The sequence below is a fragment of the Microcoleus sp. CAWBG58 genome (genome assembly GCF_020883045.1).
Classification (GTDB): domain Bacteria; phylum Cyanobacteriota; class Cyanobacteriia; order Cyanobacteriales; family Microcoleaceae; genus Microcoleus.
The window spans coordinates 57,672-114,036 of sequence record NZ_JAHRFA010000011.1; the positions used below are offsets into that span (position 1 = coordinate 57,672).

A 56,365-nucleotide genomic window follows, 5' to 3' on the forward strand; every position below is an offset into this window, starting at 1 on the left:
TCAGTGACTCGAAAGTTTTCAGCGTTTCTCCCGTTGCCGGGTTGATAGTAGAAATACCCATTGTTCTATCTCCGTTTCAAAATATACAAAACTCCCTGATAGTTTTGAACCTAGCTTGGGAGTTGTATTGATGTATTACAAAATTGGGATTTACCAGAAAGAATTGGTTGAAAGCCTCTCGCTTTGAGGGAGAAATTAACATCAGACTATTCATTACTCCAATCCTCTTCGTTATAGGTAGAGGTCGCTCTCAAACTGTCAACTGTCAACTGTCAACTGTCAACTGTTGAACAGCCATACTTTTAGAGCTTGCTAACTTGCAAGTGCCGGGTTTTGTTTAAATCTCTCTGTTTTTAATTATAGTGCAAAGTATTAATTGCAAATCTTAAGAAATTTTGTTTTTAAAGTTTATGTTTGCGATCGAATGCCCCGGACGATAGCGCACTGTTATACCAATTTTTTATGAGGCTGCATAGAATCCGATCCCCCCAGCCCCCTTAAAAAGGGGGAGGAAGAACTCAAAGTCCCCCTTTTTAAGGGGGATTTAGGGGGATCGGGATATGTGCAACTTCACATTAAATTGGTATTACTCGATCGCTCGTTTCCTTAAATCCTTTCGCTCTGCCGGGGAACCCATATTCAGAGGCTCTGTCTCGGCTGGGACAATCGACAATGGAGGCAGAGCCTCCGGATATCCGCTACCAGGCAGAGCCTGGTAACGAGTAACAGTGCGATCGTCCCCGCTCGTCGTTAACAATCCCATCGAATCATCCTAAACCGATTTTTCCTCAATGTAATTCTGCACGTAAGACTGATAGTAATACCTGCTGCCCTTATCGTTATTAGCCACCATTCCCAACAGCGGAATTCCCGCCATTTTCAAATCCTCAAAAGCCAACAACAGCGCCTCCCGCTCAGTTTGATGCAGCCCCACCACTAGCATCAATCCATTAGTATGAGCCGCCAACAAATTCGCATCTGCCAAACCCAAAAGTGGCGGAGTATCGTAAATAACTAAGTCAAAATGACTTGCCAAAGCTGCCATTAAATGCTGCATTTTGCGGGAAGAAAGCACCTTTGTGGGATCGGGAGGCACTGGCCCGGATGTTAACACAAATAGGTTTTCATCGCGGGGCGATCGCAAAATCACCTCTTCCACATCCACATCCTCGGCAATTACATTGTGCAAGCCTTGCCAATTCGGCAAACCCAGCATTTCGTGCACCTGCGGGCGCCGCAAATCTGCATCTACTAACAGCACCTGCTGGCCCATTGCCGCCGCCGCCCGCGCCAGATTTACCGCCACCGTAGACTTGCCGTCAGCTACTTGACAAGACGTAATTACACAAGATGCGATCGGACTATTAACATTTAACAACCGAATATTAGCATTGAGCGATCGAAAAGCCTCTTGAAAAGCATCCGTCGGCACCGGCGAACTTCCCACATCAATCGTAGTTCCCTCAGCAGGTGGCAGTCTCAAAATTTTATCGCTAGCAGGAATTACCCCCAACAAAGGCAAACGAACCGAATGTTTGACATCCTCAGGAGAATTGAACACAGTTTTATTATTAAACCGTTCCGCCAACTGCGCCGCCAGCATCCCAAACAACAAACCAGCCAATCCCCCCAAAGCCAAATTCAAAGGCATAATCGGAGCAACAGCCATCAACTCGCCATTTTTGTAGCGCGGAATTTCCGGCTTAGCAATAACTTCCCAAGCCACCTCTTTTTTACCCACAGCTTCAAGCTGCAAAGCTTGCTGTTTTGCCAGCAAACCATTCAGCGTATTGTTAGTCAACTCCGCCTCCCGTTGCAAATCCGAATAGCGCCGAAAAATTACCGGAAATCCTTGAGAATATTGATTCAACTGCTTAGCAGCCTGTTCCAAAACTTGATTCCGCACGCCCAAAATCTGAATTAAATTAGCAGTACCGATAAACTGTTCGATTAACTTAATCCGCACCGGATCTTGAAAAGCCAGCACTTGCGAATTCACCTTAGCCAAATCAGTTCCCAGAACCTGTTGGGCTTCTTTCTTCAGCAAAGGAATCAGATTTTTGCGCTGTTCTCGCAACAACTGCATTTGCGGAGTTTGGTCTGTATATGTCGCCGAATTAATCGCTATTTGTCCTTCCAATTGCTGCAATTGAGTTAGCATTCCTTGATAGCGGGGAGCTTGACTCAGCGCCGAAGCCATCAGTGCTTGTTGCTGGTTTAATCCGAGCTGACTTTGCAGGTTAATATAAAGCAATCTCTGCTGGTTGAGCTGCGTTTGCGCGTCCAATCTTTGCGTTTGAAGTTGGCTGATTTGCTGCGCGAGTTGTTGGGTTTGAATTTGCGGATCGATGAAATTGTACTGCTGCCGCAACTTTTGAATTTCTGTTTGTAGAGCTTGTTGGCGCTTTTGCTGGTTGGGAATTTTCGATTTTACAAAATCCAAACTCTGGCTAATTTGAGTCTTGGTATCTTGCACGCTGTAGTTGCGGTAGCCTAGGGCAACTTTTTCCAAAACAAACTGAATTTTTTTCGGATCGAAATCCCGATATCTAACTTCAATGATCTTGGTATTTTTGAAGCGATTGATTGACAGCCTAGTTCCCTGAGAATATGGCAGATTATCTGCTTTTTCGTTCAAAAGATAGTTGTAATTTATTTCTGGATATTTCGCTCGCAACTGTTTGATAATTGGCGACATTACTTGCGGGCTTTGCAAAACTTGAATTTGCGATTCGTAGTCAAAACCGGGATTTTCTGGCGTGGCGGGACTCGCTGGTTGTAGTTTCAGCTCGCCGGAGTAGACTTTTGCTAAAGTGTTTTGCGTAACAGGGGTTTCTACTAATAATTGAAAGCGTCCTTCATACTCACTTTTTTGAGTTAGCGTCCAGGCAAAAACCCCGGTTGTTACCGCCGCTGCAACGCCGATAACTAAGAACGAACGACTGCGGCAAACTTCCCAAAAACTTAACGGTTCTTCTGTATTTTCCCTGCCGAAAAACTGCTCTTCATCATAAAGTACGGAAGATAACTTTTGCTGTCCAAGGATTTTTTTATTGTGATTAAACAGTGCTATTGAAGATTTTTTACCTGGTTTCATTTGATTGCTACAACTTATTAGTTTAAACGTTTGTAATGCTGGCGCAGTTTCATCAACCCGGTTTCTGACTAGAGATATCGCTACCAACTAATTTTTTTTGTAGAAACCGGGTTGATGAGGTCTTATACCAATTTAATGTGAAGTTGCACATATTCCGATCCCCCTAAATCCCCCTTAAGAAGGGGGACTTTGAGAAGAATCTTGTCCCCCCCTTATCAAGGGGGGTGCCAGGGCGATCGGAATTCTATGCAGCCTCATAAAAAATTGGTATTAGGGCTAGTCTATTCAAATCACCGAAAAATATTGAACAACCGGAAAATTCCCAACAGTGGACTGAAAGGAGCGAGAGTGCCACCTACATTATCCGAGAACGCAGCGCGACCCGATCGCCTTACCATAATTACATCATTATTTTGCAGTTTGGGATTACTTTCGTCATTGGCGGTTGCAGAAAAATTCACCTTAACACTTAGCCGCGAAACAGTGCCGTTAGGGTTGAGGCGAATTAAATCCACCGAATCCATTTCTGCCCGCGATTTAACAAAACCTCCCGCTGCTACCAGCGCTTGATTTAAAGTAGTGTTGGGCACCAAAGCAAAAGAGCCGGGTTTGACAACTTCTCCCACCATACTCACCTTAATCGAATCCGGTGAAAAATTAGAAGTAGCAACTTGTGCGCCTTCGAGTGCATTGAGATTGTCGGCCTTGGGAACAATTACCGTATCTCCCTGTTGCAGTGTTAAATCTTGGGATACATCTCCCGCTTCCAAAAGTTGCCACAAATTCACATTAATAATTTGTTCGGTACCCGCCCGCGTCAGGCGGCGAACTTGTATTTGTCTGATATCAGCTACCGGCGTAATGCCGCCTGCCATTTTAATAGCCCTAGTTACAGTTTGCTGCAAAACATTTTCCCCTCCACCGTCCGTTTCCTTAGCAGCAAACAAACCAGAATCTGCACCCGATTCATTCTCTTGTAACCTACTTTGAAGCTCTTTTGCCAGAGTATAAGTACCGGGTCGAGTTACTTCGCCCACTACAGCAATATTAATTGGTTGAGTGCTTTGCCCGGTAATGTTGGCTACAGCTAAAGTCGGTGCTTCTTGGCGGTTGAGGCTAGTTACAGTGGGAATAAATATCGTGTCGCCGTCGCGCAAAGTCATATCGGCGCGCAAATCGCCGTTTTGCAATAATTCCCACAAATCCACACTGATAATTTGTTCTGCTGCGTTGCGCTGGGGGCGGCGGATTTTGATTTGCCGCACGTCTGCTGACTGGGTAATTCCGCCCGCCAGTCGCAGCGCCCGCGATATTGTGGGCATTTGAGTGCCTATTTGCTCTGATGTGCCTCCAGGGCCTGCTGCTGAAGATATTGTATAGGCTCCAGGGCGGTTGATTTCGCCTGCGATCGCAATTTGTAAAGGACGTGCAGCCAAGAGTTTCAGCGTAATCCAAGGACGTTTGAGATATTTGCCGTATCGCTCCTTAACAGCATTAGAAGCTTGTTGTAAGGTCATTCCGGCCACTGATAGGCTGCCAATTAAGGGCAAACTCAGGGAACCGTCAGCCTGTACTTGGTGTTGACCGTTGGGGCCGCTGTATTCTGGGACGTTGAAAATATCCATTTGAATGCGATCGCCCGCGCCCAAAGTGTAAACTTCCGATCGTACACTCGAAGGTGCACTTGCCGGAACTGACGGAAATCCCGGCGCTGCCGGTACCGGTACGCGAATCGGAGAACCCGAACCCGAAGCAGGAGGAGGAGGAAGAGGAGAAAAAGAAGGAAGAGGAGGATAAGAAGGGGAAGGAGGAGGAGAAGGAGGAGAAGGAGGAGGAGGAGGCAAAAACTGCGCCACCGCCGCAGATGAGCCCACAGTCGCCGCCAGCACTGACACTGTTAAACTTTGGAAAATTAAATTTTTGACTGCATTACTTACGTCATAAACCTGTTTGCAGCTTTTGCTGAAAACCTCTCCCTCAGGCCCTTTCCTGCAAAGATAAGGGAGAAAATCTCCCCTTTTCCTCTTTGCCAACACAACCGAAGGGTGAGGTTTTTTCTCAAGTTGCGCGCCGCGCGAAGAACTGTTCACCACCATCGCTTTTTGCCCCTATCCTCTTCCTAGCCCGCCAAGATTAAATGTAACCCAACTGTTCCAACTTGCTCAGAACTTTTTTGACACTCTCTTCCAAACTTTCCTCGTCTGTGCAACAAACAATCTCGGGATTGAGGGGTGCTTCATAGGCATCGTCAATGCCCGTAAAACCCTTAATCTCTCCTGCTCTGGCCTTAGCGTACAGCCCTTTGACATCGCGTGATTCGCACACTTCTAACGGCGCTTTGACATACACCTCAACAAAATTTGGCTCCATTGCTCTAATTTCGTCGCGAATCGCTCTGTAGGGGCTAATAGCTGCCGTGATTGCCACAACTCCATTGCGGCTGAGTAGGTTCGCCACAAATCCAATCCGCCGAATATTAGTATCTCGGTCTTCTTTGCTAAATCCCAAGCCTTTTGACAAGTTGGTGCGAACGACATCTCCATCCAATATTTCAACTTTGCAGCCTCGGGCCTTCAATTCTGGTTCGAGAGCTTTGCTGATAGTTGTCTTCCCGCAACCGCTGAGTCCGGTCAACCACAAAATAAAACCTTTGTCCATTTTCAACCATTAATAGGTAACTGGGAAATTATAGGATGTAAAACTTTCTATATCTATTCTCCCTTTTCTATCTTATCGTGGTTTGCGGTGTCATCTTGATAAGATTTGCCTGCGAAAAATGAGGACTCAAAACTTGCGAGCTCTGCGGTCATATCACCACAAAAATGCGCGACAGCCATATAATTTTCGATATATTCTTTGTAAAGACTTAACAAATTCAAATCAAAGTCGCGATCGATCGCAAACCTCGAAGCTCTAACAGTATATTTACGGCATTGAACACTTAAAATTATTATAAATATCGAGCATATATCCGTAGATTAACGGTACTCAACATTTGATATTATCACAAGTGTTGAAAATATATCCGTATATTCACGGCACGAATTGCTGGTAATTATCACAAGTGTTGAAAATATATCCGTATATTCACGGCACGGCTCGCCTGCATAAGGCCTTGAACAATCCCAAATCTCCAATCTCCAATCCTATTGCCTATGTTTCCCGTCTTAAAAGCAGATGTTTTAGTAGTTGGTGGCGGCACCGGCGGCACTTCAGCAGCAGTCCAAGCAGCCCGCCGAGGTGCCAAAACTATTTTAGTGAGCGAATTCCCCTGGCTGGGAGGAATGCTGACTTCGGCCGGCGTTTGTGCCCCCGACGGCAACGAATTAGCAGCATTTCAAACTGGTTTGTGGGGTGCGTTTCTCCAGGAACTCCAGCAGCGACAGCCGGGAGGTTTGGATTGGGGCTGGGTCAGTTTTTTTACCTACGATCCCCGCATCGGTGCTGAAATTTTTGCTGATTGGGTTAAGTGTTTGCCGAACTTGCAGTGGATTTCTGGACAAACAGCTCAAGATGCGATCGTTGAAGACAACAGAATTTCTGGGGTGAGATTTGCCGATTTTACGGTTTGGGCCAAAATCACTTTGGATGCAACGGAATTGGGAGATTTGCTGGCTTTAGCTGATGTTGGACATCGCTGGGGTTGGGAATTCCAAGCAGAGTGGGGAGAACCTAGCGCGCCGATCGCCTCTAACGATCTCACACAAAGGTATTCGGTGCAAGCTCCAACTTGGGTGACAATTATGCAGGATTTTGGCCAGGGCGCCACCGCGCCAGAAATTCCTGCGCCGCCTGTTGACAATCCCGATCGATTTTTCGATGCTTGGAAAGATTACACTCCCGAACAATTTCTCAATTACGGCCGACTTCCTGGGGGATTGTTGATGATTAATTGGCCGATTTGTGGTAATGATTATGGTGAAAAGGTCGATCGACTAATTGAATCCCAAACATCCCGAGAAGAGTTCCTGCAAGAAAGTCTCTGGCACAGCCAAAGTTTCGCCCGCTTCATTCAAACCCAACTCGGCCCCCGCTACGGTTTAGCACCAAATATTTTCCCCGTTTCCCATATCGAAAATCAATCAAATTCTTCCCTACTTTCTGCCTTCGCCTTGCACCCCTACTACCGAGAAAGCCGTCGTTTGCGAGGGATAAGTACAGTCAAAGAACAAGATATTTTGCCGGTTGTCGGGGGTAGAGTCGCGAAATTGCCGATCGATTCTCAGGGAATTTGCGAGACAATTGCGATCGGCAACTATGCAAATGACCATCATTACACCAGCGGCGACATTCCCTTGCAGCCCAAATCCATCCGCTGGGGCGGGCGGTGGACTGGCACTCCCTTCACAATTCCCTACAGTGCGCTAATTCCTGCGACTACAGACGGATTGCTAGTCTGCGAAAAAAATATTTCCGTCTCTCACATCGCCAACGGTGCAACTCGCTTGCAGCCTTTGGTGATGAATATCGGACAGGCGGCGGGGATGGCGGCGGCTTTGTGTGCGGAAGTTGGATGTGCACCGCGCGATTTGCCTGTCAGAGTTTTGCAGGAAGCTTTGCTGCAAGATTCCGAGGCGAGGGCCGCAGTTGTTCCTTTATTTAATTTGACACCGGATCGATCGGACTGGCTACATTGGCAACGCTATTATCTCGATCGACCTCAAGCATATCCCGCCAGCGGCGAATGTCCTGTGTTCGTCAAAAACGATCGAGAAACCCGGTTTCTCAACGAAAGTTCTGTATCTGTGTTTGAACCGAGAACCTTGACATTTGAACCCAGTGTCTGTGCAACTCCCAGCAGTACAACAGCAAATACCGAGAGTGAATTTTCGGGCATTTTCCGCCGTCTGGGCCCACAAGACTGGACACTGACGCTAACAAGTCCCCCATCCTTAGCCGATCGAACTTGGCAACTCGTGACTTTGGACTGGGAAACCGACAGATTGTTAGAAAGTTGCGAAACCGAAAAGCCTCTGACGGTATGGGGCAGGCTGAATTTTGCTGGTGCTTGGCTGCGGTTGGGTGCAGTAACATGGAAGGGGTGAGGTTTTTTGCAAAGTTCCGAAAATTGTCAGAAATTTATCCTGATGGATGGGGGGAAGTCTGTATCAGGTTATAGACACTGACACGGAAACTACCCATGCACACCTACACTGCAATTGCTTTACTGAGCCTGTTGGGCATTACCTTGAGTGCCAGCGCCGATCGATATTTTGAACGCCTAGTGGAACTGCTCGTAATTGCCACTGCTGATTATATGTTCTTGGCGTCCACTCAATCACAAAAAGGCGATCGTTCTCCAGAAAGAGGCAGCGGACGCAGAGAGTTTGCTCAGCACGATCTTTACACACATTACATACCAGCTTAATGGCATAGGACGAAAGAAAGTTCTGCAAATGAGTGGGTTTCGGCCGCCCGTGTCGATCTGATTTTCTGGGATTCTAGTTGGTCACGTTCGTCTGGCAACTGCACTTCTTGTTGACAGTCATTAGGATATTTTTTGCGTGTTAAAACTAATAGCAGATCGATCTGCAACCGCCATTTCTCTAGGGATTTATTCTTGCGATATTTGGCGGTTTTGTCTGTTTTAGGCTGGAGATAGATTCTACCTATCAATCTAGGCAACTAAAATTTATTTTTGGTGACACAATTCTCAAAATAGAGGACTTACGTATTAAGTTATTGTGCATTTAAACTGAATGTCACAAAACAATTCCCCCAATGAGTCTACGGTGTACACACAAGTCGAGTTGGAAATCAATTGACCCAAAAAAAACGGAAATTTATTTTTTTAATCCTTGATTTCCCGTCACCCATTATCAATAATTTAAAACTATTGATAACGATCTCGATTGTCTAAAAACCTTGCCGACTAAGGGTTGTGTCAGACACAGCCAGGTTTTGGCAAGTTGTGTGTACACGGTAGCCCAATGAGTGGGGTGGGCGGGACGCCCGCCCAAAAAATTCAATTTATATCGTGTCCGGTCGATTGACCGTCATAAGTAAGTAGGTAGGCACAATCAAACCAAACTACGTAAACTTATGTAAAGCAGCAGCAGAAACGCTTTAAATATAAGCCTTTGAGCGATTTACATTTCTTAATCTAGTTGTGTTTTTTAGCGCTCACCTACTTAAGGTTCGTAGTGTGGACTTTAGTCCGCAACATATCTGCGGACTAAAGTCCACACTACGAACGGTTTTTGTTATGGTAATGAACGGGACGTGAGATTAAATGCGGGACAGCTTAAGACCAAATAAACCAGTTTTTTACCTTATCTTTGGACTAAAACGCAAGACTTTCGTAAAACACTGCTGGTTAAGCGGAGTCGAAACCCAGTTTCTGCTCGCCCGTGGATCTAGCACTAAAATCAAATAATTCTCCCATCATGTTTTTTTGGGTAGTCTGGCAAATTCAAGGAAATCAATCCTGATGAGCAAGGGAAAAGTCCGTATCTGTAAATAGACACTGATACAGATACTACCCATGAAAAACTACCCTGCAATTGCTTTGCTCAGCCTGTTGGGCCTTAGCTTGAGTGCTACCGCCGGTCTATCCATAGAATCCCCAGCCGCACAGCTAGAAACTTCTACAGCTCAATATATGTTATCAGCGCAAACTCAACAAAGAGGAGATCGCGCTCCCCGCAGAGGCACCGGACGGTATGATTTGATGCAGGTCAACACTGACACTCAGGCACTATAATAATTTCGATCGCATTGCCAGAAAGCTAGTTCCGCAACTGACTTGTTTCTAGTTTCGAGGCTGGTTTCGAGGTCGCCCGTGTCGATCGATCTGATTTTCTGGGATTTATAGTTTGTCAGGTTCGTCAGGCCACTGCACTTTTTATTGATACTCCCTAGAAGATTTTTTTTGTAACAAATGTCACAATATAAACTGGAGCTGCCATCTACGTAGAGATATATTCTCGTAGGTGGCGGTTTTGTATTGAAAATGCTCCCCCTCTCTAAGTCGCCTCAAATTCTGACTATCGCAATAGTTCTTTACGTTTTCCCCCCACAGGTGGGGTTTAATTTTTAATCGCTGCACTATAATTAACGTGCGATAACTAAACTTATATATAGACACCCTAAGTGCAGAGGGTGCCGCTCTCGACTTAAATTCGCCAATAAGAACCACTTATTCGGTGTCGATCGCCTTTAAGCTAAGGCCCGAGTGACCTCAGGAAAATTAATCTGCCTGAATCTTAGGGTAGCTGCCAAGCTTTCCGGCGACTGTCGGCTATGCTTGATTCGGCGGTCTCGCAATATTTTTTTATGGAGGATGAAAAGATGCCTCCAAGTTTTACTATTTCGGAGATTGTCAGTAACTCAGGGAATCAACGCCACTGAGCTTGTAAGAGTAATCGAGCAAGCTGTACTGACGGGCCTCAGACTTTCGAGGTCTACGTTATTTGAGTCAGGACACTCCTTGAATGCGACGCTAGTTTTCCGCTCTGTCGCTTGTAGTTAAACAGTCTTAAAGTCACTGAGACAGTGCTGCAAGCCTCACAAGCTCTTATAACATTGGCGAAGCGAACATTACCCCGCTTTCTTAGGCTCCATCAGGAGCAAACATTATGCGATCGCCGGTTGTAAGGTTTGAGGTGGTAATTGTCCCATCGAAAGTACATTACAAAAGTACACCGGACCCTTACAACCCCAAGGCGGTAATGGAAAGATTCAAGGCGATTGAAATCGCCAGGTCGTTTTCCTCTCAGCTCTAAAGACTCGCTCGTTTCCCACTTACCTAGTGTTTTTATGAAAAATGACTCTTTAGATCTGGTCAAAAGCCTGAGCCCCAGTGCAATGGATCAGATCATGCTATATCTGGCGTTTAGCGCCATGAGAACCAGCGGACACAGGCACGGAGCGTTTCTAGACGCGGCTGCAACGGCAGCTAAGTGTGCCATTTATATGACCTATATGGAGCAGGAAAACAACCTGCGGATGACCGGACACTTGCATCACATTGAGCCTAAACGGGTGAAAGTGATCGTCGAGGAAGTCCGGGAAGCTCTGACCAAGGGAAAATTGCTGAAAATGCTGGGTTCCCAAGAACCTAGATATTTGATTCAGTTTCCTTATGTCTGGCTGGAACAGTATCCTTGGGTTCCGGGACGCCCTCGGATTCCGGGAAACAGCTTGACGGCGGATGAGAAAAAATATCTCGAAGGCAAGATTCCTCCCAATCCACCTGATGCTCAATTGATCAATTCTTTTCAGTTTATGGAATTGATCGAGTTTCTGCATAGACGATCGCAAGAAGAAATGTCAGCAGAAAGGCGAATGCCTTTAAGCGAAGCTCTAGCAGAACACATCAAGCGCCGCTTGATCTATTCCGGAACCGTGACTCGCATTGACTCTCCTTGGGGAATGCCTTTTTATGCCCTCACCCGCGCTACTTACTCTCCCGCAGAACAGGAAGAGCGCACTTTTACGATGGTGGAGGATACGGCTAGATATTTCCGACTGATGAAGGATTGGGCGGAAAAACAACCGAAGGTGATGCGAGTTATGGAGACTTTGGATGTTCCAGCGGAACGGCTAGAACAGGCTGTTGAGGAATTAGATGAAATTATTCGTAATTGGGCCGATCGCTATCACAAGCGGGGCGAACCAACGATGATTGTACAAATGGTTTTTGGGCCAAAAGACGACGATTAGTCAGTTGACAGTTGACAGTTGACAGTTGACAGTTGACAGTTGACAGTTGACAGTAGTCAGTAGTCAGTAGTCAGTAGTCAGTAGTTATTGGTCAGTAGTTATTGGTCAGTAGTTATTGGTCATTGGTCATTGGTCAGTAGTTATTGGTCATTGGTCATTGGTCGATCGCTTGAAACTAATGACTAAGGATTAATAACTAATGTTTTTGGGCGCAGAAACCGGGTTTTTTACGACAATAATGCGTTAATGCCTGGAATTTTTGTCAAAAACCCGGTTTCTTGGGTCGCGATCGCCTCCAGGATTGACTAAGCGAAAAAAGTTCTCCAAGCGGAGGCTAGGACGATCGCTGCGATCGCTCCGATGAGTGTATTGAAAAAATTCACTACCTCGTTCGTTAGCCACTCAAACTTTGATTGCACCGTCGCACCAATCACGCTCTCGATGTTCGTAGCAACAAAAGCTGCAACAACACAAAAAACAATTCCTGTCAAGTCAATTACACCCACAGCCCAACTCACAAGAGCAATCAGGATCGATCCGACAATACCTGCGATCGTTCCTTCCAAACTTACTGCCCCTTCCGTACCCCTAGGTACAGGCTGCAAGGTAGTAATCAAAAACGTATGCTTCCCGTAAGCTTTGCCGATTTCGCTAGCACAGGTATCGGAAAGTTTGGTGGCCAAACTCGCCGCATAGCCCAGCAACAACAAGGAAATCACATCTTGTGACACAGGCAAAATAGCATCTTGTGGCACAGGCAAGATGCCTGTGTCTCCTAAAATACCGCCTGTGTCTCCTAAACCTGTGTCTCGGAAAATACATAATGCCAAAACTGCCACAGCACAAAGAGTAGCCGTTAAAGCCGAACCCCAGACATTTTCCGGGCCTCGGGCTCCGGAACGCTTTTCGGCAATACCTTCAGCTTCTTTTTGGGCTTTGCCGATGCGGGTAACTCCAGATCCGACCAGAAAGTAGAACATGACCACAGCATAGCCTTGCCATCCCAAACTGCCCCAGATGATGACACCCAGCAGCCAACCGTGGAGTTGTCCAGCCGGAGTAAGCAATTTTTTGGGAGCAAGGGTGGCGATCGCGAGTAAAAATGTATTCAGGGCGATCGCCACCAGCCAAGGATTAGACCAAGATAAATAATTAAAGAACAATTCTGAATTCTGCATTTAGTACCTCCATGAGCCAAGTCATATTTCATGTTGCCTTCCCCGTGACAGATATCGATCGAACCAAAGCCTTCTACGTAGACGGGCTCGGCTGCGAATTAGGTCGCGAATCACCGAATTCGGCGATTATGGGTATGTGCGGCCATCAAATAGTCGCCCACGTCAGCCGCGAACCTTTGACACCTCAGCGAGGTATCTATCCCCGGCATTTTGGGTTAATTTTTACCAACGAAGCTGACTGGGAAGGGTTGTTAGAAAAAGCCCAGCAAAACAACTTGAATTTCTATCAAGAACCGAGACGGCGATTTGTCGGTTTGCCCACAGAACACCGCACTTTCTTCTTAGAAGACCCTTTCCACAATATACTGGAGTTCAAGTATTACTGCGAAGCTGAAGCAATTTTTGGCCGCAGCGAATACGCTGAAGTCGGCGATGCAGTTTAGTAAGGTACGTTGTTGCGCTTGGGCGCTCTTATATTATATGGAGCGCCCAAGCGCAACAACTTACCTAAGACTTAATCCCGATCTTTGGTCAGTAACGCAAGTGCTATGTAACTGAGAATCTCTATTCTGGCGCACCCTACTACTAAATTTCTTAGGTAGGCAGACATTTTGTAAAAAAAAATGATTTCCTGAAAATTTCGTGAACTAGCAAGACTCGATTGCTGCTGAAATTGCTATTCATTTTTAAGTGGGAACTTTATTTTTAATCGGTGCTTTTAGTTCTTCTACTAATGCGTTAATACTTTGGGATTCTGTCACCATTTGGCGGTGCAGCATTACGTTGATTTTAACTTCTTTCCCTACTGGCATTTGGGAGCTGTGCGACGGTAAAATCATGATGTCAAAGGGCGTCCACATAGATGTAAAATTTATGCGTTTGAGTACGGTTACATCTTGGTTCAAATCGCGCAACAAGCCACTATCGGGGCGCATATCCAGGTATCCTGGTAGGGGCAGGGAATAGGCGGTGAGGGTTCCTTTGTGGGGGGAAGATATGGTGATGAAACGCTGGACTCGGTTAATGCCTCCGAGTCGCTGGACGTAGTAGCGGCTGACGATGCCTCCCATGCTGTAGCCTACTATGTCGATCGCCTGTTCTGGATCGAACGTCTCAGAAATGTAGTCTGCCAGTTGCTTGGCTAGGGAGTCGAGGCCGAGGCTGCCGTCGTTGGGGGTGAGGTTGAGGCTGTGGACACACCATCCAAGTTGAGTGAGGTGGGCGGACATTTTGTTAAAAATAGTCTTGGTGTCCCAGATGCCGTGGATGAGGATGACGGGATTGCGATCGAGCGAACTGTTCATTTGAAAAGAAAATTGCTTGCCGATTACAGCATAAATTACTCCCCTAGGGTGTTTGACCCCTACTAGGACAGCTAGCGAATCGGATCTAGGTATCGCGAGCCAATAGCAAATCAGTCATAAATTCTGAGATAATCGTAAATAAGTGCAAAGTTAAAACTGGCATTACTGAGTAAAAATTACTAGAAGCTCTGCATTTTTAATCAAAAAATGTAAATTTTGATTAAGAAATGTAGACAAAAGTTGCCTTAGCTCGTAATCTAACTTTGTTGACAAACTGGTACATATTTCTCTAAAAAAACAAAAGGAGTAAGTCTAATGTTTGGTTTTATCAAAAATTTCTTCGGTGGTATTTTTGGCTTTTTCGCGGGACTGTTGGGCTTGAAAAAGTCTGAATATTTCCTAGATTTGGGCGAATCTTCGGATAAAGCACCTGCGAAGGTTGCACCAGCAAAAGTTGAGGCTGCTGTAGCACCAGCAAAAGTTGAGGCTGAGGCTGTCAAGTCCGAGAAGTCTGAACCAGCGAAGAAAGCTAAAACAGAGAAAAAATCCAAGACAGAAAAAGAACCAGTCGCTAGTGCTGCTAAGACTTCGGAACCTGCAAAAGTACCTGCTGCTGCAACTAACGGCAAAGTGCCGAGTCAAGCTCAACCTGTTCTGACTTTTGCTCCTAACAATTTAATGCCGACACCAACTGCAAATCGTCGCACCCCAGGCCCAAGCATGAACAATTTCCGGGAAATGGCTCGTCAGGTGAAAACCAAGTAGGAAATTCGGTGCAATCAGGAATTGGGAATTGGATAATTCCAAATGCTGGAGTTAAAAATTTTAAGATGGGATTCCTCATTTTTAATTTTTAACTCTTTTTTTTATTCTCTATTTCCTGGGTGTCTGAGAAAGGCTAACCCGCTGTATAGCTGGAAAGCCGAGTCCCAAGGAGTTTCGGATTTGCGCTCTACATCTACATGAGATTCGATTTTGCTTAACATATGCGTGTAATCGAGAACTGTCTCCGCAAAGGGAGTAAATTCCGACCAAACTGTAACGTCAAGCTGTTGGTCAAATATTTCTAGCAAATGATTCCAGTTAATTCTGGTGGTACTTTGAGGCATTTGTGGGGATTTTTTGACTCTGGATGTTTTGTTGTTTGACTGCGGTGAAGCTACGCTAGTTGCTGAACTTTGAGTGAAGTCAACGCCTTGTTTAAATTCGTAACTTTGGTCGCAAATTCGCAGAATGGAGTTGCGGCTGGGAATGTGCAAGTCGCAGATTTGAGCGTAATCTTGGGTGATTTCTTTGTGACGAAATTGCTCGTTTCTGCGGTTGGGAGAGTAGTCCATGATTTCCATAAACATTGGCAACAATCCTTCTACTCTCTGGCTGACTTCTGACCAATTAAATTCAATAGAACCGAGTCTATCTAGGTTATCTTTACAAACAACCGCTGGAGAAGAGAGAGACTGGAAGTGTTGCACTCGGAAAATTTGGATGTTTTTAATGTCGGCTAGGGTTGCCCAAAATACCGGAATTCCGGCGTTGAGAAGTTCTTGGCCATAAATTCGGAGTTCGGCGATAGGGCCGGTTTTGTAGAGTCTCCAGCCGCGGCTTTGGATTTGCATCCGGGTTGTGTAGGCGTCGATTTTGAAAATTCTGCTGATATTTTGTACGGCTGCGGGTTTGTCTTCGGGACTCACTGGTTCGAGGATGAGGAGTCCGGGTTCTAGGCTGCTGGGGTCGTTTTTGGCAGTTTCGATGGCTTGTTGGCGGAGGTTTTGTTGTGCGGTTTCAATGCGTTGAATGCCTTGGCGGGCCTGGGAAACAATTTTGGGGTTGGTGATGTCGCGGAGTATTTGTTTGTAAGTGGTTTGGGCTTTGTCGGGGTTGTTGGTGAGTTCGTAGTAACGACCAATGTAGTATTGTACCCAGGGATTTTCGGGGGATTCTTTTTGCAGTTGTTTGATGAGTTGGGCGGCTTGTTTGTAGTCTTGGCTTTCGAGGGCGGTGGCTATTTGGTGGATGTCTGTCATGGCGGTTGGGGGAATGGGTGTGTTTCTATCTTGGCTGATGTTCGATCGGTTTTGCCACTGTTTTTGATTTTGCTTAACGGTTCGTTGAAATTCACTTAAAAATGATTAGAATGAAAGCACAAGTATCAAAAAGTTTGAGTTATGGTGCTAACAGCAGTTAAACTTACTTTTGAGGATTTCCTCGAACAGTACCCCGATGGTTATGGCATCTACGAACTTGTAAACGGAGAAATCGTCGAGGTGGACGCAACAAGAGCTCATAAAAATGTGGCGCGCTATCTGGTCAAGTGTTTTGATGGAGAAAACGAACGTTTAGGACTTGATTACATCGTTGATAAGGACATCCGAATTAGAACTGTGACGGCTGGGGGACAAGAACAAGGTAGGAATCCTGATGTTGGGGTGGTAAGCGGCTGTTTGTGGAATAGCAATGTATTAGCTTATGGTGCTTTAAGGGAACCGATTCAGTTAGCGGTTGAGGTGGTGTCAACAAATTGGGAAGATGATTATGTTGATAAGTTAGATGAATATCAACGGTTGGGTATTTTTGAGTATTGGATTGTGGATTTTTTGGCGATCGCATCTAGATATTATCTGGGTAATCCAAAAGTTGCTAGCATTTTTGTTTACCGTCTAGTAGATGGGGCTTACCAGGTTGAGAGGTTTACAGGCTGCGATCGCATTATTTCTCCAGCTTTTCCTGAATTAGACGTGACTGTCGATCGCGTTTTCAAAAGCAGTCAAATTCAAAAACTGTAATATTTGTGCTGGTGTTTGTTACAATGGGTGCATCTGTATTTTGCTTTTAATACCCTGCGAGTAGATATTGTAGGGTGCGTCAGCGAGGAGCCTAATTTTCAGGTGGGTAGCCAAAAGTGTCTGACGCACCCTACTACAAATGAGACTGTCAAAAGAAATATTTTTTGCATTCATTGAGATGCTCCCCTTACAATTGATTGGAATTAATGCTTAAGGTATATGAACCTTTGCTGGTGCGATCGAGTCCTTGAACAACTATTTTGTAAGTACCGCTACTGGGTAACTTGGCGGTTATTTGGGTTTCTCGGTTGTTGACGCGAACGGCTTTGATATCTGCAATTTTGTTGCCGCTGGGTGCGATGAGTGTGATGAAGTGCTCGAAGGATCTGCTTTTGAGGTCGATGGTGATGGATTGATTGGCACTTCCTTGGAAGCTGTGTTCGCGGTAGAAGCTGCCGTTGGGAAGGCTGGGGTCGCCGTCTTTGAGGGTTCCGCGTTGCTGTAGGAGGGAAAGGGAGGTGAGTTTTGGTCGATCGACATTTTTGAAATCTAAGCCATAATTGGTCATGGGTGTATCAAGACCGTTTCCTTCTCTGACTGTGATGATAAAAGCCGTTTGGTTTTTGGGATCTCGGACTATTTTATCAATAAAATTTGCTTGTATTTTGGGTTGATTTAAAGCTTTTGGTTGGTCAAAATTTGGTTTTGACATACATAGAACAACCCCTCCATCCTGATAGCGGGCGCTGTAAAACCAATATTTTTGACCGTTAGTTGTGAATTCGTTTCTGGAGAAGATAGTGTATCTTTCAAGTTTTGGTAGTTGTTGGTTGCGGCGACAATTTTTGTCGGTGTAGATTTCGGCGGCTGGCTGGGCTTGGGCTAAAACCGCTGGGATGCTGGCGGTTGCGAAGACTGCTGAGATAATGGCGGTGATTGTGGGCGATCGCATTTTCAAGAATTATCCTCCGGTTTTTAGATTATTATTATAATCACAGATGCGCGCAGATTAACGCGGATGTCGGAAAATTAATCTTTGTTACTATTGAGGTTTAGTTGGATTTTGCAGTTTATTCTTTTCCTCGAATAACTCGATACATTGTGTCAGCCGTTGTCTGCCATTCACCTGAGTATCTGAACCGTTAAGTCTCTGAAAACTACTTAAATCCAGAGATGCAAATTGAGAAAATTTAGGCTCTTCGTGTTCGCCTTCTTCAAATGAAATGTATGTGCCATTGGTAATAGTGTTTGATTGAACTGTACCTCTAAAACAAGATCTATTTCCAGTATTTCTCGTGTAAGCAAATGCTGTAACGGTGTTACTGGCTTTGCGTAGGAATATGTACTCTGTACCAATCTTATTTGCTTCGCCTGCTTGTCCGTAAAAATAGTCGCCGTTGGGGAGGCTTTGAATTGTGGGTATGGATTGGGCTAAGAGTGGGAGAGAAGCTACACTAAAAATTAGTAAGTTGATTGTGAAGCTTAAGTGCGATCGCCTTTTCATCATTGTTTATCTCTGTAAATATTTCTCTAATTCGGCTGTACGCTGTTTGGTAGCTCGCTCCAAACACTCATTCAGAAAGCCTTGAAACCCGCTACCACCGCGATTTCTATATACTTCAACCTCGCAAGTATTATCTCGTTGTTTAATCCACCCTAATTGTGATTGTGAGAGCAGGGTTCTCTCTTCCTTGCTCAATTTAGCAGCCAGTTGTTTATAAACATCATTGAGTCTCTTGTCTGCGGCTTCATACCTCAACCCAATACAGGCTTTCGATTCTACCTCGGTTTGAGGTCGATCGCAATTTAGTTGTTGAGCTATGACAGAATGTCCAGATTGTGCCAAAATTGATGTTGTACCGATTATTGCTAAAAGTGCGATGGATACGGAATTATTTAACCACAGAGGACGCAGAGAATGCACAGAGAGAGGAGAGAGAAATGAATGATTCCGAAAGAGTAGCGATCGCCTTTTCATCATTGTTTATCTCTGTAAATATTTCTCTAATTCGGCTGTACGCTGTTTGGTAGCTCGCTCCAAGCACTCATTCAAAAAACCTGAAAAGTGACTACCACCGCGATTTCTATACACTTGAAACTCGCAGGTATTATCTCGCTGTTTAATCCATCCTAATTGTGCTTCCGCAAGTAGGGCTTTCTCTTCCTTGCTCAACTTAGCAATCAGTTGTTTGTAAACTTCATTCAGTCGCTTGTCTTCGGCTTCGTACCTCAACCGAATACAGGTTCTGGCTTCTACGTCTCCTTGGGGCCGATCGCAATTAATCTGTTGAGCGATCGCAGAGTGCTCAGATTGTGCGAAAACTGATGTTGTAGCTAACATTGTCAAAAGCGCGATTGACCAAAAGTGCGATCGGCTTTTCCTTAATTTTCTTTTCATTGCCCTTAAACACCTATTTTACGAATTCTCTTAACACAAGACAGATTTGATATAATAAATTTAAAACTTTTTTTTATATTTGGCTGTTCGCCCTGTCGATGGGATTGCCAAAGTATATTTGATAGCTGCATCTACTCTCGCCATATTTGACCAAGTACCAATTTTGCGATCGATTTCAACTTCTAGAAGCGTCACCAGATTGTCTGTCATGATTACGGAATCAGCTAACAATCGTGTTTGCTGGCCTTCCGGTGTAGCTAGGGAAACAAAAACCCGGCTTGGGTGTCCTGCACGAGCTAAATTGCTAGTAATCATCGCCGTAATAGTTTGTTTTAAACCAGTCCCTAGATTGTCAGCTTGAACTATCAAAACTGGACGGCGTTTCGCAGTCCGCAAATCAGCATTGGGAAATAGAGCCAGCACTACATCACCTCGCCTATAAAGCATCGTAAGCATCCATTTCAGGTCGTTCCCAATCCTCTGCAAACCTGCTCAACCTTACCCGTAAATCTCCTGCTTGTTGCCGATCGATACCGCGAGATTGCAGCTCTACTAATCCTGATTCTGCCAGAAAAGTAACGATAACTTTCCCTTCAGTTAAGTCGCCCGGAGTTTCCAATAACACAACTTTGCCGTCTCGATATATACCCTTTACTGATTTTAACATTTTAGTTTTATGCCTAATGAGTCATTGACATTTTAGCTTCGTTTATCATATCTAGCACTTCAGGGAAATATTTTTTGGGATGGGTACTTTTCAAAAGCGGCTCCTACCAAGGATAAAGCCACCATTGGTGCTGTTACCGCTCTCAATATTCTCCTACCCAAAGAAACAGGTTCAAAACCAAACTCGATCGCCCTTTCCACTTCTCCATCAGTCCAGCCACCCTCCGGGCCAATAGCTATGACGATCGATAATTCTCCCCGATAATCTTGCTCGCCCCTTATTAAGGGGGGCTGGGGGGGTTTTTCCCCATCTTGCTCCCCCCTTAGCAAGGGGGGCTGGGGGGGTTCTAAATTACCAATCAAACAATCCCACAAATGGCGATTGTCCCCGCGAGCAACACAAATAAATCGATGTTTTTGACAGCAATCGCTGACAGCCAAATCAAAGGGAATAGGTTCTAAAACCGTCGGCACAATTTGACGTTCCGACTGTTCGGCGGCCTCCGCAGCAATTCTTCTCCAACGATCGACTTTTTGAGGACTCGGTTTGAGCAAAGTGCGATCGCTCGTCACGGGTACAATATTTGTCACTCCCAACTCCACCGCTTGTCTCACAACCTCGTCAAACCCGTTTCCCTTGGGCAATGCAGCAATCAAAGTTACTGTGGCTGGGAGCTCCCTGTTAACAGCTATTTCCTCTGTTATTGACGCAATTAACCCTGTTTCCTGAGCTTCTAGGACTGCTGACCACCAATGTCCTCGGCCGTCCATTGCTATAAATCGATCGCCCTGGTTTAATCGCAACACTCGATGTAGATAATGCTGTTGTTCGACGGTTAGGTTGATGGTGCGATCGCACATTTGAGCGGGATTTATTGCTAATCTTTGTAATTGAGACATTGAATTTTAGATTGCTCGTTTTCTATTAGATTTATTTCTTTTAACCGCAGAGAACGCAGAGAACGCAGAGGAAGAAACGAGACTTTAGGTTTGTAGTGAGGACTTCAGTCCTTTCTCTTGCGTTTGTAGTAAGGACTTCAGTCCTTTCTCTTGCGTTTGTAGTGAGGACTTCAGTCCTTTCTCTTGCGTTTGTAGTGAGGACTTCAACCCTGGGTGTGACTTTTAGTCAATTAGGACTAAAGTCCTTACTACGAACCAAGAAAGCTGTTCAGAAATCATAAAGGCAAAGCATTTACAACCGGAATTATTTGACAAATCCAAGCTTTTGTCTGCAAATGCTTTGCCCTTATATTAATTTTGTGTGAGGTTTATCTGATGCGATCGAAAATTGACAATCGAAAATCCGCTTATCCTTCCTCCTTAATCTTCTTCAAATAAGTGGAAATTGCCTCTGTAGCTAGCTGGGTGATTGGCTTGCCCTGACGGGCTGCTTCTTCCTTTAGCTGGTTGTAGATTTCATCGCGGACGCTGATTCGACGGCGGACTTTGCCACCGCCAGCAGTGGCAGTCTCGTTTTCATCGCCGTTACTAGACGTAACATCTAAATCATTAATCTCAGTTGTCATCGAGTCAGCAGATTGGTGATTGGTTACAAATTGACGGATAGATTCTAACCCAACGCGATCGCAAAAATCGCCAAAACTCTCGCTTTGTTGCCGTTTTTGCTTGAAATAAACAAAAATTGGCTCCAGAAAAGCTTCAAAATCATTGACGTGCAGCTTTTCCTCAATTGGTTTTGCCAGCCGCGTCTGTGAGGGAGAACCGCCCAGCCAAATCTGGTAGGATTCCGGGGAACTCCCGACAAAACCCAATTCTGCCATATAAGGACGAGCGCATCCATTGGGGCAACCCGTCATCCGCACTACAAAATGCTCGTCTGGTAAGCCAACTTTGGTCAAACTCGCCCGAATCCGCTCTAAAATGCTGGGAATCACGCGCTCGGATTCGGTAATTGCCAGCCCGCACGTCGGCATGGCCGGACACGCCATCGCATAGCGTACCAAAGGATCGATCGCAGTTTCTGCTTTAATGCCGCTGCGATCGAGTATTCCCTGAATTTCTGATTTGATATCTGGGGAAATATCGTAAATCGTGACGTTTTGGTGCGGTGTCACCAGCAGGGGCACATTGTACTTCTGCACGATTTCCCGCAAAGCCGTTTTTAGCTTAAACGAGCCTTCATCCTTAATCCGGCCGTTTTCTACGGAAATGCCGACAAACAGCTTGCCGTCGCCTTGTTCGTGCCAGCCCAAGAAATCAAAATACTTCCACTCAGGCAGCGGTTTAAATGCTTCTAGGGGTTTGCCAAAATATTCGGCTACTTTTTCTTGGAACCATTTGACGCCTTTGTCGTTAATCAGGTACTTGAGTCGGGCGTGGCGTCTGTCTGTGCGATCGCCAAAATCTCTTTGTGTTGCTACAATTGCCTTGACCAAATTGTAAACATCATCCTTGGCAACATAGCAAATCTCGTCCGCAACCCGAGCAAAAGTTTCTTCTTTATTGTGAGTGCGGCCCAAACCGCCACCGGCAAACACGTCAAAACCTTGCAACTCGCCAGCTTCATTGGTAATTACCACCAAGCTCAAATCCTGAGAGTACAAGTCAATTGAATTATCTCCCGGTACAGTAACCGAACACTTGAACTTGCGAGGCATATAATGCTCGCCGTAAATCGGCTCTTCCTTGTCCTCACCAAAGATTGTGCCGTTCGCGTTTTGCTGTCTGGCGGCCTTAACTGCGGGATCTTCCTCAGCCGAAATAGCCTTTTCGCCATCAAGCCAAATTTCGTAATAAGCACCGGTTTGCGGTGTCAGCAAATCGGCGACATTGTTGGCGTATTGCAAAGCATACTGGTATTCTGGGCGATTTTTGTAAGGTGCTGGCGGTGCCATGACGTTGCGGTTCAAGTCGCCGCAAGCTCCCAAGGTTGACCCCATATTTTTAATAATTGAGGAAAACACTGCTTTAAGATTTTTTTTCAGCACGCCGTGAATTTGGAAACCTTGGCGGGTTGTGACGCGCAGCGTGTGGTTGCCGTATTCTTCTGATAGCTTGTCTAGCGCCAAAAATAGCTGGGGAGGAACTAACCCGCCGGGATTGCGGGTGCGGAGCATGAACTGATAGTCTTTTTCTTGTCCTTTAACTCGATTGTCTCGATTGTCTTGCTGGTACGAGCCGTGAAATTTGAGAATCTGAATCCCGTCTTCGGTGAAGTGGGTTGTTTCTTGTAACAGTTCAGTCGCAACGGGTTCTCGTAAATAGTTGCTGCGTTCTTTGAGACCTTCTGATTTCGAGGGCTTGCGCGCCGCAGGGGTTGAAGTGGTAGATGTGATCATGGGAATGTATAGTGCCAGTTATAATTAGATAAAGGTCGATCGAATATTTCTTGACTATTGGACAGTTGACAAATTTGCACTTGACAAATTTCCTCAGAAATGCTGTGGCGGATCTGTTGACAACCCGGTTAACAACTAAGTTAATAACGGTAATCCGGTAGGAATTCTGATGTTGTTCTATTTTAACACGTTCGAGCCCGGGCCCAAAAAATTGTAATTAAGAGTTTATACTTTGACTAGCTTAACTGCCGGAAACTTTAGAAATAATTAACCTCAACCTTTAAAACTATGTCACTGTATGACGAAGACAACTTTGTGGTATTAGAAACAAACCAGCCGGAGCAGTTTTTGACGGCGGTGGAATTATTAGAAAAGCTGAAAGCGGTCTTATCCCGAGAACACGAAGATTTGCCGCAGGATGTACTCAAATTCTCTTCGGTGGAAGAACAAGCTAAATATTTAATTGATACTTATTGTGAATTAGATGTCGGGCCGGGAAAATTTTTGCAGTGGTACGCAGTGCGTTTGGAAAAATAATATTATCTTAAATCGCCTCAATCACATTCGTTCGTAGTGAGGACTTTAGTCCTTCTTATTTGATGCGGACTGAAGTCCTCACTACTAACCTCGTTCGTAGTGAGGACTTTAGTCCTTCTTATTTGATGCGGACTGAAGTCCTCACTACTAACCTCGTTCGTAGTGAGGACTTTAGTCCTCTCTTGTTTGATGCGGACTGAAGTCCTCACTACTAACCTCTAACTAATGACTAATAACTAATCTTCTAACTGTTGGACTGATGACACTTCAACTGCGGTAACATCGATCGTACCGGGCGGCGTCAAACGGCTAAAATGACCTTCCTCTATTTTCAAAGGTTCGCCACAATTAGCACACTGAAACTGAGTTTGATTTAAAGCTGTGAATTCGTACTGACAAACAGGACACTTGTCTTCAATTAAATTGCGTTTCAGCCACCACTGAAGCGCGAAAAATCCTACCACAGGAGTCAGCAGCAACAAACCTACTACAATCAAAAATGATTTAACTACCCAACCCAAACCAATTGACACCAACACGCAGGCGATGCCCAGCAATATCAGCCAATTGCTAATACGGGGTAGGTTTAAAGAGATTTTGGGGGTGCCTTGGTTCACGGTGGTCTCCTTTGATGTCTTTTCAGGTAGGCGTAACTACATCCTACTTAGAAATTCAGGCGGTCGATCGAGTTAATCTTTCTATTGTACACGCAGAAACCGCTCTCTACGTTACAAGTTAATCAGAGTCAGAAGGTTGAAAAATCCTTTGTTAAGGATTCACACAGCGATTCAAAACTAAATCTTGCTAGGGTTTGTTCCCTCAACCAAGGTCGATCGCACCTTCGATCCTTTCCTTGAAGCATTTCCACACAAGCAACCGCTACTGCTGCCGGATCTCGGCGAGGAACTCGCCATCCCAGTTTACCATCTTGCAGCGGATCTGCCGAGCCGTCCGCGTCCCCGGCGAGGACTGGTATTCCGCAAGCTAGAGCTTCCAAATACACTATACCGAAGCCTTCCTGGGAGGGCATTACATAGGCATCGGCTAACTGATAATGTGCTGCTAAGTCTTCTGTCGGTACAAAACCCGCAAATATAACTCTTTCGGCAACTCCCAAACTGAAGGCGAGTTTTGCTAATCTAGGGCGATCGTCCCCGCGTCCAATTACTAAGTATTTCACATTGGGAAAACTTTTGGCAATTTCTGGCAAAGCTTGAATTGTGACATCGACGCCTTTGTAACTATCAGTCGATCGCAATCTAGCTACAGTCATCAATATTTTAGCGCCAACCAGATCGTATTTTTCTAATAAATGCAGCGGTTTGGGGCCGATAGTAAATATTTTTTCATCTACAGTACAAGGTACTATTTGGAATTTGTCGGGATTTAAGTTGTTGAGTTCGCAAGTGCGTGAAGCGAAGCTATCCCGTAGGGAATCGCGCGTGTACCGGCTAATCGTCCAAATACTGTCAGCCTGTCTCATTGCTATTTGATATTTTAGCGGAAGTGTTTCCCAAACTTCCTTGCCGTAAGTTAAAATCGTATAGGGAATTCCCAACGGCTGGCATAATGTTTTAATGAGCGGTGCAAGTTTGATGTGACCGCAGAAAACCCGTTGAGGTCGTTTTTGCACCAAGCAAGTTAGCAATTTGGCGGCAAACTTAAAACGGCCAAGCCAAGCAGGATGAGTTTTTAAGTAAGAAAATTTGAGATTTTTGGACTCGAAGGGATTGTGACAATCTGGAGAATCTCGCAACAACAAAATTTCTGCTTGTGGCGGAAAGTTTTTGGCTGCGCTTAGTGACAGGTAAGCTTTCAGGATGTCTTGAATGTAGGATTGAATCCCGCCTTCGCTGGAAAATATTTCTAGGAAACACCACAAGTAAGAAGACTCGGCAGTTGAAACCGCGTCTGTACAAACAAAACCCGCATCGGCTGGTTGAATGCCAGAAGTCGTAGGGTGTGGATCCATGAAAAATCGCTAATTAAATACCGACAATCTTACTGGTACGTTGTTGCGCTTGGGCGCTATTTAAATATATAAGAAAGCGGGCTTTGCTCGATCGGGGTATAAAGTTGTTGCGCTTGGGCGCTCTTTATATATGACGAAGCGCTTAAGCGCAACAACGTACCTTTGACGGGTGCCACCTCCGCACAGCAAACCCCCGTCTCGGCTTTCATGTCGCCCAAAAAACAAAAAGCCCCTAAACATCGCTGGTTAGGGGAGAAAATTATCAGGGTGCATCTACTAATGTGGTTAGTATAGCATCCTTTTGTGGGGTGTCACCCATCATGGGTGACACCAACGCAGTTTTTTCGATGAGAATAAATTATATTTGAGGTGCTAAATGATTGCCAAAGCTTGTATGTCCGATCGCATTGTCGCTGTTAACCTAAGATAGGACAGACGCAAAAATCCTCAGAAAGCCTGTAGATTGGTAGATTTATGCTCGCGAAAGCCGATATTTTTCCAGAAATCGGGTTGGCGATCGGCAAGTCCTATTATTTAAAATAAATCCGTGCTAGACCTCAAATTAATCCGAGAAAATCCGCAAGCCGTACAAGAGTGCCTCAACACTCGCGGAGGCAACTACGAAATCGAGCCAATTCTGCAACTAGACAAACAGCAGCGGGAGCTCGAAGGTAAGCGATCGCAACTGCAAGCCCGCAGCAACGAAATAGCCAAACTCATCGGGCAAAAAAGAAAATCGGGTTTACCCCTCGAATCTCCCGAAATTCAAACTTTGCAAGCAGAAGGTAACGAAGTCGGCACGCAGTCGAACGAATTGCAAGCACAGGAAAAAGACTTAAAAGCTCAGATAGAAGCTCTATTGTTGCCACTGCCGAACTTGCCCGGTAAGTCAACTCCGATCGGCAAAAATGAAGATGAAAACGTCGAAATCCGGCGCTGGGGAGACGAATACATTCCCCAAAATCCCGATATTTTGCCCCACTGGGAAATCGGCGAAAAATTAGGAATTCTCAACTTTGAACGGGCAGTAAAAATCGCGAGTCCCCGCTTTGTAACCTTAGTTGGAGCCGGTGCAGCCCTGGAAAGAGCGATTATTCAATTCATGCTAGATAGGCATACAAAAGCTGGTTATGTAGAAGTAATTCCCCCACTTTTAGTTAACACCGAATCTCTGACAGCATCTGGTCAATTACCTAAATTTGCCGAGGAAAGTTTTAAATGTGGCCAGGATGATTTGTGGCTAATTCCTACTTCCGAAGTTCCGGTTGTCAATCTTTATCGAGATGAAATCTTGACAGCAGAACAGTTGCCAGTTTATCACTGTTCTTTCACTCCTTGTTTTCGCCGGGAAGCCGGAAGTTACGGCAAGGATACGCGGGGATTAATTCGACTGCACCAATTTAATAAGGTGGAATTGGTGAAACTGGTGCATCCGAGTACCTCTGAGGCTGAGCACGAAAAGCTCGTGCAGGATGCCGAGGGTATTTTGCAGGCGCTGAAATTGCCTTATCGGGCGATCGAGCTTTGTACCGGCGACTTAGGTTTTGCGGCGGCAAAAACCTACGATTTAGAGGTGTGGCTGCCTTCTGCGGGCAAATACCGCGAGATTTCGAGTTGCTCCAATGTGGCAGATTTCCAAGCGCGGCGGGCAAATATTCGCTTTAAAGAAGCGGGGAAAAAAGGTACTCAATTCGTACACGCGCTCAACGGTTCCGGTTTGGCTGTGGGGCGGACAATGGCGGCTATTTTGGAGAATTACCAGCAGCCGGATGGGACGGTAAAAGTGCCGGAAGTTCTTCAATCTTATCTCGGTCGCGAGATTTTGTAAATCAGGTATGTAGTTGCGCTTTAGCGCTCTTTTCCATAGATTAGCAAGAGCGCTGAAGCGCAACTACGTACCAGGTATGTTGTTGCGCTTCAGCGCTCTTTTATATAGATAAGCAAGAGCGCTGAAGCGCAACTACGTACCTCAGAGTTTTGTTTTGATTTGGGCGCTTTTTTTCAGAGATTAGCAAGAGCGCTGAAGCGCAACTACGTACCTCAGAGTTTTCTGGGAATTGCGCGCTTTTCTATATAAATGCGAACCCGGATTTAATATTAATTACAAAATTTTTAGCGCTTCCTTGATATCCAGCGCCAAAAATCTATCCAATGCTAAATACATCCAATAAAGAGATAACTGAGCGTCACTGTTAGTCTTTTGAAACCCCAAAGCATAGGACATTTTTTCATAACTGGGGTGAATAATTAACGTGTACAAGTCGCAAAGATTGGGAAAATCTGTTTGGATTTCTACTAAAATTTTTTGTACATCCTCAATCAAAGTAATCCGGTATTCTTCTAAATATTTCGGATCGATTACCCAACAGCGGACAAACACTGACTGGCAATTCCGATCTCCTGGTAGCGCCATCTTGAAAGGATCGATATCAGAAACAGAACTTAAATGCAGGCTTTTGCTGGGAGCGCTAAAAAAATTAACATCCGATTCGCTAGCGGTGGGATAAAGTAAGTAAAATCCGACTGGATTGAGATTGTCGCAGCGACGCAAAACTCGCATTCCTTTTGAATATTGAGCAGCCGAAAGCCGAATAACTTTAGCAATCTTTTGGGGAACTGCGTTCGTGCTGCGGTTCATCCAGTTATAATAGCTTGCTAGTAAATTAGCGACGGGGATGGCATCGCACCGAGGGTTAAAATCATCTAATTTCAGTTTGACTGAGTTTTCGGGCTTCGGGGGATCTAAAATTTCTGGGATGGGTTGAATTTGAATTGCTGTAGCGTTTCCGTCAAAGTGTTTTTCGATCAATCCGAGTGCTTCTAGTTTATCTAACATCATTCCGGCGGCGCGATCGCTCCCGCGATCGGAATCCGAGTAAAATAGTTCTGCTGCTTCCCGGTGAGTGCACTGCACTTCTGTTGCTGGTAATTCCAGTTTCGCCAGCGGCGGTTTGACGCGGGGCTGGCTTTCCTGAAGCTGTTTCACTGATAAGTAAATCCAAAGCCTGACAAAGCATTCAGCCCTAGTGCGAGTGACGCCTACTCGTTTCATCAACAGCGAAACAGCGGCGCGGCGTTGAGATTGAGAATACCAAGCATCTAGTTTTGCAATATCCATTTCAGTTGGGAAGCAGGGAAGGAACTCTAGTTATATTTTGGCTTAATTTTCCCAAAAACTTCACCCTGCTTCAGGTTACTTGTTGCCGCTGTTGCTGAACTTGTCTGATTTCCCCTGACTCTACAATACAACTGGTTGCTCCTTGCAGGTTCAGTGCTTCACAAAGCACAATCAATCTTAGATATTTTCAGGCTTGATTTAACAAACAACGAACTCGACTAAATTAGCATTTTGAGAGGTTTAGGGTATGCACAGCGCTTATATCAATCGGATTGGGAAATTTTTGCCGGGGGAACCGATTAATAATGATGAGATGGAGGAGTATCTGGGCAAAATTGCCTCGCGCCCTTCGAGAGTCAGACAGCGCATTCTCAACAGCAACGGGATTAAACAGCGCTATTACGCGATCGACAAACAGCAGCAGACACTCTATTCTAACAGCCAAATGGCAGCGTTTGCTGTCCGGGATGCGATCGCCCAGGCAAATCTGGAACCAAGTGCGATCGACTTATTGGCCTGCGCTACCACTTTACCAGATTTATTAGTACCAGGATTTGCCAGCACGGTACATGGGGAACTTTCCGAATTATCTCCCCTAGAAATAGTTTCAACTCAAGGAGTTTGCTGCGCGGGAGTTACCGCCTTAAATTACGCCACATCTCAACTCGAACTCGGCAAAAAACAAACAGCAATCGCCGTAGCCTCCGAATTTCCCTCGCGCCTGTTCAAAAGCACCAAATTTGAAACAGAAACATCAGTCCAAGCTGGAAAAACCCTACCTTTCGATACAGAATTTCTGCGTTGGATGCTTTCCGACGGCGCCGGAGCATTTTTGCTGCAAAACCATCCAAACTCGACGGGAATTAGTTTAAAAATAGAATGGATTGAACTCGTTTCTCACGCCAACGCCTATCCAGTTTGTATGTATTCAGGATTGGCAAGCGAAACATCAACCAAAAGCTGGTTAGATTATTCATCCTACCTCGATGCAGCCACAGCCGGAGCCTTTGACTTGCGGCAAAATATTCGCTTGCTAGACAATGTAATGAAATTAGGCGTTGAAGGTTGGCTGAACTTGATTAAAAATGGGAGAGTTTGTCCGCAGGAAATTGACTGGCTGCTGTGCCACTATTCGTCTCACTTTTTCCGGGGACAAATTGTCGAACTTCTGGAACAAGCAGGCTGCATGATTCCCGAAGAAAAATGGTTTACCAACTTGTACTCGCGGGGAAATACAGGCTGCGCTTCGATTTATTTAATGTTAGAGGAATTGTTCAATTCTGGCAAGTTGCAGCCAGGACAAAAAATCTTTTGTTTTGTTCCGGAAAGCGGTCGCTTTACAACGGCTTACATCATGTTAACTGTTGTGGAAAGCACTAATAAATTTATGACTTCTCAAAGTTTGAAATCCATTGATCTTCCCGAAGCTTCGCCTCTCGAAAGTGTGAAATCGGAAATATTTTACTCTCCGCAAGCTTATTTGTTGCGGGAGTTAGCCTGGATTTGGCTGAGATTCGATCGCGAAATTCGTTCTGTTCCCATTGTCCGCAAATTGTACCGGGGAGAGTTTACAATAGAAGACTATCAAGCTTTGCTGTGCAATCTCCGCCCGCAAGTTGTCGAGGGAGCGCGCTGGATTGCTCGGGCTGCATCTAACATGACTGACTTCCGTTTGCGATCGACTTTTATCGGCCACGCCCAAGACGAACACCGCGACTATCAAATGCTGGAACGGAATTATGTTTCTGTCGGAGGCGAGTTGTCAAAAATTGTCGAATATGATAAGAATATTGGCAGCGAAGCACTGTCAGCTTTTATCTTCCACCAAGCATCGCGGGAAAATCCGGTTGATTTAATTGGCAGTATGTTTATCATCGAAGGATTGGGCAATCGGTTGGCGGGAAAGTGGGCAAAAGAAATCAAAGAAACTCTCGGTTTGCAAGACGAACAAGTATCGTTTTTAGCTTATCACGGAGCGAATGACGAGTCGCATTTAGCCAAATTAGAAAATTTGATTAATGCAGAGTGGATGACAGAGGACATCGCCCGTCGCATTGTCAAAACTGCCCGCGTCACTGCTCGTTTATATCTATTGCAATTGGAGGAAATCCGCTAATGCAAAAGCTGCAAAAACAAGATATCACAACTCTTCCCGACGAGCAGAAAGTCCCTTACGCTACCAAACCCTACAACCGCCGAGATCCGAATGTTTGGGATGTCCTGTTTTGCGATCGGTCAATTCCCGTCGATTTAGTGGCAAAAGCATACATGACGAGGGATTTGCAAAACTGGACTCGCAATTATTTGCTCGTACCGATCAAAATAATTGCTAACTTGTTGCTGGCGGTAATTATGACAGCAAAGCGTTTGTTGCCGTTTCAATTTCGCGCTTACACTTTAATGCACAAATCGGCTGCATTTTTCCTAAATAACTTTGTCTCGCCAGAAGCTTGTTATTTAATTGTGCGGCACATCAGCATCGGCTCCAACATTATCAACTTCTTAATTGATAACGGCCCGGATACCCAGATTGAAAAGTCAAAACTTTATCCGCGCACAGTTAGCGATTTAGCTGACAATGCCTTTCTCGAACACGACTTAATTTTGTATAACTTTGTCTGGGACTACAACCAGGCAATACTTACAAATCCCAACTGGTTGCAGCTTGTCAAAAAACGCGCAATTAATTATGATAGCATTCAACCTGTAGAAGTTGAAATAGATTTTGACAAGCGCAGGTGGCTGAGGATTTTGGATCTGGAATCTGCGATCGAATTGTTTAAAGTATTTTATTCTTTCTGTTTGACTAGCGACGAATTTGCGCGAGCAGTGATGTCGCTTCAGTTAGATGAAAACTTCGGAGTGTACGTCAGCGAGATTACCGGAAATCACGACTGGAATCATGTAATTGTCAACCGCCACCCGCTAGCACCAAACAGTCCGTTTAATGCGGCACGCGACTTGTTTTTGCACGGGATAATTTCGGAATATCTCTATCGGTATTTAGAACTGCGAAAAGAGATGAACAATGCTGAAAATTAGAGTGCGTCAACTCTAGAATAAAAACAATCAAATACGTTCGTAGTGAGGACTTCAGTCCGCATAAATTCAACCAAACTAAATTTCTCGCTACAAACACTTTTATGAAAAATGATTGAGGGATATAATTTGATTTGCTTAATCATCGAAAACCTCTAAGCTGAGCCACCCAACAAGTTGCCAAACATTCTTGATTTTAAGATAAAATCAAGAAAAAATCTCAAGCCAGTGCTAGCTGTGGTTGTTCTGCTAATTTCGAGAAATCATGATAGATCACAATCCACTTACCTGTAATCGGATCGCGGTAAGTAATAAACGGATTAGATTTTAAAGGCTTATTGCAAGGTTTAGCTGCCATTTCTACAAGCTCCCAATAAATTTTATTGAATAATTATACAACGCCATACTTTTAATAATCGCCTGTTTTGCAGAATATCCGGGTGATTGTTGCCTCAAAAACAGGTGATATTTCAGGCATTTTGTGGTGACAGATAGCACTGTGTACTGTGATTGAAAAATTCATTTATAGTGAGCGGTATCACAAAAAAACTCCGAAAAACAATTCTGCCTCGTGCCTTTTATCGTCTATCTTCAAAAGGCCGACTATTTTCAGTGGATATCTGATATTATTAAGTAAGGTAAAGACGTTTATCAGAGATCTCCTCACAAACTTATGGCGCTATTTGGATTTGGCAAAAAGTCGAGCCTGCCGTCTTCCCAAGACGCATTGCCGGGACGGGCAGAGTCTATGCCGGTACCGGCAACTCACTTTGTTAATGGCAATCCCCTCAAACCTCCGTTTCCAAACGGCATGGAGACTGCCATGTTTGGATTGGGCTGTTTTTGGGGTGCGGAACGCAAATTTTGGCAGGAAAAAGGTGTTTTTTCGACTGCGGTTGGCTACGCGGCGGGGATTACTCCGAATCCTACTTACAATGAAGTTTGCAGCGGGATGACGGGACATAATGAAGTTGTTTTGGTTGTGTTCGATCCGAAAGTAATTAGTTACGAAACGCTGCTAAAAGTTTTTTGGGAAAGCCACAATCCGACTCAAGGAATGCGTCAGGGAAATGATTCCGGTACTCAATATCGATCGGGCATTTACACGTATTCAGCCAGCCAAATGCAGCTTGCTGAAGCTTCGCGCGATGCTTACCAGCAAGCTCTGACACCCGCTGGTTACGGTAAGATTACGACTGAAATCATTGATGCTCCTGAGTTTTATTACGCGGAAAGCTATCACCAGCAGTATCTTGCTAAAAACCCTAACGGTTATTGCGGTTTGGGCGGTACTAAGGTGTGTTTGCCTGCTATGTCTCAGGCTTGAAATTTTATCCCGCTTGATGGGGATACAATCAGGTTCGTTGGTGTCAATTTAATCTCAAATGTAGTCATAGAAATCTGTCTGACGATTAAGGCCAGATCCCCCCTAGCCCCCCTTAAGAAGGGGGGGACAGGAAGCGATCGAACTATTAGGGCCAGATCCCCCCTAGCCCCCCTTAAGAAAGGGGGGACAGGAAGCGATCAAAGTCGGGTGCATCTCAGTTTTGCATTTGTAGTGCTGTAAAAAAAATGCTTTTTGCGAAAATGAGATGCTCCCTCAAAGTCCCCCTTCCTAAGGGGGATTTAGGGGGATCGGGCCTCAGATAAAAGCGAGATTTCTCAGGCTTCAGACTTAATTTGACACTAATGAACACTGCTGTGTCCCTACAGCATAGGGCTAGAATTTCGCCACAAACAGCGGAATATGTTATTAGTTGAAAACAAGTAAAAAATGCTGAATGCTGTTGTAATTATCAATTTAATGATATCTCTGGTCTGTTTTTATATCGCTGCGAAAGTGTGGAAAATCAGGCGGACGATCGCACGTTTTGAATTTCGGATCGCTGCAATCGAGCGCTGTAGCAACAATGTCCTCAGCAAATCGCCGGATTTCTTTGCTAAAAGGCAGCAAGGTGTTCACCAATTACGGTGGAATTATCAACAACTGGAATTGCAACTGCAACAGGTTCAGCAACTTTTGGGATTGCTGGGTTTGGGACGGATGCTTTGGCGGCGGCGCGATTCCCTGCGGGATAGCTTCGCTTCACGACCTTTGAGGTAAGCTATCCTAAAACTGTATTGAGAGTAGCTATAAAAATGTCAACTAAACGTTCAGGATTATTTATTGGCGGTTTGTTGGTGGGTTCTGCGATCGGGGCCGTGACTGGGTTGCTGATGGCACCGCGAACGGGCAAGGAGACGCGGCAGATCTTGAAAAAATCGGCCGATGCTTTGCCGGAGTTGGCGGAGGATTTATCGACTAGCGTCCAATTGCAGGCCGATCGACTTTCTGAAACTGCAATCCGAAATTGGGACGAAACTTTGATTAGACTCAAGGAGGCGATCGCCGCGGGTTTAGAAGCGACTCAGCGGGAACGCCAAACCCTCTCGGAAAGTGAAGCCGAAGTTACTCCCCCGTCGCGCCCTCCCGTCCGCTAACAAGGTCACGATCAACCAAAAATAAGGTATTTTAATCATTGTGAGCCGATCGCAATCATTGATTTACTGCAACACTTAGGTCAGCCCCAAATCCGAGATTCAAGTGAGTGACCCTATATTTTGGCTAGGACTTTCGATTTTGCTAGTGGCGGTTAGCCTAACTGCTGTTTTAGTGACTTTAATACCTGCGGTGCAAGCGCTAGCAAGGGCAGCCCGGAGCGTGGAAAAGCTCGCGGATACGCTTTCGCGCGAGTTTCCGCCGACTTTGGAGGCGATTCGGTTGACGGGGTTGGAAATTAGCGAGTTGACGGATGATGTCAGCGATGGGGTGCAAAGTGCGGGGGAGGTTGTCAAACAAGTCGATCGCAGTCTTGGTACCGCGAAAAAGCAGGCGCAAAACGTGCAAGTAACTACTCGCAGCGTGGTGACGGGGATTAAGGCTGCTTGGAAAACTTTAACTCGGAAGCCGCCGATTTCTGGGGGGAGGGGCAGAGGGGGCGATCGATTGTCGGCGAGTCAAAGAAGTGCGATTTCGCTGAGGGATTCGGGTTTGGAGGACAGATATTCTGGGGTTTACGGTACGGGCGCGAGCAATGGGGAATCGCCACGGTTGAGGAATAGCGAGGGTTCTGGTTTGCCGGGGGATGCTGAAGATTTTGAGCAAGTGCGATCGGGCGATTCTTGATAGCACCCAATTCCTCATCCTCCCCCAACAGCACAGCCATCCCACCAGCAAGGATTCTTATTCATAAAATCCATCAAAGCATTATACTTAGGCGAACTTTTTTGCTCCACATACTCCAAAGCCCCCCAACTTCCCCACTTACTAAATCCGCTTACATCCACAAAGTGCACGAACAGATTGCCTCCAGTTTCTTTCCAACTATTGAGCAACTGCGTGTAGAGCTCGTACATTTCCGGACGCCTATTTAATTCCATAAAAAACTTAGTTAGTTTTTCATTATTTTCCACTCCTTCAATACCTACAATATGTTGACCGCCCTCGTAAACAAATAACTTGAGATTTTTCTTTTTAACCACATCTAAGAAATACTTAAAGTCATTAGCAACATCTGGCAAACTATCTTTGAATCCCGGCAGCAACCCACCCTCTTTTAATTGCTTAAAAGCTTTGCTAAAGCCGCCATCTGGCTCTTTCAACCAAGACTCTACTTTACTGACACTTTCTTTCGCGCCCAAATTTCCACTGAAATATCCAGCTATAGCTAAGGCATCAATGCCGTGTTGATAACAAGGTTTATTGCCCTCAGCTACCCAATAGGAACACTCTAAAGAATAAGTTTCTAAATCTCTCCAGGCTCTTTGAGTCCCCAACACGCAGACAACTCGATTCTTTTCATCCCCAAAAACGCCTTTCCAGATATCGCACATTTGAGCAGTACGCATTCCGTGCCATTGCATAAAAGCGTCTCCTTTATCTCCCCACTTAGCTTTACCTTGTTCCAAAGCATAATTCGATTGTGGAAATGACCAATTCCAAACCTCATTAGAATACTCTACATAAACTTTCAGCTTTGGGTCTAAACTATCTTTTACCATTTTAGCAAAATTAGTCATATATTCATCTGTAGCCTGATGCGGCATATTAACCCAGGGTTCGGCTTGGAGTTTATTAGCTAAATTCACCATAATTTCTATGGGAACATTTCCTCTGTAAGCATAGGATACACTCTCTGGTTTAGGTCGGTTTGACCATTCTTTTTGTTCAGAACCGTTTGTCCCCATCCAGTCCATAAAACGCAATACTCTAAAATTTTTAATCTTTTCTATAAACAGCGGATTAAATATTTCACCGCTTTGAGACAACTGTTCATCTTGGGAGCGAATTACTTTAATATTGCGGATATAGTTCCCAGTTTTCTTCGGATCGGTAGCAGTAATTGTGATAAATATGCCTCCGCCTTTTGTGGCATCGACATTTATGATATCCCTTCCGGGTTTAGATGCAGCATCATCTTTTTGGGCATCAAAGTTATATTCGATCGCACCCTCACCCTCATAGGTAACAATATATTGCCCTGAAGGATAGAGATTGGGAATTTCCCTAAGTAAAAGGGTACTTACCTTAGTATATTTAGGAGCATCTTCAGGAGATGGAAGAGATTTCACCCACCCGTTTTCATCAAGATTTAAAAGCTTATATTCCTCTGTATCCCATTCACCCTTACAGTTCGGTTGTCCGCTGGTGCATTGAGTTATCCATTGTCTAGAAGATTTGAAAGCATCTAAAAAGGGTAATTGTGTTGACCAATCAGCAATACCGCTAAGCCCAATTCCTAAAGAAGAGCTAGCATTTGAGGTATTTTTTACTTCTGTAGCGACAGGTACTTTGGGATTTGCTATCGGAGTTGTTGGAGAATTTTTAGTTGTGAGATCCCAACATCCGGGAATGAAAATGACAAATATTAATAAACCAATGAGAAAGCCAATAACTTGATTTTTTGACCGTACATTTAATCTAGACATAGATTTGAATATTTTAATTTTTGCAGGTAAAATCGTAGCTGGTACAAAAGTTTTAATTTTGATATTTTATCAAAAACTTCCTTCTGAAACTATCAGCTACAACATTATTAACATTTTTACCTCTCAGTGGATGGGCGATCGCCCTTTCTATAGGTTCGATCCTTCGGACTTCAGTCCGCATAATTTCAGTCGCCAAGTGCGATCGCTCATCTAGTCTTTTCGATCCAGGTTCGTAGTGAGGACTTCAGTCCGCATAATTTCAGTCGCCAAGTGCGATCGCACATCTAGTCTTTTTTATCCAAATCTTCGGTTTTTGGAGTTTCTGAAGTAGAGGGGAATGTTAATTGGATGTTGATATCCATTGATATTGTACTTTGCTCCAGCCAACCGATATTAACTATCTTTATTAATGCTTCTGTAGGTACAGAATTATTTAGTTTAAATTCAGGAGAAAACTCAGTTTTATATCCGGCTTCCTGTAGCCGATCGCAAATATTGCGCCAATTTCCTACAGGTTCGTTAGGTACATCGGCGAGTTTTTTCACATATTGGTATAAAGTTTTACATAGATAAACCTCCGCACTTTTGGAAGTCTGAAACAGTTGGCGGGCGATTTCGGCGGGACTGCAACCCGAAAGCAAGCCTCGGAGGTAGAGTTTTTCGGTTTCTGTGAGTCCCCGGCGCGATCGGGGAGAGATTTGCCGTTTAGCTTCTGCAAAAGCTTGGTAGAGCCTTTCTAAGTCCCAGTGTTGGGCTGCTTCGGCAAATAAGTCTTCCTTGGATGCCATTGTCGGATGTGTTGAGATTTGACTAACGACAGGATAACCGAAATTGCTAGCGTTTGTTAGTTTACTTTTTTATTTGCCTAGTGTAATGTTACACATATTACCTTGAGTTGAGCTTGTTGACGAGATGTGACGCCGAGTAGGAATACTCAGATTCAGTGATGGCGCGATCGTTACAACGAACCTCAAAGCTAATATTTGGAAACATCTGACGGCGCTTGATAAAGTTTTGTAACAAAAATCCAATATTTTGCATAAAACTTGTGGACTTTGCCAGATAGATAAATAGAGCTTGATTAAGTACCGCTACTGTTGCGGTTCGTCGGGACTCAGGGTGCATTAGGGCGATCGGCCGATCGGCTTTTAGAACAATTTGTTTATTTAGTCTAAGCAAACGCGCGGCAAGTCTCTGTACTTGTTCCGATTCAACACGGGGAAATGGGTAATAACGTGTCTAATTTTTTCACGCCTGAATTTAATAACGAAAGTGCGATCGCTCCTTGGAATGCCAGCCTAGAACCGACTAAGGCTATTATCCCGCAGCTAGATGCTAACCGCGTCCTAACGGGGGGTGTCGGTCAGGAAGTTAATCTCCCGACTTTAACGCCAGAAGCCTATGACAATATCATCTTGCCTGACGATTTGCTAACCCGGATGGCTAGTGCAGTGAGTACCGAGTCCAACAGCAGTTTACCGGATAGCTCCGTCGATTTGCTAACAGGTCAGGCGATGTCAGAGGTTTATGGGGATTTGAGTAAGTTTGCGGGCGCGCCAGATTTCGCAGCTAAGCTGAATGTGGCTTTTGGGGAAAACTGGGATGCTGCGGCTGCGAAAGCCTTAGCTGAAGAATGGTTTCAGGGAGATTTTAGCGATATTCCGCCGGTGAAGATTGTCTCGTCTGCTGAGATTGGTGGGGCGAATGGGGCTTTTGCTGCGGCGACGGATACGATTTATTTATCGAAGGAATTTTTGGCTGAGAATGCGGCGAATCCGGGGGCGATCGCGGATGTGTTGCTGGAAGAAATCGGGCACTCTGTTGATGCGCGGTTGAATGTTACGGATTCACCGGGAGATGAGGGGGCGATTTTTTCGAGGGTTGTTCAGGGTAAGGAGTTGACTCAGGGTGAGCTTCAGGGGTTGAAGGGTAAAGATGATATTGGGATTGCCACTATAGGTGGAAAGGTTATTGAGATAGAAGAGCAGCGGCTTTTTGGTGGATCGCAGGGATCGATATTGGGAGTAGATGGATCAAGCATTCTTCTAGCTGGAGAACTGACTAGAAACGATAGTAATAATCCCACTGGGAACGGCAGATTCGCTGACGACTACCGTTTCGATAATATCAGTCCAGGTCAACAATTGCAACTCGATTTGAACTCAGATGACTTTGATAGTTTTCTGCAACTGGTAGATGAAAAAACTGGTCGAGTTATTACTGGTGATGATGATGCTGGTGGCAACAGAAACTCTCGGTTGAGCTTTACGGTACAACCAAATATCAATTATATAGCACGGGCTACCAGCTACAGTCCAGGTGAGACAGGCAATTACAGAATCAGTTCTATAAACTTATCGAATATTTCTCCAGATCCGGATGGAACGACAGAAAAAGCCAAACCTTTAGTTCTTCAGGGAAAAAGCCTAAGTAATGGTAAAAATGGTGGCATCATTGAAAGTGAAAATATCGGTCGTAACTACGACTATGGCAAGGATTCTGCTGACTACTACAAATTCTCACTGAATGAAGCTAGACGAATTAACATTGCGTTGGATAACTTAACAGCGGACGCAGATCTAGAGCTATTTAAAGAAGGTGATAACACTTTCAGAGCGGAATCTGGAAGGTTTTTTACAAATCCTGAAGCTATCAGCCGTGAGTTGCAGCCGGGCACTTATTATGTCAAAGTTATTCCCTACCAGACAGCACAAACTGATTACAAACTGCGGATTACTGAACTCACGGGAAATATTCAGGTAAAGACATCAGATAGGAGTGTGGCGGGTGTCTTACTAAGCGAGGAGGACAAAAACTATACCAATGGGGTAAACTTATATCGCTTCGACGAAACTGGACGCAAAGACAATCTAGCTATTGAACCTGGTAAAGATACTATTGTAGTCATTCATGGCTGGAAGGATAGCACTGATACAGATGACGATGGTAAGGAAAGCCCTATCAGATCGTTAGGAAAAGCCGCTGCTAAGAAATATCCCAATTATCAAGTGCTTGCTCTAGATTGGCGCTTTCCCGCAATAAGCTCCACGGATCGTAAAAACGTACCAGATTTTCCAGTGCCACTCAGGGCTGCTCAATCAATTACACCAGTAGCTAAATGGGCTGTGAATGCACTCATAAATTTGGGAATTAATCCAGATAAGCTCAGCATTTTTGGTCATAGTTTAGGTTCCTATGTTGGCACTGAGATTGGACGCCTTTTTAATGAAGATAATAATGGAAATAATCAAAAATTAGGGCAGCTTAAGAACTTTGTTGCACTAGATCCGGCTAATCCTATAGATGATTATGACATCGACGGAAATACACCAGGCATTCAAAAGGTGAAGAAAGAGTGGGATTTTGCGAAAAGAAGCATAGCACTTGTTGGCAAAGACGGTGCAAGAGGAGAAGGTTTAGCAGGTTCTAACGAGGGGGCTGCAAGAGCTCAGGATTCTCTTGTTGTTGACCTTACTGAGGGTGTAGATCCGAGGAAAATTGCGGAAACATATCACACTGCTCCAGTCAAGATTTTCCAAAAAGCTTTGGAAAACAACTATTTAAAGCTGGAAGAAAACTTAGCTTTACCCAATGATCTCATACCGAACTCCTATGATGACAGTGCTGATGTCGCTCAGTTTCGGAATGGGAGGCATGAAGGAAAAATAGTCGCTAAGTCAGACGGAAACATAGAGAAACTGCAATATGTCAACAGAACTGGTGGGTTCGGCGATCTCAAAGATGATGGACGAGCATGGACAAGCTGATACTCCCATTTTTGTACCAGTGCAATTTCTCTCCCTTGTCATGTGCGATTTTCTTCAATATTTCATCACTAAAACTCAGTCCAATTCACGGTTAAGAACAAATAACAATGGCATTAAGATTTACCAATGACAATGGTCTTATTCGCTTGCTTGGCGATAATACCTCAGAATCTATTACCCTATCGCCTGGAGAACTAACAAATATTCCTGGCGGTGTTTGGGTTCGCGGTGGTAACGATACAGTCATAGGTTCTGCTGATAATGAACTCATTCTAGGAAACGAGGGTCTAGATAGCATTTCAGGCGGTGCTGGTAACGACACTCTCAGCGGTGGCAAAGATAGCGATTTTGTTGATGGAGGAATTGGCAACGATTTAGTCAAAGGCGATCAAGATTCCGATACCATCAGAGGCGGAGACGGAAACGATAGTTTATTTGGTGGTAGAGGCAAAGATCAACTTTTTGGCGATGCTGGAGATGATTTCCTATCAGGTGATAGGGACAACGATACACTCACTGGCGGACTCGGAAAAGATACATTTGCCCTATCAACAGGCGGGGGTTTAGATATCATCACCGACTTTGAGAAAGGCATTGATTTAATCCAGCTACCAGCAGGTCTGAATTTTGATGCTATCTCAATTGAAAGTACAGGTGGTAATGCAGTGATTACTGTTAAAAGTACAAGTGAACAACTGGCTCAATTGAATAATGTTCAAGGTTCCAGCATGACAAGAGCTAACTTTGCCAGTAGTGGGGTACAGCTTGTACTCTCATCCTTAGAGCCTACTCTGCCTCCAACCTCATCTATACCTGGAATTCCAGTCCCGTCAGGTATCAACTTTTAATCGCGACTGCAAGAGGAATAATGCTAAGCGATCGCCGTTTTACCCCGAAATAACCCAAAGGGCGATCGCTTTACACATATAAAAGCTGATTAGCAACTTCATCAGCCGTCAACGTATTTAATAGAACAGCAACCCGTTGGACAATCTCATAGGCGTTCTTTTGAGGAGTAACAATGATACCCGAATGTTCCCCTCCTTCTGTCATATATTCTAGGTGTAATAGCTTAAAATCCACGCGGTTGTGAGTCAGCAAACATCGATCGACAGATGCAGCATAAGCCAATTGTTAGCCATCCAATTGACTCAACATTCCCTGTTCGCTCGTTGTCGTCACATCAAAACCCCTAGCCCGCAGCAAAGTCGCTACGAGCCTAGAAACATCTTCATATGTATGAATAGTTGCAAATAGTTTCACGGTTTTTTCATGGCAGCTTTCACAGCAGGATGAATCAATTCTTCGGGAATTCGATTGCGCTCAATATAAGTATTTATTTCTTCTTGGTTGTCCAAATAAAAGCTCAGTGCATCAAAAATTTGAGCTAATTTCAGATGAGGTAAGTGCATCGGGATTTCTTCAGGAGTAATACCCAAGCGCCACAATTCTACGATCGCACGAACGGAAGTTCTCGTTCCCGCGATAATTGGTTCCCCTTGCAAGATTTCAGGGTGACGTGCGACATAACGCGAAGCAGATTGTGTAGTCATGGGAGATTAACCGGACACATCGATCTTGATTATAACTTATGCTAAAATGCCGGCAGGCTAATTGTAGTTTAACTTGACACTCTAATATTAAGCAGATTTTACTATTTATGGCGATCGCCCGATCGCCCTTTTCCCCCAAATAACCAAAAGGGCGATCGCCTTTCCCGTGTCGAATCCCAAAGGGCGATCGCCCTTATTGTCCGAAAGTGCGATCGCCCTTTCCCATCCCTCTCAATATCCGACTCAACCATTTACACCTACCACACTCAACTCATCAGACATTGCGTAATTATTGGTTGCATCATCTTTTAGCAACTGTTCGCTATTCAAGAATTCTTCAAATAAATCAAAAAAGCGCTTGAGAGCATCGGCTTCATCCTCAGAATAAAAAAGAATAATCCGACTCCAAGATTGAGTGTCTGCTTGGTTAAATCGATTCTCTATCCATTCTTGAAACTCCTCAAACTTTGTTTCTTGTTCTGTTACAGGAATACCAAGTTGACGGCGGGCAAAGGTATAACCGTCCAAGAAAACATGGAGATGACTAAGCGATCGCTTCCCCAAGTATAAAGACGATCTTTGCTTTATTTTTTCTAGCAAATCATACAAATCTAACATTGTTTCATCTCCTTTTAGCTAAAATTCAATTTCCGCAATCTCAAATTGACCGCCCAGCTCGATCGCCAAACAATAAAATTTCCCCAACCACTCTTGTTTAGAAACTCCTTGATTGTGGATATTATCAAAAATTAATTCCTCCCCATTAATTTGAACTGCAATAGCTTCATGCCGTCCATTTGTAGCAATATTTTTTTCGAGGTCATCATGGTAAATATTACCATATTTTCCCTTGGCACTGCCAGTATAAATTTTGACTTTTTTTCCATAAATACCCCTTTGAATTAAAAACTCTTGGATGCTTAAAGCGCAAGTATTACATTCAAACAACTTAAATTTACTAGCTATTTCAGAAATTTGTTGTTGTAATTCGTCATCAATCATGTTTAATTATTTGACCATCTCTTCGTATCATCCTAACTCCGCTTTACCATAAATAGTTATCCGTATGGTCATAGCTACCTTGGTAAGTGCTGTATATGCGGTAGCCAGGGAGCACTAAAGCAATGCCAATCGGACTGTGAATTGTTCCCGGATAGCTTTCTTCGGGTTCGCTGCCCCCAATCCGAATTTTTAGCACACCCAGCCAAATGTAGAGTCCAGGAATTAAAGTATCTAAACTGTAGGCGATCGATCGCATTTGAAGATCCGAGGGATGAATCGGTTGTAAAGACTGCGACTTTTCAGGTTGGGACATAGACATGGAACTAATTCCTGTTCGTTATGTTGTCAAAACGGTCTTGTCGATCGCATTTTAACATAACCTAATATTCACTTGGACAATGTTAAGCTGATTTTACTATTTGTGGCGATCGCCCTTTTTGTCCGAAAGTGCGATCGCTTTTCCCATCCGCATCCCAAAGGACGATCGCCTTTTTTGTCCGAAAGTGCGATCGCCCTTCAATACATTTTACTTCGTTGCACCGTATCCCGAAGCAACAATCATCGACCCAATACCCGAATCGCTGAAGATTTCTTGCAGCAAAGCGTGTTCCAGGCGACCATCAATAATATGAGCAGCTTTAACACCCTGAGCTAAACTCCGCACGCAACAATTAACCTTCGGAATCATCCCCCCAGAAACAATCCCAGACTCAATTAACTGTCGAGCCTCTTGAATATCTAACTTCACAATCAGACTATCAGGCTGGTGATAATCTTCTAAAATTCCAGCAGTATCAGTCATCAAAATCAACTTTTCCGCACCCAAACCAGCCGCAATCTCTCCAGCCACCGTGTCAGCATTAATATTGTAAGATTGACCGTTTTCATCCGCAGCCACGCTCGACACCACCGGAATATATCCGCTGTTCACCAAAGACTCCAGAATCTGGATTTTCACGCCGCTGACTTCACCAACAAACCCAATTCCTTCCCGGCCATCTGGACGAGCTTGAATCAGATTGCCATCAATGCCACACAAGCCTACCGCTTTCCCGCCAGCTTGGTTGATTAACGAAACAATTTCCTTATTCACCTTCCCCACCAAAACCATCTCCACGACTTCCATCGTCGCGGCATCAGTCACCCTCAAACCATCCTTAAATTGCGGCTCAATGCCCAGCTTTTCCAGCCAAATATTAATTTCCGGGCCTCCACCGTGAACCACCACGGGACGCATCCCCACGCAGGATAGCAGCACAATGTCCCGGATTACCTTTTCCTTGAGAGTGCTATCTTTCATCGCTGCACCGCCGTATTTGACCACAATCGTGCGGCCGGCAAACTGTTGAATGTAAGGCAGTGCTTCTGAAAGTACCTGAACCCGATTGGTTTCTACGTTCCGCGTAAAATCGCTGTGTTTGAGCATATGAGAACAAATGGCTAAAAACTTAAGTCTAAAGTTTAATGTCTCCAGCTATCATCAACAAATGCAAAAAGAATGAAGAAGTCATTAGTCAGTAGTCATTAGTCAGCAGACAGATTAATGTCCATGCACCATGCCCGATCGCCCGTTGGCGCAGCCCTCGAAGAGGATCCCGAATTTAAATAGGTTTTCTTAATAATCTAAGTTTAATCTTTCTATTCTAACTTATACAATTCTTGCTAAAGTAAATAAATGTATCGCTACCCAGATTTACTTAACCTTTTATGTTAACTGCTGTCACACCGGACTCCGAAAACCTTCAGTACAAGCTACCATCAGACGCTGACTCGTCCCCCCGGATGACCGTATTTTGCGATTTAGACGGGCCCATCGTCGATGTGTCCGATCGCTATTACACAACCTACCAAGAGGGATTAGCGGACACTCAAGCAGCCTACGGGGCCCAGGGAATCAACCTCAAACTCCAAATTCTCAGCAAACAGCAGTTTTGGCAAATGAAACAAAACCGAGTCCCGGATACTGAAATAGCCAAAACTTCCGGCTTGTCGGGAGAAGAAATTCACGTTTTTCTCGGATGCGTGAGTCGGATTGTCAATCAGCCAGACTTGTTGCACTTAGATCGGATCCAGCCAGGAGTACAATGGGCGATCGCACTTTTGCATTCTCGCGGCGTGCGGCTGATTTTAGTCACCTTGCGGCCGAGAAATCAAGCCGTTCAACTATTGCAAAATTACGGTTTAGCCAGATTGTTTACCAGCATTCGTGGCACTCAGATGCCGGATGCTGCATATCACAACTATACAGCCTTAAAAACTGAATTGTTGGCTGAAGTTGCAGAAGAATTTGAGTCATCCCTGAGTTCGGCTTGGATGATCGGAGATACCGAAGCAGATATCCTCGCCGGACAAGCATTGGGAATACCTACAATTGCCGTTACCTGCGGCATTCGCAGCCGCTATCAACTGCAAAAGCACCAGCCGAATTTCATTCTTAGCGACTTGATTATTGCCGTTCATCACTTATTAGGTTCAGCACCACAAGTGATAGTAGACTGACAGCCGTTAACAGTTAACTGTTATTAGTTAACTGTTATTGGTTAATTGTTATTAGTTGACCAATAACCAATAACTAATAACCAATAACTAATAACTAATAACTAATAACCAATAACTAATAACCAATGACTAATGACTAAGATTTTTCTAATTTCCTGGTCATTTCCCACAAGCGATTGAGGGGAAAATAAATCACCGGAGCCCAAAGACTGCTGAGAATAGCAGAACACAAAGCCACACGCTGGTGATAACTCCAAATGTCCAGTAAAGCCCGATCGCCCATAGCGAAAAATTGCAGGCCCATCACCGTTTCCGCCACCACCGCCATCCCAAACACAATTAACGCGATCGGAATCGGATCTCTCTCAACAATATCAGCCGGAATCGACCAGCTTTTCTGCAAAACAACAGTTAAGACACCGACAACAACTAGACTGACAGCATGGGTGGGATGAGGAGCAGTCATCGCATCTTGAAGAAACCCCAAAGCAATACCCATGCTAGCAGCTCCCAAAACTGTACGCTTCCGCTTAATACTCCAAGCTACCAACCAAATTAACAGCCAATTCGGACTAATTCCCAACAATTCCATTCCCGGCATCCGGGTGGGCAATATCAATATGCAGAGCATCACAGAAACAAATGTAACGCCGAAGTTGAGAAATTGGCGCAATCGCGAAGACATCCGAGGTAAACGCTTCATTGCTGCTTTGCTCCCCCTGACGGTGCAGAAGATTCACCCTGCGAAGCCTTGAGTTCGGCTTGCTTATCGTGGGGGTAAACTACCCCCCATTCCAGAGAATTCATCGGTGCAGAAAACTCAACAATAGCTTCCGGAGCCGGAGTTTTATTCAGATCCACCGAAACCACTTTTCCCACCGGCAAACCAGCAGGAAATAACTGACTGAAAGAAGAAGTTGAAACCACATCCCCAGGCTTGACATTGGGAACATTATCAAAAAACTCCATCACAGCCTGATTTCCGCCTTTCCCGTGCATAAAACCCATGTTGCGACTGCGGGTAATTCCCACACCCAATTTACTTGTAGGGTCGCTAGCTAACAGCACCAAGCTAGTATTAGGAGTAACGCTGACAACCCGACCTACCAAACCGCCCGGGCCCATCACAGTAAAATCTGTTTTGATGCCATCATTACTGCCGCGCCCCAAAGTTACTTGCTGCCACCAGTGGTCAGCACTGCGGCCGACAATAGGAGCGACAATCCCTTTAGGTTTCTTAGCAGACACGTAACCTAAAAGCTCTTTTAGCTTCTGATTTTGAGTTTCTAATTCTAATACCTGCGCTTGCAATTCTTGAGTGCGCGCCGAGATGAGCTGCTCTTGTCCAGAGCCGTTGGCATGAAACGGACGAGTCACCCAATTGTAAACTTCAAATAGTGCAGCACCTTGCGTTTGTCGAACTCCCCAAGCGGCTGTTACAGCTAAACCTAAAAGAGCAATTTGTAGACGCAGATCCCACCACCTGCGGAGTGTGTTTTTTAGCATAATCTCAGTAATCTAAAATTGTTATGTCAGGATTTTAGATTTTAGATGGCAGCCCTAGTTCTAAATCCAAAATCCTAAATTTGTTAACTACATATTGCGCGACGACTGCCCGCTGAAAACCCGTTCCAACTGTTTGTTTTCCAATACCCTACCGGTTCCCAAAACTACGCAGCACAGAGGATCTGCTGCCACGTGAGTGACAATTCCTGTTTCGTGACTGATCAGAGTATCTAAACCTTTCATCAGCGCCCCACCACCGGCCAGCATAATTCCTCTGTCAATAATATCTGCTGCTAATTCCGGAGGAGTGCGTTCCAAAGTACGCTTGACGGCTTCCACGATTACTGAAAGCGGTTCCGACATACTTTCGCGAATTTCTGGGCCTTTGATCGTAACAGTTCGCGGTAGACCGGAGAGCAAGTGCAAGCCCCGCACTTCCATGATCGCGTCGTCATCTTCGGTAGTTGGATATGCAGAACCCACCTGAATCTTAATTTCTTCAGCAGTACGTTCGCCGATCACCAAATTGTGAACTTTTTTCATGTATTGGACGATCGCCTCATTGAGTTCATCACCGGCCACCCGGACTGACTCACTGATCACCGTACCTTGCAAACTCAAAACTGCAACTTCCGTCGTACCCCCACCGATATCTATAATCATATTACCCGTCGCCTCAGCCACAGGCAGTCCAGCCCCGATCGCCGCAGCGATAGGTTCGTCAATTAACCGTACTTCTCTAGCACCGGCTTGAGTAGCCGCTTCAATGACAGCCCGCCTCTCGACTCCAGTGACACCGCTGGGGATGCCAATAATGATCCGGGGCGAAACTAAGCTTTTGCCTTCGTGAACCCTGCGGATAAAAGTCTTGAGCATGAGTTCGGCAGTATCGAAGTCGGCGATTACCCCGTCGCGCAGCGGGCGCAGTGCTATGACATTCCCAGGCGTGCGCCCGAGCATTTTTTTAGCATCTTCTCCAACCGCCAGAGGTATTTTTAAGTCTTGATCGATCGCCACTACGGACGGTTCTTGGAGAACAATACCTTTGCCGGATACATAAACGAGAGTGTTAGCAGTACCGAGGTCGATACCCATATCTCTAGATAAGGAAAATCGATTGAGAAGACCCACTGATTTGTACCCCCCCAAAACTAAAATACTAATGTGTGCAATAATGTTGTTACAAAAGTGTAACCGAGGTGGATTCTATTACGTTTTTCATCCTGAGTCTAGTCAGAAATGTACATTGTCGAGCATATGTTGAATGCAGGCTCGCCAATCATCCACAATAAATATGTTCTGGTCAGTGGGTGTAAAATCAGGATGAAGCCCTGATTTGCGCTGTTCCAAGTTAATTTTGGAGGCGATCGCCCTTCAGGGAGATTTTAACTACATCACCAATCGAGCACATTCCCGAAAAAATTTATGAGTCTTAATGTTGTGACTTTGGTCGGCCGCGTCGGTGGCGACCCGGACGTGAAGTATTTTGAGTCTGGTACAGTTAAGTGCAAGTTAACGCTGGCAGTGAGGCGGCGATCGAGCAAGACCGACGAACCAGACTGGTTTACCCTCGAAATCTGGGGCAAAACAGCCCAAATTGCTGCTGACTACGTTCGCAAAGGTGCTCAAATAGGGGTAACAGGCTCTTTGAAGTTCGATCGCTGGCAAGATAGAAGCACAGGAGCAAATCGATCAATGCCTATCATCAGAGTAGACCAGTTAGACTTGCTGGGTTCCAAACGCGACAACGAGTCCGGTATGTCGCAAAACAACAGCGAATTCTAGGGTTTGGGGAATTTGGGAAAGTAATATTTGTCAATTGGGTGAGGGCTGGTGACTTCCGAAAAGTTAGAAATAGTTGAAACTGAGTACCAAGCTGGTCGAGTAGCTTTTGAGAGCGGCCGCTACGGTCAAGCTATCCAAAGTTTAGAAACAGCGACAGGTTTGGTCGATCGCGCTTCCCGGTTAGGTGGCGAGGTGCAGATGTGGCTGGTGACAGCCTACGAAGCCTCTGGCGATACAGCAAGGGCGATCGAACTTTGCCGCAAACTCACCCGCCATCCCCGCCAAGAAACCCGCCAACAAGCCAAGCGCTTGCTGTTCATTCTCGAAGCCCCCAAACTCAGTATCCCTGACGAATGGACAGTAAAAATTCCCGATTTAGCAGCTTTGGATGAAAATAAATCAATCAATTTTCAAGCCAATCCGAACGCTGATATCAAGTACGCGAAACCCAAGCCAGTTGTAGCCGAACCTGTGGACTTGAGTCAAGTAAATACGAAAGATAACAGCTTTATCTGGCTGGCATTAATTGCGATCGTTTTGATTTTAGGTGGCTTATTTATCAATTATTAAAAATAATGGCAGATATTCAAATCAGCGTCGAAGGACAAGATGCAGTTGCAGCTACAGAGGAACTGTTTGCGATGTCTGACTTGTCGGGAAATTGGGAAACGGTGGGAGATGATGAAAAAGAGGGAATTTTAGCAACCATTGGCGCTATTGTCGCTATTGCTGGCGGAACTCTCGCCATAGCAGAACAAATTCGCAAGTGGTATCAAGAATACAAAAAAGGTACGTCTGGTAAAAAGATTGAGAAAGTTTTGATTGTTGGTAAGCGCGGGCGGCGGTTGCTGTTGGAAAATGCCACCATTGACCAAATTAAGCAAATCCTTGACGAATAAACCTTAGCCTAAGTCTTCGCGCGGGTGGCCAGAAACCGGGTTTTTATCACAATACTTCGCTAGGAGTGACAGATTCGGGCAAAAACCCAGTTTCTCAGTCTTCGCGCGGGTGGCCAGAAACCGGGTTTTTATCACAATACTTCGCTAGGAGTGACAGATTTGGGCAAAAACCCGGTTTCTCAGTCTTCGCGCGAGTTGCCAATGGAGGTAGAGATATCCGAACTAAATCGCCAAAGATCCGGAAACAAGAAAAATAAAATGGTATTCAACTTTAATCTTATGCAAAATATAAATTATAACTGTGAAAATTCTACACCTCGACCTCAAAACTGTTCAAGGTAATTATGTTGAATTTCGCTATTTTTTAGACAATCCCAATCATTATGAATCGATGCGGCTGTGTTTGACAGAAATTGATGATTTAATTGGGATTGCTGAACAAGACTATTATGTTGTTTTGCCGGAAAGCTATGCTGTGACGGGAAAACGGTTATTTGACTGGCTGGATGGCACGGAACGCTTTTTATCTCGGAAAATTCGAGAGTTGGTTGGGGAAAGCATTATTTTAGCGATTGCTACGGCACAAAAACTCGCTCATTTGCCCTGGGAAGTGCTCCATGATGGTCATAGTTTCTTGGTGGCAAAACCTCAGCCGATTGTGCCGATTCGCTGGATGTCTTCTGATAGTATTAAAAAGTTGTCCGTTGATGAAGCTAAGCCGGAAAATAGAGCGCTGAATCTCTTGTTTATGGCGGCTTCACCGCAGGATGTACAACCAGTCTTGGATTTTGAGAAAGAAGAAGCATTGATTCTGACAGCCACAAAGGAAGCGAAACAAGATTTAGCGCTGATAGTTGAAGAAAGTGGCTGTTTGCAGGAATTGGAATATTTGATTGATAGTCATGACAAGGGATATTTTGATGTTTTGCATTTGACTGGTCATGCTACTATTAATGATAACGGTGAACCGCGTTTTTGTACAGAAACAGATACTGGTGAAAATTATCCGGCTAGCGGTCGAGATATCGCGGATTCATTCAAGTTTCGTCTTCCTAAATTACTGTTTTTGTCCGGTTGTCGCACGGGACAGCGTGGCAAATGTGGGTCGGTTCCTTCCTTGGCTGAAGAGTTGCTAGATTTCGGCGCTAAAGCTGTTTTGGGTTGGGGAAAAAAGGTGGGAGATGGTGATGCGACGGCGGCCGCAGCAGCGCTATATAAGAGTTTGGCAGCAGGCTATGAATTGACGGAGGCTTTGGCTGGTACTTATCAAGCTTTAATTGCTAACAAGGCGCGAGATTGGCATTTGTTGCGGTTTTATGTGGCAGGAGATTTGCCTGGAAGCTTGGTGACGACTGTGAGGACTCGCGGGCGGAAACGTGCACCGAAACCGACGGTGACAGAGCAGTTTTTGGATGCTGCTGGGGAACAAGTAAAAGTCCCCAGTCGCGAAGCTTTTGTGGGACGGCGGCGGCAAATTCAAAAATGTTTAAAGGCATTAAACTCGGATTTGGTCGGTGTTTTGATTCACGGCATGGGAGGTTTGGGTAAAAGTAGTTTGGCTTCGAGGTTGTGCGACAGATTGACGCAATTTGACAAGATTGTTTGGTCTGGGAAAGTTGATGAAGCAAGTTTGTTGCGTAAGTTGGGCGACAAGTTGCCGAAGTTGCAGCGAGAAGCTTTGCAACTAGATAATCAGGAGTTGAAGTATCGCTTGCGCGACCTGTTTTTGGCTTTGGAAGAAATGGCAGATTCTTCGGAAACACAGGGTTCAGGCGGGAAGTTACAGAGGTTTTTGTTGGTTTTGGATGATTTTGAACAGCATTTAGAATCGCAGCCGAATAGCGGTTGGGTGTTACAGCCGGAAATGGCAATAATTTTAGAGGCTTTGGTTTGGGCAATTAGAGAAACTAATGCGCCTCATCGTTTAATTCTGACTTGTCGTTACGATTTTGAATCGCAGCAGTTGCGGTATTTTCACAAGCAGTCTTTGGATGGTTTTAAAGGCGCAGATTTGCAGAAAAAATGCAGTCAGCTTGAGGCTTTTGCACCAGGATCTCAGGTGGATGAGAAGTTGAGAATGCAAGCACAAAATTTGGCAGATGGCAATCCTCGGTTGTTGGAACGGCTGAATTTGGTGTTGCTGGCTAAAAAGTTGGATGTAACGGCGATTTTGGCAAAAATTGAGCAGACAACTGCGGAGTTTCGGGAAGATATTTTAAATCAGGAATTGTTGAAACAGCTATCACCTGAATTGACAAATATTCTGGAGTTGGCATTAGTTTATCATTTGCCAGTACCGAGGGCAGGAATTGCGGCAGTTTGTAGGGATATTGTCGATGTTGAGACAAATATTGACCGCGCCATAGCATTGGGTTTACTAGAAGTCAGTCCCGATTCATCGCTGCGAGTGCCCCGGATTTTGGGGCTGAATTTGGCGGAGGATAGCGAAGCTTTGCATCGAGAAGCGGCTGAGTTTTTATATCGCCTCTGGTGGGAGAAAGCGGAATCTTCTACGGAGGAAAATGGATTGGAAATTCATCGGTTGGCGATGCTGGGAAAGGTGGAAAAGATTGCGGTAGAAATGGCACAGGTTTTGACGAATCGGTGGCAGAATCAAAGTCGATTTCGGGAAGCTGTGAAAACTTGTGAAGAGACTTTAGCCGTTTTTCCAGATTATCGCATTTTCCACAGCTTGGCTCGTTCTCAAGCTGAATTGGGTGAAATTGATGCCGCCAAAAACTATTACCAACAAGCACTAGATGAGTGTCCGTCGGCAGATGAAACACAAAAAGCAAGCATTCTTCACAATCTAGCAATAATTTATGCAAATCTTGGGGAAATTGACCGGGTGATCGCACTTTATCATGAATCTCTCGAACTTAAAGAAAAGATTGGCGATGTTAAAGGGAAAGCTGCTAGTTTGCACCAACTAGCCGGAATTTATGCCAATCTTGGCGAAATTGACCAGGCGATCGCACTTTATCAGGAATCTCTCGAACTTCAGGAAAAAATTGGCGATGTTCCAGGGAAAGCTGCTACTTTTCACAATCTAGCAGGAATTTATGCGAATCAAGGGGATGTAGAAAAGGCGATCGCATTTTATCAACAATCTCTCGAACTTAAAGAAAAGATTGGCGCTGTTAAAGGGAAAGCTGCTAGTTTGCACCAACTAGCCGGAATTTATGCCAATCTTGGCGAAATTGACCAGGCGATCGCATTTTATCAACAATCTCTGGAACTTCAGGAAAAGATTGGCAATCTTCAAGGGAAAGCTGCTAGTTTGCACTGTCTAGCAATAATTTATGCAAATCTTGGGGAAATTGACCGAGCGATCGCATTTTATCAACAATCTCTCGAACTTGAGGAAAAAATTGGCAATCTTCAAGGGAAAGCTGCTACTTTGCACTGTCTAGCAATAATTTATGCAAATCTTGGGGAAATTGACCGAGCGATCGCATTTTATCAACAATCTCTCGAACTTCAGGAAAAAATTGGCAATCTTCAAGGGAAAGCTGCTACTTTCGCAATGTTAGGACAGTTGTTAGCAGATGAGAAGGGAGATTTTGAGAAAGCTTTGAATTATTTACAGCAATCTTTGGAGATTTTACAGCATTTGCGATCGCCCGACGCGGAGACAGTGAGACGCATTATTTCTAGGGTTCAGCAGATGGCTGGAGATCGTAAGTTTGCGCGCGGGATTTAGAAACCGGGTTTCTCACGAATATCTCATGAGGATGCGTAAAATCTCGTAGAAACCCGGTTTCTGGCCACACATCACAAAAAAAACCGGTTTCTGGCCACACCCAAAATCGCTAAAATAGAACAAAGACCAAACCAGAAAGGCGATTATTGTGAGCGATTCCACCATAGAACAGATTTTGAAATTGGCCTCTGGGCGCGCTGATGCTGCTGAAGTATACTATTTGTCGAGTCAAGATACGCCGATCGAATTTGAGAACAATCGCCTCAAATCCCTCCAAACCAAAGCCCTCCGAGGCGTAGCACTGCGGCTGATTTACAATGGCAAAATCGGCTTTGCTAGTTCCACTGATTTAACGCGGATAGACGATTTAGTAGATGCAGCCATTCAAACCGCCGAAATCGGCGACCCCGCAGAATTTGAACTCGCCTCCGACTTCCACCTAAAAGGCCCGGAAACCACCTACAGTCCGCCCACAACCGCCGAATTAGTCGAAAACGGCAAAAACCTCGTCGAGCAAGTTCACGCCTACAATCCCGATATTATGGTAGATGTGGGCTTCCACGTCCGCAGCGGCCGCGTCAAAATTGCCACTACGCAAGACGTGTATGCCGAAAGAAGCAGCCAAATAGTCAGCGGGACGATCGCCGGAAATTTGGTACAGGGAGAAGACTTTATGCAAGCATACAGTTACGATGTCGCGCGCGATCGACCCCTCGACACCAACAGCATCCTGCAATCGCTCCTCGAAAAATACCGCCTCGCCGAACATTCAGCCACCATCGCCAGCGGTTCCTACCCAGTATTATTTACCCCCAGAGCCGCCGCCAGCACCCTCGGCGGACTTTTTGATACCATCCTTTCAGGTCAAGCAGTAGTTCAAAAAGCTTCTCCCCTAGCCGACAAAATCGGCGAAACCTTATTTGACGAACGCTTCACCTTTTTTGAAGACCCCACCCTAGGCCCTTCCACTTGTCCCTTTGACGACGAAGGTACGCCCACCACTCGCAAAGTCTTAATCGACAAAGGAACTGTCACCGGATTTTATTGGGATCGCAGGTGGGCGGCTCGTGCTGGTGTACGATCGACCGGCAACGGTTTTCGTGGCGGATTGTCTCGCCCGGGCCCAGACTTGACCAACTTCTGCATTTCCCCAGGAAACACCAGCACCCAAGACTTGATTGCTAGCATGGACGAAGGTCTTATAATAGAACAGGTTTTAGGTGCCGGTCAGTCAAATCAGTTAGCTGGCGAATTTTCTGTCAACTTAGACCTAGGCTATAAAGTAGAAAAAGGCAAAATTGTCGGTCGCGTCAAGAATACAATGGTGGCAGGCAGCATTTTTGAAGCCTTTAAAAATTTGGCAGACTTAAGTACCGAAGCCGAATGGGTAGGTGGTGGGGCATATTTGCCGAGTATGCTATTTCAACAGTTGGGCGTAGCTTCGAGACAATAAGTTCAGTGCGGTTAATTTCAGGTGACTCCGACACTGCTGCTATCAAAATGTCAACACTCACATCTTGGTTTGTAGTAAGGACTTTAGTCCTCTTATCCTAGTTGAGTCAAGAAGGACTAAAGTCCTCACTACAAACTTGGGTTTGCTAATTCATGCAAATAGGGAAAAACAGGGGAATAAAGATGAAAGAGCAAAATGTCAAGGATGGAAATGGGAAGAAGAAAAAGCACTTTTTCTTTCTTTTACCTTTGGTTTTTTGCATTTTAAATTTAGTGACTGGATGCGTTCAGTACGATGTCGGAGTCAACTTTGACAGTCAAACCCACGGCACAATCGTGCAGCACATTAAACTGGGTGAAAGGTTGACAAGCTTCAGCAGCGAAACAGTTGGAGATTGGTTGAAAAGTGTAGAAAAGCGGGCGAGGTTCCTCGACGGAAAAACCAAACGGCTTTCTGAGAGAGAAGTTATAGTGACGATTCCATTCAATAATGGAGCCGAATTAGAAGACAAGTTCAACCAATTTTACAATCCGATCGCAAAAACTGCAAAATCTCGCGTCGCAAGTCCCCTAGAAACCGATTTGCCCAAGTTTGAATCTCATCTGAGTGTCAAGCAGAATAATTTGTTGTTGGTGCTGCGAAATCGGTTAAGTTTGGAATTGGATTTGCGCTCTCTGGCTCTGGTTTCCTCAAACGGCAGTCCTCTGCTGAATCCGGGGGGACTTTTGGAGCTAGACTTTAGCTTGAACACGCCCTGGGGTGCCGAAAATATTTCAACTACTGTCGCCGGTGCGCTGGTTCCCCAAAGCTACCAGCAGGGAAAGCAGTTAGTTTGGAAGCTGAAACCCGGAGAAGTTAACTATTTGGAGGCGACATTCTGGATTCCAAGTCCCGTAGGAATTGGAGCGCTGATTATTGCCTTATTTATGGCGGCGGGCTTTGCTGTAAAATATCAACTATTGCCAGCACTGGGAATCGGTAAGAAACCGCAAAATATCGGTCAAGCCTAAATCTGTAATCTGTTTCTCAATTGGAGGTCGCACTTGGATGACTGAACTTTTGGTCATCCAAGGGAGCATTATCAAGATGCGATCGGATTTTTTGTGAATTGAGTCGCCGTATACAATGATTAATTGACCAGACTTGATATTATTAATACAAACAGGCCGCATCTG

General features: G+C 45.0%; 60 protein-coding genes (1 of these 60 running past the window's edge). 26 read left to right on the forward strand and 34 right to left on the reverse strand.

Annotated features, from left to right (window positions below):
• Positions 1–61, reverse strand: partial view of an NAD-dependent succinate-semialdehyde dehydrogenase gene (locus tag QZ918_RS06980; protein WP_293147785.1) — the 5' end (the start) only. It extends 1,307 nt beyond the left edge of the window; only the first 61 of its 1,368 coding nucleotides appear in the window; it begins with the start codon at positions 59–61; its stop codon lies off the left edge, out of view.
• A 106-nt stretch (positions 62–167) separates the two neighbouring features.
• On the opposite strand from QZ918_RS06980, the gene QZ918_RS06985 reads away from it, so the two are divergent.
• Positions 168–290 carry a hypothetical protein gene (locus QZ918_RS06985; protein ID WP_293332771.1) on the forward strand — a complete coding sequence of 41 codons (123 nt, stop codon included), beginning with the start codon at positions 168–170 and terminating at the stop codon, positions 288–290.
• 296 nt (positions 291–586) lie between these two features.
• Here QZ918_RS06985 and QZ918_RS06990 read toward each other — a convergent pair whose 3' ends face one another.
• The 4 genes from QZ918_RS06990 to cysC all read right to left on the reverse strand — a co-directional run bounded on the left by QZ918_RS06990 (position 587) and on the right by cysC (position 5,755).
• A complete protein-coding gene (locus QZ918_RS06990; protein ID WP_293332773.1) occupies positions 587–763 on the reverse strand; it encodes a hypothetical protein in 177 nt (58 codons plus the stop codon).
• A 9-nt stretch (positions 764–772) separates the two neighbouring features.
• The gene (locus tag QZ918_RS06995; protein ID WP_293332775.1) at positions 773–3,097 is read right to left on the reverse strand and encodes a GumC family protein; all 2,325 of its coding nucleotides are present in this window, start codon (positions 3,095–3,097) and stop codon (positions 773–775) included.
• Positions 3,098–3,387: 290 nt separating this feature from the next.
• Positions 3,388–5,193, reverse strand: coding sequence for a polysaccharide biosynthesis/export family protein (locus tag QZ918_RS07000; protein WP_293332777.1), 1,806 nt, complete (start codon positions 5,191–5,193; stop codon positions 3,388–3,390).
• 37 nt (positions 5,194–5,230) lie between these two features.
• Entirely contained in the window at positions 5,231–5,755 is a 525-nt protein-coding gene (gene cysC, locus QZ918_RS07005; RefSeq protein ID WP_293332779.1) for an adenylyl-sulfate kinase, read from the reverse strand.
• 497 nt (positions 5,756–6,252) lie between these two features.
• On the opposite strand from cysC, the gene QZ918_RS07010 reads away from it, so the two are divergent.
• Together QZ918_RS07010 and patX are read left to right on the forward strand one after the other, a co-directional pair.
• The gene (locus QZ918_RS07010; RefSeq protein ID WP_293332781.1) at positions 6,253–8,142 is read left to right on the forward strand and encodes an FAD-dependent oxidoreductase; all 1,890 of its coding nucleotides are present in this window, start codon (positions 6,253–6,255) and stop codon (positions 8,140–8,142) included.
• A gap of 95 nt (positions 8,143–8,237) precedes the next feature.
• A complete protein-coding gene (gene patX / locus QZ918_RS07015) occupies positions 8,238–8,465 on the forward strand; it encodes a heterocyst-inhibiting protein PatX (protein WP_293147771.1) in 228 nt (75 codons plus the stop codon).
• Here the strand turns inward: patX and QZ918_RS07020 are convergent.
• Positions 8,462–8,722 carry a hypothetical protein gene (locus tag QZ918_RS07020; RefSeq protein ID WP_293332783.1) on the reverse strand — a complete coding sequence of 87 codons (261 nt, stop codon included), beginning with the start codon at positions 8,720–8,722 and terminating at the stop codon, positions 8,462–8,464. The genes patX and QZ918_RS07020 overlap by 4 nt on opposite strands.
• Before the next feature lie 859 nt (positions 8,723–9,581).
• On the opposite strand from QZ918_RS07020, the gene QZ918_RS07025 reads away from it, so the two are divergent.
• Positions 9,582–9,800 carry a hypothetical protein gene (locus tag QZ918_RS07025; RefSeq protein WP_293153814.1) on the forward strand — a complete coding sequence of 73 codons (219 nt, stop codon included), beginning with the start codon at positions 9,582–9,584 and terminating at the stop codon, positions 9,798–9,800.
• Between the two features lie 1,055 nt (positions 9,801–10,855).
• Positions 10,856–11,761 (forward strand): heterocyst differentiation master regulator HetR, encoded by a 906-nt coding sequence (hetR, locus tag QZ918_RS07030; RefSeq protein ID WP_293153995.1) that lies wholly within the window; start codon positions 10,856–10,858, stop codon positions 11,759–11,761.
• 305 nt (positions 11,762–12,066) lie between these two features.
• On the opposite strand, the gene QZ918_RS07035 is transcribed toward hetR, so the two are convergent.
• Positions 12,067–12,939, reverse strand: coding sequence for a DUF92 domain-containing protein (locus QZ918_RS07035; RefSeq protein WP_293332785.1), 873 nt, complete (start codon positions 12,937–12,939; stop codon positions 12,067–12,069).
• An 11-nt stretch (positions 12,940–12,950) separates the two neighbouring features.
• On the opposite strand from QZ918_RS07035, the gene QZ918_RS07040 reads away from it, so the two are divergent.
• Positions 12,951–13,382, forward strand: a complete 432-nt coding sequence (locus QZ918_RS07040) for a VOC family protein (RefSeq protein WP_293332787.1) — start codon at positions 12,951–12,953, stop codon at positions 13,380–13,382.
• 243 nt (positions 13,383–13,625) lie between these two features.
• Here the strand turns inward: QZ918_RS07040 and QZ918_RS07045 are convergent, their stop codons facing one another.
• Positions 13,626–14,243, reverse strand: coding sequence for an esterase/lipase family protein (locus tag QZ918_RS07045; RefSeq protein ID WP_293332789.1), 618 nt, complete (start codon positions 14,241–14,243; stop codon positions 13,626–13,628).
• Between the two features lie 315 nt (positions 14,244–14,558).
• Here QZ918_RS07045 and QZ918_RS07050 point away from each other — a divergent pair, with 315 nt between their 5' ends.
• A complete protein-coding gene (locus QZ918_RS07050) occupies positions 14,559–15,008 on the forward strand; it encodes a flagellar biosynthesis protein FlhF (RefSeq protein WP_293332791.1) in 450 nt (149 codons plus the stop codon).
• A 101-nt stretch (positions 15,009–15,109) separates the two neighbouring features.
• Here QZ918_RS07050 and QZ918_RS07055 read toward each other — a convergent pair whose 3' ends face one another.
• Entirely contained in the window at positions 15,110–16,267 is a 1,158-nt protein-coding gene (locus QZ918_RS07055) for a tetratricopeptide repeat protein (RefSeq protein ID WP_293332793.1), read from the reverse strand.
• 141 nt (positions 16,268–16,408) lie between these two features.
• Here QZ918_RS07055 and QZ918_RS07060 point away from each other — a divergent pair, with 141 nt between their 5' ends.
• Complete coding sequence (locus QZ918_RS07060) at positions 16,409–17,026, forward strand: Uma2 family endonuclease (RefSeq protein ID WP_293332795.1); 618 nt, start codon at positions 16,409–16,411, stop codon at positions 17,024–17,026.
• A gap of 187 nt (positions 17,027–17,213) precedes the next feature.
• Here QZ918_RS07060 and QZ918_RS07065 read toward each other — a convergent pair whose 3' ends face one another.
• The 8 genes from QZ918_RS07065 to sir all read right to left on the reverse strand — a co-directional run bounded on the left by QZ918_RS07065 (position 17,214) and on the right by sir (position 23,389).
• Positions 17,214–17,978: a PPC domain-containing protein gene (locus QZ918_RS07065; RefSeq protein WP_293332797.1), complete on the reverse strand. Its 765-nt coding sequence runs from the start codon at positions 17,976–17,978 to the stop codon at positions 17,214–17,216.
• Between the two features lie 90 nt (positions 17,979–18,068).
• On the reverse strand, positions 18,069–18,533 hold the full coding sequence (locus QZ918_RS07070; protein WP_293332799.1) for a hypothetical protein: 465 nt from the start codon (positions 18,531–18,533) through the stop codon (positions 18,069–18,071).
• Positions 18,534–18,536: 3 nt separating this feature from the next.
• Positions 18,537–19,007, reverse strand: coding sequence for a lysozyme inhibitor LprI family protein (locus QZ918_RS07075; RefSeq protein WP_293332801.1), 471 nt, complete (start codon positions 19,005–19,007; stop codon positions 18,537–18,539).
• 3 nt (positions 19,008–19,010) lie between these two features.
• Entirely contained in the window at positions 19,011–19,367 is a 357-nt protein-coding gene (locus QZ918_RS07080; RefSeq protein ID WP_293332803.1) for a lysozyme inhibitor LprI family protein, read from the reverse strand.
• A gap of 117 nt (positions 19,368–19,484) precedes the next feature.
• Positions 19,485–19,871 (reverse strand): type II toxin-antitoxin system PemK/MazF family toxin, encoded by a 387-nt coding sequence (locus QZ918_RS07085; RefSeq protein WP_293332805.1) that lies wholly within the window; start codon positions 19,869–19,871, stop codon positions 19,485–19,487.
• Positions 19,861–20,091, reverse strand: coding sequence for a hypothetical protein (locus tag QZ918_RS07090; RefSeq protein WP_293153847.1), 231 nt, complete (start codon positions 20,089–20,091; stop codon positions 19,861–19,863). The genes QZ918_RS07085 and QZ918_RS07090 overlap by 11 nt, the downstream gene beginning before the upstream one ends.
• Positions 20,092–20,150: 59 nt before the next feature.
• Positions 20,151–20,990 (reverse strand): RsmE family RNA methyltransferase, encoded by an 840-nt coding sequence (locus QZ918_RS07095; RefSeq protein WP_293332807.1) that lies wholly within the window; start codon positions 20,988–20,990, stop codon positions 20,151–20,153.
• A 407-nt stretch (positions 20,991–21,397) separates the two neighbouring features.
• Complete coding sequence (gene sir, locus QZ918_RS07100) at positions 21,398–23,389, reverse strand: sulfite reductase, ferredoxin dependent (RefSeq protein ID WP_293332809.1); 1,992 nt, start codon at positions 23,387–23,389, stop codon at positions 21,398–21,400.
• Positions 23,390–23,677: 288 nt separating this feature from the next.
• Here sir and QZ918_RS07105 point away from each other — a divergent pair, with 288 nt between their 5' ends.
• Entirely contained in the window at positions 23,678–23,926 is a 249-nt protein-coding gene (locus tag QZ918_RS07105; protein WP_293332811.1) for a CRR7 family NDH-1 assembly protein, read from the forward strand.
• Positions 23,927–24,162: 236 nt separating this feature from the next.
• Here the strand turns inward: QZ918_RS07105 and QZ918_RS07110 are convergent, their stop codons facing one another.
• Entirely contained in the window at positions 24,163–24,543 is a 381-nt protein-coding gene (locus QZ918_RS07110; RefSeq protein ID WP_293153860.1) for a hypothetical protein, read from the reverse strand.
• Positions 24,544–24,671: 128 nt separating this feature from the next.
• Entirely contained in the window at positions 24,672–25,898 is a 1,227-nt protein-coding gene (locus QZ918_RS07115; RefSeq protein ID WP_293332813.1) for a glycosyltransferase family 4 protein, read from the reverse strand.
• 547 nt (positions 25,899–26,445) lie between these two features.
• Here QZ918_RS07115 and serS point away from each other — a divergent pair.
• On the forward strand, positions 26,446–27,726 hold the full coding sequence (gene serS, locus QZ918_RS07120) for a serine--tRNA ligase (RefSeq protein ID WP_293332815.1): 1,281 nt from the start codon (positions 26,446–26,448) through the stop codon (positions 27,724–27,726).
• A gap of 273 nt (positions 27,727–27,999) precedes the next feature.
• Here the strand turns inward: serS and QZ918_RS07125 are convergent, their stop codons facing one another.
• Positions 28,000–29,016, reverse strand: coding sequence for a hypothetical protein (locus QZ918_RS07125; protein WP_293332818.1), 1,017 nt, complete (start codon positions 29,014–29,016; stop codon positions 28,000–28,002).
• Between the two features lie 247 nt (positions 29,017–29,263).
• Here QZ918_RS07125 and QZ918_RS07130 point away from each other — a divergent pair, with 247 nt between their 5' ends.
• Positions 29,264–31,132: a 3-oxoacyl-[acyl-carrier-protein] synthase III C-terminal domain-containing protein gene (locus tag QZ918_RS07130; RefSeq protein WP_293332821.1), complete on the forward strand. Its 1,869-nt coding sequence runs from the start codon at positions 29,264–29,266 to the stop codon at positions 31,130–31,132.
• Positions 31,132–32,058 carry a DUF6999 family protein gene (locus QZ918_RS07135; protein WP_293332824.1) on the forward strand — a complete coding sequence of 309 codons (927 nt, stop codon included), beginning with the start codon at positions 31,132–31,134 and terminating at the stop codon, positions 32,056–32,058. The genes QZ918_RS07130 and QZ918_RS07135 overlap by 1 nt, the downstream gene beginning before the upstream one ends.
• A 217-nt stretch (positions 32,059–32,275) precedes the next feature.
• On the opposite strand, the gene QZ918_RS07140 is transcribed toward QZ918_RS07135, so the two are convergent.
• Entirely contained in the window at positions 32,276–32,413 is a 138-nt protein-coding gene (locus QZ918_RS07140; protein WP_293153881.1) for a hypothetical protein, read from the reverse strand.
• Positions 32,414–32,728: 315 nt separating this feature from the next.
• On the opposite strand from QZ918_RS07140, the gene msrA reads away from it, so the two are divergent.
• The 4 genes from msrA to QZ918_RS07160 all read left to right on the forward strand — a co-directional run bounded on the left by msrA (position 32,729) and on the right by QZ918_RS07160 (position 35,221).
• The gene (msrA, locus tag QZ918_RS07145) at positions 32,729–33,382 is read left to right on the forward strand and encodes a peptide-methionine (S)-S-oxide reductase MsrA (RefSeq protein ID WP_293332827.1); all 654 of its coding nucleotides are present in this window, start codon (positions 32,729–32,731) and stop codon (positions 33,380–33,382) included.
• A gap of 447 nt (positions 33,383–33,829) precedes the next feature.
• Complete coding sequence (locus tag QZ918_RS07150; protein ID WP_293332830.1) at positions 33,830–34,159, forward strand: hypothetical protein; 330 nt, start codon at positions 33,830–33,832, stop codon at positions 34,157–34,159.
• Positions 34,160–34,194: 35 nt separating this feature from the next.
• Entirely contained in the window at positions 34,195–34,536 is a 342-nt protein-coding gene (locus tag QZ918_RS07155) for a YtxH domain-containing protein (RefSeq protein ID WP_293332833.1), read from the forward strand.
• Positions 34,537–34,639: 103 nt separating this feature from the next.
• Complete coding sequence (locus tag QZ918_RS07160; protein WP_293332836.1) at positions 34,640–35,221, forward strand: DUF948 domain-containing protein; 582 nt, start codon at positions 34,640–34,642, stop codon at positions 35,219–35,221.
• Between the two features lie 14 nt (positions 35,222–35,235).
• Here QZ918_RS07160 and QZ918_RS07165 read toward each other — a convergent pair whose 3' ends face one another.
• Entirely contained in the window at positions 35,236–37,023 is a 1,788-nt protein-coding gene (locus QZ918_RS07165; RefSeq protein ID WP_293332839.1) for a cellulose-binding protein, read from the reverse strand.
• Positions 37,024–37,027: 4 nt separating this feature from the next.
• Between QZ918_RS07165 and QZ918_RS07170 the strand changes: the two genes are divergently transcribed.
• On the forward strand, positions 37,028–37,237 hold the full coding sequence (locus QZ918_RS07170) for a hypothetical protein (RefSeq protein WP_293332842.1): 210 nt from the start codon (positions 37,028–37,030) through the stop codon (positions 37,235–37,237).
• A 70-nt stretch (positions 37,238–37,307) separates the two neighbouring features.
• On the opposite strand, the gene QZ918_RS07175 is transcribed toward QZ918_RS07170, so the two are convergent.
• Positions 37,308–37,811, reverse strand: a complete 504-nt coding sequence (locus QZ918_RS07175) for a helix-turn-helix transcriptional regulator (RefSeq protein WP_293332845.1) — start codon at positions 37,809–37,811, stop codon at positions 37,308–37,310.
• Between the two features lie 435 nt (positions 37,812–38,246).
• Here QZ918_RS07175 and QZ918_RS07180 point away from each other — a divergent pair, with 435 nt between their 5' ends.
• Positions 38,247–40,790 (forward strand): pre-peptidase C-terminal domain-containing protein, encoded by a 2,544-nt coding sequence (locus QZ918_RS07180; protein ID WP_293332848.1) that lies wholly within the window; start codon positions 38,247–38,249, stop codon positions 40,788–40,790.
• 107 nt (positions 40,791–40,897) lie between these two features.
• Positions 40,898–41,638: a calcium-binding protein gene (locus tag QZ918_RS07185; RefSeq protein WP_293332851.1), complete on the forward strand. Its 741-nt coding sequence runs from the start codon at positions 40,898–40,900 to the stop codon at positions 41,636–41,638.
• Between the two features lie 70 nt (positions 41,639–41,708).
• On the opposite strand, the gene QZ918_RS07190 is transcribed toward QZ918_RS07185, so the two are convergent.
• From QZ918_RS07190 to argB, 8 genes are all read right to left on the reverse strand, one after another.
• Positions 41,709–41,921, reverse strand: coding sequence for a DUF5615 family PIN-like protein (locus tag QZ918_RS07190; RefSeq protein ID WP_293332854.1), 213 nt, complete (start codon positions 41,919–41,921; stop codon positions 41,709–41,711).
• Positions 41,922–41,924: 3 nt separating this feature from the next.
• Positions 41,925–42,053 (reverse strand): hypothetical protein, encoded by a 129-nt coding sequence (locus QZ918_RS07195; RefSeq protein ID WP_293332857.1) that lies wholly within the window; start codon positions 42,051–42,053, stop codon positions 41,925–41,927.
• Positions 42,050–42,343: a DUF433 domain-containing protein gene (locus QZ918_RS07200; RefSeq protein ID WP_096828231.1), complete on the reverse strand. Its 294-nt coding sequence runs from the start codon at positions 42,341–42,343 to the stop codon at positions 42,050–42,052. The genes QZ918_RS07195 and QZ918_RS07200 overlap by 4 nt, the downstream gene beginning before the upstream one ends.
• Before the next feature lie 101 nt (positions 42,344–42,444).
• Entirely contained in the window at positions 42,445–42,594 is a 150-nt protein-coding gene (locus tag QZ918_RS07205; RefSeq protein ID WP_293332860.1) for a hypothetical protein, read from the reverse strand.
• A complete protein-coding gene (locus QZ918_RS07210; RefSeq protein WP_293332863.1) occupies positions 42,587–42,961 on the reverse strand; it encodes a hypothetical protein in 375 nt (124 codons plus the stop codon). The genes QZ918_RS07205 and QZ918_RS07210 overlap by 8 nt, the downstream gene beginning before the upstream one ends.
• An 18-nt stretch (positions 42,962–42,979) precedes the next feature.
• A complete protein-coding gene (locus QZ918_RS07215) occupies positions 42,980–43,345 on the reverse strand; it encodes a papain fold toxin domain-containing protein (protein WP_293332866.1) in 366 nt (121 codons plus the stop codon).
• 43 nt (positions 43,346–43,388) lie between these two features.
• The gene (locus QZ918_RS07220; RefSeq protein WP_293332869.1) at positions 43,389–43,664 is read right to left on the reverse strand and encodes a hypothetical protein; all 276 of its coding nucleotides are present in this window, start codon (positions 43,662–43,664) and stop codon (positions 43,389–43,391) included.
• Positions 43,665–43,871: 207 nt separating this feature from the next.
• The gene (gene argB, locus QZ918_RS07225; RefSeq protein WP_293332872.1) at positions 43,872–44,771 is read right to left on the reverse strand and encodes an acetylglutamate kinase; all 900 of its coding nucleotides are present in this window, start codon (positions 44,769–44,771) and stop codon (positions 43,872–43,874) included.
• Between the two features lie 281 nt (positions 44,772–45,052).
• Here argB and QZ918_RS07230 point away from each other — a divergent pair, with 281 nt between their 5' ends.
• Positions 45,053–45,844: an HAD family hydrolase gene (locus QZ918_RS07230; protein ID WP_293153930.1), complete on the forward strand. Its 792-nt coding sequence runs from the start codon at positions 45,053–45,055 to the stop codon at positions 45,842–45,844.
• A gap of 136 nt (positions 45,845–45,980) precedes the next feature.
• Here the strand turns inward: QZ918_RS07230 and mreD are convergent, their stop codons facing one another.
• The 3 genes from mreD to QZ918_RS07245 all read right to left on the reverse strand — a co-directional run bounded on the left by mreD (position 45,981) and on the right by QZ918_RS07245 (position 48,445).
• Positions 45,981–46,547 (reverse strand): rod shape-determining protein MreD, encoded by a 567-nt coding sequence (mreD, locus tag QZ918_RS07235; protein ID WP_293332874.1) that lies wholly within the window; start codon positions 46,545–46,547, stop codon positions 45,981–45,983.
• Entirely contained in the window at positions 46,544–47,350 is an 807-nt protein-coding gene (gene mreC / locus QZ918_RS07240) for a rod shape-determining protein MreC (RefSeq protein WP_293153936.1), read from the reverse strand. The genes mreD and mreC overlap by 4 nt, the downstream gene beginning before the upstream one ends.
• An 87-nt stretch (positions 47,351–47,437) precedes the next feature.
• Complete coding sequence (locus tag QZ918_RS07245) at positions 47,438–48,445, reverse strand: rod shape-determining protein (RefSeq protein ID WP_293153998.1); 1,008 nt, start codon at positions 48,443–48,445, stop codon at positions 47,438–47,440.
• Positions 48,446–48,775: 330 nt separating this feature from the next.
• On the opposite strand from QZ918_RS07245, the gene QZ918_RS07250 reads away from it, so the two are divergent.
• The 6 genes from QZ918_RS07250 (at position 48,776) to QZ918_RS07275 (ending at position 56,200) form a co-directional block, all read left to right on the forward strand.
• On the forward strand, positions 48,776–49,135 hold the full coding sequence (locus QZ918_RS07250) for a single-stranded DNA-binding protein (RefSeq protein ID WP_293153939.1): 360 nt from the start codon (positions 48,776–48,778) through the stop codon (positions 49,133–49,135).
• Positions 49,136–49,183: 48 nt separating this feature from the next.
• Positions 49,184–49,705, forward strand: a complete 522-nt coding sequence (locus QZ918_RS07255; RefSeq protein WP_293332876.1) for a tetratricopeptide repeat protein — start codon at positions 49,184–49,186, stop codon at positions 49,703–49,705.
• A gap of 5 nt (positions 49,706–49,710) precedes the next feature.
• On the forward strand, positions 49,711–50,034 hold the full coding sequence (locus QZ918_RS07260; protein WP_293332878.1) for a hypothetical protein: 324 nt from the start codon (positions 49,711–49,713) through the stop codon (positions 50,032–50,034).
• A gap of 301 nt (positions 50,035–50,335) precedes the next feature.
• Entirely contained in the window at positions 50,336–53,737 is a 3,402-nt protein-coding gene (locus QZ918_RS07265; protein WP_293332880.1) for a tetratricopeptide repeat protein, read from the forward strand.
• Between the two features lie 148 nt (positions 53,738–53,885).
• Positions 53,886–55,190, forward strand: coding sequence for a TldD/PmbA family protein (locus tag QZ918_RS07270; protein WP_293332882.1), 1,305 nt, complete (start codon positions 53,886–53,888; stop codon positions 55,188–55,190).
• Positions 55,191–55,372: 182 nt separating this feature from the next.
• The gene (locus tag QZ918_RS07275; protein WP_293332884.1) at positions 55,373–56,200 is read left to right on the forward strand and encodes a DUF3153 domain-containing protein; all 828 of its coding nucleotides are present in this window, start codon (positions 55,373–55,375) and stop codon (positions 56,198–56,200) included.
• The last annotated feature ends 165 nt before the right edge of the window (positions 56,201–56,365 follow it).

Excerpts from the sequence above, each read along its gene's own strand:
- QZ918_RS07075 (WP_293332801.1), bottom strand. The coding sequence starts at position 19,007 with ATGATGAAAAGGCGATCGCTACTCTTTCGGAATCATTCATTTCTCTCT.
- QZ918_RS07115 (WP_293332813.1), bottom strand. The coding sequence starts at position 25,898 with ATGGATCCACACCCTACGACTTCTGGCATTCAACCAGCCGATGCGGGT.
- QZ918_RS07035 (WP_293332785.1), bottom strand. The coding sequence starts at position 12,939 with ATGCAGAATTCAGAATTGTTCTTTAATTATTTATCTTGGTCTAATCCT.
- QZ918_RS07200 (WP_096828231.1), bottom strand. The coding sequence starts at position 42,343 with ATGACTACACAATCTGCTTCGCGTTATGTCGCACGTCACCCTGAAATC.
- QZ918_RS07000 (WP_293332777.1), bottom strand. The coding sequence starts at position 5,193 with ATGGTGGTGAACAGTTCTTCGCGCGGCGCGCAACTTGAGAAAAAACCT.
- QZ918_RS07215 (WP_293332866.1), bottom strand. The coding sequence starts at position 43,345 with ATGATTGATGACGAATTACAACAACAAATTTCTGAAATAGCTAGTAAA.
- QZ918_RS07065 (WP_293332797.1), bottom strand. The coding sequence starts at position 17,978 with ATGCGATCGCCCACAATCACCGCCATTATCTCAGCAGTCTTCGCAACC.
- QZ918_RS07080 (WP_293332803.1), bottom strand. The coding sequence starts at position 19,367 with ATGTTAGCTACAACATCAGTTTTCGCACAATCTGAGCACTCTGCGATC.
- QZ918_RS07045 (WP_293332789.1), bottom strand. The coding sequence starts at position 14,243 with ATGAACAGTTCGCTCGATCGCAATCCCGTCATCCTCATCCACGGCATC.
- QZ918_RS07245 (WP_293153998.1), bottom strand. The coding sequence starts at position 48,445 with ATGGGTATCGACCTCGGTACTGCTAACACTCTCGTTTATGTATCCGGC.
- QZ918_RS07220 (WP_293332869.1), bottom strand. The coding sequence starts at position 43,664 with ATGTCTATGTCCCAACCTGAAAAGTCGCAGTCTTTACAACCGATTCAT.
- QZ918_RS07165 (WP_293332839.1), bottom strand. The coding sequence starts at position 37,023 with ATGTCTAGATTAAATGTACGGTCAAAAAATCAAGTTATTGGCTTTCTC.
- QZ918_RS07140 (WP_293153881.1), bottom strand. The coding sequence starts at position 32,413 with ATGGCAGCTAAACCTTGCAATAAGCCTTTAAAATCTAATCCGTTTATT.
- hetR (WP_293153995.1), top strand. The coding sequence starts at position 10,856 with ATGAAAAATGACTCTTTAGATCTGGTCAAAAGCCTGAGCCCCAGTGCA.
- mreD (WP_293332874.1), bottom strand. The coding sequence starts at position 46,547 with ATGAAGCGTTTACCTCGGATGTCTTCGCGATTGCGCCAATTTCTCAAC.
- QZ918_RS07125 (WP_293332818.1), bottom strand. The coding sequence starts at position 29,016 with ATGGATATTGCAAAACTAGATGCTTGGTATTCTCAATCTCAACGCCGC.
- QZ918_RS07085 (WP_293332805.1), bottom strand. The coding sequence starts at position 19,871 with ATGCTTTATAGGCGAGGTGATGTAGTGCTGGCTCTATTTCCCAATGCT.
- QZ918_RS07155 (WP_293332833.1), top strand. The coding sequence starts at position 34,195 with ATGTCAACTAAACGTTCAGGATTATTTATTGGCGGTTTGTTGGTGGGT.
- QZ918_RS07010 (WP_293332781.1), top strand. The coding sequence starts at position 6,253 with ATGTTTCCCGTCTTAAAAGCAGATGTTTTAGTAGTTGGTGGCGGCACC.
- QZ918_RS07090 (WP_293153847.1), bottom strand. The coding sequence starts at position 20,091 with ATGTTAAAATCAGTAAAGGGTATATATCGAGACGGCAAAGTTGTGTTA.
- QZ918_RS07205 (WP_293332860.1), bottom strand. The coding sequence starts at position 42,594 with ATGGTTGAGTCGGATATTGAGAGGGATGGGAAAGGGCGATCGCACTTT.
- sir (WP_293332809.1), bottom strand. The coding sequence starts at position 23,389 with ATGATCACATCTACCACTTCAACCCCTGCGGCGCGCAAGCCCTCGAAA.
- msrA (WP_293332827.1), top strand. The coding sequence starts at position 32,729 with ATGGCGCTATTTGGATTTGGCAAAAAGTCGAGCCTGCCGTCTTCCCAA.
- QZ918_RS06990 (WP_293332773.1), bottom strand. The coding sequence starts at position 763 with ATGGGATTGTTAACGACGAGCGGGGACGATCGCACTGTTACTCGTTAC.
- QZ918_RS07070 (WP_293332799.1), bottom strand. The coding sequence starts at position 18,533 with ATGATGAAAAGGCGATCGCACTTAAGCTTCACAATCAACTTACTAATT.
- cysC (WP_293332779.1), bottom strand. The coding sequence starts at position 5,755 with ATGGACAAAGGTTTTATTTTGTGGTTGACCGGACTCAGCGGTTGCGGG.
- patX (WP_293147771.1), top strand. The coding sequence starts at position 8,238 with ATGCACACCTACACTGCAATTGCTTTACTGAGCCTGTTGGGCATTACC.
- QZ918_RS07130 (WP_293332821.1), top strand. The coding sequence starts at position 29,264 with ATGCACAGCGCTTATATCAATCGGATTGGGAAATTTTTGCCGGGGGAA.
- QZ918_RS07250 (WP_293153939.1), top strand. The coding sequence starts at position 48,776 with ATGAGTCTTAATGTTGTGACTTTGGTCGGCCGCGTCGGTGGCGACCCG.
- QZ918_RS07050 (WP_293332791.1), top strand. The coding sequence starts at position 14,559 with ATGTTTGGTTTTATCAAAAATTTCTTCGGTGGTATTTTTGGCTTTTTC.
- QZ918_RS07055 (WP_293332793.1), bottom strand. The coding sequence starts at position 16,267 with ATGACAGACATCCACCAAATAGCCACCGCCCTCGAAAGCCAAGACTAC.
- QZ918_RS07175 (WP_293332845.1), bottom strand. The coding sequence starts at position 37,811 with ATGGCATCCAAGGAAGACTTATTTGCCGAAGCAGCCCAACACTGGGAC.
- QZ918_RS07185 (WP_293332851.1), top strand. The coding sequence starts at position 40,898 with ATGGCATTAAGATTTACCAATGACAATGGTCTTATTCGCTTGCTTGGC.
- QZ918_RS07040 (WP_293332787.1), top strand. The coding sequence starts at position 12,951 with ATGAGCCAAGTCATATTTCATGTTGCCTTCCCCGTGACAGATATCGAT.
- QZ918_RS07025 (WP_293153814.1), top strand. The coding sequence starts at position 9,582 with ATGAAAAACTACCCTGCAATTGCTTTGCTCAGCCTGTTGGGCCTTAGC.
- QZ918_RS07180 (WP_293332848.1), top strand. The coding sequence starts at position 38,247 with ATGGGTAATAACGTGTCTAATTTTTTCACGCCTGAATTTAATAACGAA.
- QZ918_RS07135 (WP_293332824.1), top strand. The coding sequence starts at position 31,132 with ATGCAAAAGCTGCAAAAACAAGATATCACAACTCTTCCCGACGAGCAG.
- QZ918_RS07275 (WP_293332884.1), top strand. The coding sequence starts at position 55,373 with ATGAAAGAGCAAAATGTCAAGGATGGAAATGGGAAGAAGAAAAAGCAC.
- QZ918_RS06995 (WP_293332775.1), bottom strand. The coding sequence starts at position 3,097 with ATGAAACCAGGTAAAAAATCTTCAATAGCACTGTTTAATCACAATAAA.
- QZ918_RS07060 (WP_293332795.1), top strand. The coding sequence starts at position 16,409 with ATGGTGCTAACAGCAGTTAAACTTACTTTTGAGGATTTCCTCGAACAG.
- QZ918_RS07210 (WP_293332863.1), bottom strand. The coding sequence starts at position 42,961 with ATGTTAGATTTGTATGATTTGCTAGAAAAAATAAAGCAAAGATCGTCT.
- QZ918_RS07260 (WP_293332878.1), top strand. The coding sequence starts at position 49,711 with ATGGCAGATATTCAAATCAGCGTCGAAGGACAAGATGCAGTTGCAGCT.
- QZ918_RS07150 (WP_293332830.1), top strand. The coding sequence starts at position 33,830 with ATGCTGAATGCTGTTGTAATTATCAATTTAATGATATCTCTGGTCTGT.
- QZ918_RS07095 (WP_293332807.1), bottom strand. The coding sequence starts at position 20,990 with ATGTCTCAATTACAAAGATTAGCAATAAATCCCGCTCAAATGTGCGAT.
- QZ918_RS07230 (WP_293153930.1), top strand. The coding sequence starts at position 45,053 with ATGTTAACTGCTGTCACACCGGACTCCGAAAACCTTCAGTACAAGCTA.
- mreC (WP_293153936.1), bottom strand. The coding sequence starts at position 47,350 with ATGCTAAAAAACACACTCCGCAGGTGGTGGGATCTGCGTCTACAAATT.
- QZ918_RS07105 (WP_293332811.1), top strand. The coding sequence starts at position 23,678 with ATGTCACTGTATGACGAAGACAACTTTGTGGTATTAGAAACAAACCAG.
- argB (WP_293332872.1), bottom strand. The coding sequence starts at position 44,771 with ATGCTCAAACACAGCGATTTTACGCGGAACGTAGAAACCAATCGGGTT.